Origin of the sequence: uncultured Methanobrevibacter sp., from assembly GCF_937881195.1 — an archaeon.
Classification (GTDB): domain Archaea; phylum Methanobacteriota; class Methanobacteria; order Methanobacteriales; family Methanobacteriaceae; genus Methanobinarius.
Window position 1 is genome coordinate 115,343 of sequence record NZ_CALGFC010000025.1, and the last position, 52,937, is coordinate 168,279.

At 23.7% G+C, this 52,937-nt stretch carries 44 protein-coding genes, 1 tRNA gene and 1 pseudogene (1 of these 46 cut by a window edge); 37 read left to right on the forward strand and 9 right to left on the reverse strand.

Annotation, left to right across the window (positions count from 1 at the left end; all coding sequences use genetic code 11):
* The 4 genes and pseudogenes from Q0087_RS04035 to Q0087_RS04050 form a co-directional block, all read left to right on the forward strand.
* Positions 1-628, forward strand: partial view of a right-handed parallel beta-helix repeat-containing protein gene (locus Q0087_RS04035; protein WP_297898394.1) — the end only. 1,274 nt of this gene lie to the left of the window's left edge; the window shows 628 of its 1,902 coding nt (coding positions 1,275-1,902); the start codon falls outside the window, past its left edge; the stop codon is at positions 626-628.
* Between the two features lie 208 nt (positions 629-836).
* A pseudogene (locus Q0087_RS04040) lies at positions 837-2,357 on the forward strand ((R)-citramalate synthase); the annotation flags it as partial.
* Between the two features lie 62 nt (positions 2,358-2,419).
* The gene (gene cgi121, locus Q0087_RS04045; protein ID WP_297898395.1) at positions 2,420-2,962 is read left to right on the forward strand and encodes a KEOPS complex subunit Cgi121; all 543 of its coding nucleotides are present in this window, start codon (positions 2,420-2,422) and stop codon (positions 2,960-2,962) included.
* Between the two features lie 286 nt (positions 2,963-3,248).
* Complete coding sequence (locus tag Q0087_RS04050) at positions 3,249-4,034, forward strand: 4Fe-4S binding protein (RefSeq protein WP_297898396.1); 786 nt, start codon at positions 3,249-3,251, stop codon at positions 4,032-4,034.
* 143 nt (positions 4,035-4,177) lie between these two features.
* Here Q0087_RS04050 and Q0087_RS04055 read toward each other — a convergent pair whose 3' ends face one another.
* Both Q0087_RS04055 and Q0087_RS04060 read right to left on the reverse strand, forming a co-directional pair.
* Positions 4,178-4,465, reverse strand: a complete 288-nt coding sequence (locus tag Q0087_RS04055; RefSeq protein WP_297898397.1) for a 2TM domain-containing protein — start codon at positions 4,463-4,465, stop codon at positions 4,178-4,180.
* Positions 4,466-4,835: 370 nt separating this feature from the next.
* A complete protein-coding gene (locus Q0087_RS04060; RefSeq protein ID WP_297898398.1) occupies positions 4,836-6,623 on the reverse strand; it encodes a hypothetical protein in 1,788 nt (595 codons plus the stop codon).
* 362 nt (positions 6,624-6,985) lie between these two features.
* Here Q0087_RS04060 and Q0087_RS04065 point away from each other — a divergent pair, with 362 nt between their 5' ends.
* The 26 genes from Q0087_RS04065 to Q0087_RS04190 all read left to right on the forward strand — a co-directional run bounded on the left by Q0087_RS04065 (position 6,986) and on the right by Q0087_RS04190 (position 38,914).
* Complete coding sequence (locus Q0087_RS04065; RefSeq protein ID WP_297898399.1) at positions 6,986-9,907, forward strand: chitobiase/beta-hexosaminidase C-terminal domain-containing protein; 2,922 nt, start codon at positions 6,986-6,988, stop codon at positions 9,905-9,907.
* A gap of 489 nt (positions 9,908-10,396) precedes the next feature.
* Entirely contained in the window at positions 10,397-12,355 is a 1,959-nt protein-coding gene (locus Q0087_RS04070; protein WP_297898400.1) for a right-handed parallel beta-helix repeat-containing protein, read from the forward strand.
* 281 nt (positions 12,356-12,636) lie between these two features.
* Positions 12,637-15,921: a PQQ-binding-like beta-propeller repeat protein gene (locus Q0087_RS04075; protein ID WP_297898401.1), complete on the forward strand. Its 3,285-nt coding sequence runs from the start codon at positions 12,637-12,639 to the stop codon at positions 15,919-15,921.
* An 873-nt stretch (positions 15,922-16,794) separates the two neighbouring features.
* Complete coding sequence (locus tag Q0087_RS04080) at positions 16,795-17,736, forward strand: right-handed parallel beta-helix repeat-containing protein (protein WP_297898402.1); 942 nt, start codon at positions 16,795-16,797, stop codon at positions 17,734-17,736.
* Between the two features lie 401 nt (positions 17,737-18,137).
* The gene (locus tag Q0087_RS04085; protein WP_297898403.1) at positions 18,138-20,387 is read left to right on the forward strand and encodes a chitobiase/beta-hexosaminidase C-terminal domain-containing protein; all 2,250 of its coding nucleotides are present in this window, start codon (positions 18,138-18,140) and stop codon (positions 20,385-20,387) included.
* Between the two features lie 1,302 nt (positions 20,388-21,689).
* Positions 21,690-22,619 carry a M48 family metalloprotease gene (locus Q0087_RS04090; protein WP_297898404.1) on the forward strand — a complete coding sequence of 310 codons (930 nt, stop codon included), beginning with the start codon at positions 21,690-21,692 and terminating at the stop codon, positions 22,617-22,619.
* A 19-nt stretch (positions 22,620-22,638) separates the two neighbouring features.
* Positions 22,639-23,064 carry a hypothetical protein gene (locus Q0087_RS04095; protein ID WP_297898405.1) on the forward strand — a complete coding sequence of 142 codons (426 nt, stop codon included), beginning with the start codon at positions 22,639-22,641 and terminating at the stop codon, positions 23,062-23,064.
* Positions 23,065-23,569: 505 nt separating this feature from the next.
* Positions 23,570-24,253, forward strand: a complete 684-nt coding sequence (locus Q0087_RS04100) for a hypothetical protein (protein WP_297898406.1) — start codon at positions 23,570-23,572, stop codon at positions 24,251-24,253.
* Positions 24,254-24,435: 182 nt separating this feature from the next.
* On the forward strand, positions 24,436-24,609 hold the full coding sequence (locus Q0087_RS04105; RefSeq protein WP_297898407.1) for a hypothetical protein: 174 nt from the start codon (positions 24,436-24,438) through the stop codon (positions 24,607-24,609).
* A 36-nt stretch (positions 24,610-24,645) separates the two neighbouring features.
* Complete coding sequence (locus Q0087_RS04110; protein ID WP_297898408.1) at positions 24,646-25,125, forward strand: hypothetical protein; 480 nt, start codon at positions 24,646-24,648, stop codon at positions 25,123-25,125.
* Entirely contained in the window at positions 25,125-25,370 is a 246-nt protein-coding gene (locus Q0087_RS04115; RefSeq protein ID WP_297898409.1) for a hypothetical protein, read from the forward strand. The genes Q0087_RS04110 and Q0087_RS04115 overlap by 1 nt, the downstream gene beginning before the upstream one ends.
* 740 nt (positions 25,371-26,110) lie before the next feature.
* Positions 26,111-26,410, forward strand: coding sequence for a hypothetical protein (locus Q0087_RS04120; RefSeq protein WP_297898410.1), 300 nt, complete (start codon positions 26,111-26,113; stop codon positions 26,408-26,410).
* 139 nt (positions 26,411-26,549) lie between these two features.
* Positions 26,550-26,957, forward strand: a complete 408-nt coding sequence (locus Q0087_RS04125) for a hypothetical protein (RefSeq protein WP_297898411.1) — start codon at positions 26,550-26,552, stop codon at positions 26,955-26,957.
* Positions 26,958-26,975: 18 nt separating this feature from the next.
* Positions 26,976-27,149 (forward strand): hypothetical protein, encoded by a 174-nt coding sequence (locus Q0087_RS04130; RefSeq protein ID WP_297898412.1) that lies wholly within the window; start codon positions 26,976-26,978, stop codon positions 27,147-27,149.
* 39 nt (positions 27,150-27,188) lie between these two features.
* On the forward strand, positions 27,189-27,662 hold the full coding sequence (locus Q0087_RS04135) for a hypothetical protein (protein WP_297898413.1): 474 nt from the start codon (positions 27,189-27,191) through the stop codon (positions 27,660-27,662).
* Between the two features lie 6 nt (positions 27,663-27,668).
* Positions 27,669-27,893, forward strand: coding sequence for a hypothetical protein (locus Q0087_RS04140; protein WP_297898414.1), 225 nt, complete (start codon positions 27,669-27,671; stop codon positions 27,891-27,893).
* Between the two features lie 188 nt (positions 27,894-28,081).
* Positions 28,082-28,429, forward strand: a complete 348-nt coding sequence (locus tag Q0087_RS04145; protein ID WP_297898415.1) for a hypothetical protein — start codon at positions 28,082-28,084, stop codon at positions 28,427-28,429.
* A gap of 112 nt (positions 28,430-28,541) precedes the next feature.
* Positions 28,542-28,715, forward strand: a complete 174-nt coding sequence (locus Q0087_RS04150) for a hypothetical protein (RefSeq protein WP_297898412.1) — start codon at positions 28,542-28,544, stop codon at positions 28,713-28,715.
* 39 nt (positions 28,716-28,754) lie between these two features.
* Entirely contained in the window at positions 28,755-29,255 is a 501-nt protein-coding gene (locus Q0087_RS04155; RefSeq protein WP_297898416.1) for a hypothetical protein, read from the forward strand.
* A gap of 44 nt (positions 29,256-29,299) precedes the next feature.
* The gene (locus Q0087_RS04160) at positions 29,300-29,770 is read left to right on the forward strand and encodes a hypothetical protein (RefSeq protein WP_297898417.1); all 471 of its coding nucleotides are present in this window, start codon (positions 29,300-29,302) and stop codon (positions 29,768-29,770) included.
* A 272-nt stretch (positions 29,771-30,042) separates the two neighbouring features.
* A complete protein-coding gene (locus Q0087_RS04165; RefSeq protein WP_297898418.1) occupies positions 30,043-31,125 on the forward strand; it encodes a type I restriction endonuclease in 1,083 nt (360 codons plus the stop codon).
* A 683-nt stretch (positions 31,126-31,808) separates the two neighbouring features.
* Positions 31,809-32,648 carry a hypothetical protein gene (locus tag Q0087_RS04170; RefSeq protein ID WP_297898419.1) on the forward strand — a complete coding sequence of 280 codons (840 nt, stop codon included), beginning with the start codon at positions 31,809-31,811 and terminating at the stop codon, positions 32,646-32,648.
* A 117-nt stretch (positions 32,649-32,765) separates the two neighbouring features.
* Positions 32,766-33,848: a hypothetical protein gene (locus tag Q0087_RS04175; RefSeq protein WP_297898420.1), complete on the forward strand. Its 1,083-nt coding sequence runs from the start codon at positions 32,766-32,768 to the stop codon at positions 33,846-33,848.
* Between the two features lie 489 nt (positions 33,849-34,337).
* Positions 34,338-35,495 (forward strand): tyrosine-type recombinase/integrase, encoded by a 1,158-nt coding sequence (locus Q0087_RS04180; protein ID WP_297898421.1) that lies wholly within the window; start codon positions 34,338-34,340, stop codon positions 35,493-35,495.
* Between the two features lie 573 nt (positions 35,496-36,068).
* Positions 36,069-36,701 (forward strand): hypothetical protein, encoded by a 633-nt coding sequence (locus Q0087_RS04185; protein WP_297898422.1) that lies wholly within the window; start codon positions 36,069-36,071, stop codon positions 36,699-36,701.
* Positions 36,702-36,757: 56 nt separating this feature from the next.
* Entirely contained in the window at positions 36,758-38,914 is a 2,157-nt protein-coding gene (locus Q0087_RS04190) for a hypothetical protein (protein ID WP_297898423.1), read from the forward strand.
* Between the two features lie 834 nt (positions 38,915-39,748).
* On the opposite strand, the gene Q0087_RS04195 is transcribed toward Q0087_RS04190, so the two are convergent.
* The 4 genes from Q0087_RS04195 to Q0087_RS04210 are packed head-to-tail and all read right to left on the reverse strand — an operon-like array spanning position 39,749 to position 41,494.
* The gene (locus tag Q0087_RS04195) at positions 39,749-40,306 is read right to left on the reverse strand and encodes a hypothetical protein (protein WP_297898424.1); all 558 of its coding nucleotides are present in this window, start codon (positions 40,304-40,306) and stop codon (positions 39,749-39,751) included.
* Positions 40,307-40,328: 22 nt separating this feature from the next.
* Positions 40,329-40,796: a hypothetical protein gene (locus Q0087_RS04200; protein ID WP_297898425.1), complete on the reverse strand. Its 468-nt coding sequence runs from the start codon at positions 40,794-40,796 to the stop codon at positions 40,329-40,331.
* A gap of 14 nt (positions 40,797-40,810) precedes the next feature.
* The gene (locus tag Q0087_RS04205) at positions 40,811-41,122 is read right to left on the reverse strand and encodes a hypothetical protein (protein ID WP_297898426.1); all 312 of its coding nucleotides are present in this window, start codon (positions 41,120-41,122) and stop codon (positions 40,811-40,813) included.
* A gap of 42 nt (positions 41,123-41,164) precedes the next feature.
* Complete coding sequence (locus Q0087_RS04210) at positions 41,165-41,494, reverse strand: hypothetical protein (protein WP_297898427.1); 330 nt, start codon at positions 41,492-41,494, stop codon at positions 41,165-41,167.
* A 143-nt stretch (positions 41,495-41,637) separates the two neighbouring features.
* Here Q0087_RS04210 and Q0087_RS04215 point away from each other — a divergent pair, with 143 nt between their 5' ends.
* From Q0087_RS04215 to Q0087_RS04230, 4 genes are all read left to right on the forward strand, one after another.
* Complete coding sequence (locus Q0087_RS04215) at positions 41,638-41,895, forward strand: winged helix-turn-helix domain-containing protein (protein ID WP_297898428.1); 258 nt, start codon at positions 41,638-41,640, stop codon at positions 41,893-41,895.
* A gap of 549 nt (positions 41,896-42,444) precedes the next feature.
* Positions 42,445-45,516 carry an Eco57I restriction-modification methylase domain-containing protein gene (locus Q0087_RS04220; RefSeq protein WP_297898429.1) on the forward strand — a complete coding sequence of 1,024 codons (3,072 nt, stop codon included), beginning with the start codon at positions 42,445-42,447 and terminating at the stop codon, positions 45,514-45,516.
* 48 nt (positions 45,517-45,564) lie between these two features.
* Positions 45,565-46,287 (forward strand): hypothetical protein, encoded by a 723-nt coding sequence (locus Q0087_RS04225; RefSeq protein WP_297898430.1) that lies wholly within the window; start codon positions 45,565-45,567, stop codon positions 46,285-46,287.
* Positions 46,288-46,526: 239 nt separating this feature from the next.
* Positions 46,527-47,558, forward strand: coding sequence for a homing endonuclease associated repeat-containing protein (locus Q0087_RS04230; RefSeq protein WP_297898431.1), 1,032 nt, complete (start codon positions 46,527-46,529; stop codon positions 47,556-47,558).
* 258 nt (positions 47,559-47,816) lie between these two features.
* Here Q0087_RS04230 and Q0087_RS04235 read toward each other — a convergent pair whose 3' ends face one another.
* On the reverse strand, positions 47,817-48,626 hold the full coding sequence (locus Q0087_RS04235) for a hypothetical protein (RefSeq protein WP_297898432.1): 810 nt from the start codon (positions 48,624-48,626) through the stop codon (positions 47,817-47,819).
* A gap of 181 nt (positions 48,627-48,807) precedes the next feature.
* On the opposite strand from Q0087_RS04235, the gene Q0087_RS04240 reads away from it, so the two are divergent.
* Both Q0087_RS04240 and Q0087_RS04245 read left to right on the forward strand, forming a co-directional pair.
* On the forward strand, positions 48,808-49,518 hold the full coding sequence (locus Q0087_RS04240; protein WP_297898433.1) for a hypothetical protein: 711 nt from the start codon (positions 48,808-48,810) through the stop codon (positions 49,516-49,518).
* 183 nt (positions 49,519-49,701) lie between these two features.
* Positions 49,702-50,766, forward strand: coding sequence for a hypothetical protein (locus Q0087_RS04245; RefSeq protein ID WP_297898434.1), 1,065 nt, complete (start codon positions 49,702-49,704; stop codon positions 50,764-50,766).
* A gap of 29 nt (positions 50,767-50,795) precedes the next feature.
* Here the strand turns inward: Q0087_RS04245 and Q0087_RS04250 are convergent.
* Positions 50,796-50,870, reverse strand: a tRNA-Lys gene (locus Q0087_RS04250).
* A gap of 153 nt (positions 50,871-51,023) precedes the next feature.
* Here Q0087_RS04250 and Q0087_RS04255 point away from each other — a divergent pair.
* Positions 51,024-51,713: a hypothetical protein gene (locus Q0087_RS04255; protein ID WP_297898435.1), complete on the forward strand. Its 690-nt coding sequence runs from the start codon at positions 51,024-51,026 to the stop codon at positions 51,711-51,713.
* A gap of 201 nt (positions 51,714-51,914) precedes the next feature.
* Here Q0087_RS04255 and Q0087_RS04260 read toward each other — a convergent pair whose 3' ends face one another.
* Positions 51,915-52,385 carry a hypothetical protein gene (locus Q0087_RS04260; protein ID WP_297898436.1) on the reverse strand — a complete coding sequence of 157 codons (471 nt, stop codon included), beginning with the start codon at positions 52,383-52,385 and terminating at the stop codon, positions 51,915-51,917.
* Positions 52,386-52,937: the final 552 nt, after the last annotated feature.

The following is a 52,937-nucleotide window of genomic DNA, read 5'->3' on the forward strand; positions in this document are numbered from 1 at the left end:
GGTAGGATATGAAAATGTTATTACAAATAACAATATTAATGACATAGGGAACTATGGAATTTTGATTTATTATGATTCTAACTCTGTAATTTCCAACACTTTAAAAAACAATAAAATGGGGATTTATATTGATGGAATCAAAAATATAATTAGTAAAAATAAAATTAACACTAATTCTAATGGTATTTATATTAAAAGAAACTATAATTCATTATCTTCCAATTCAATTAATTCAAAAGGTAAATATGGAATAAAAGCTGCTGGATCATATAACAATTTCTTGAAAAACAAAGTTATTTCTAAAAGCTATGGTATTTATCTAAGTGGAAGTAAAAACAATTTAAAGTCCAATGAGATTTATTCTAAGTTTACTGGGATTTATATAAATGGTAATTCAAATTTGATTTCAAAAAATATTGCAGATAATAATAAAAGATATGGAATTGAAGTAAAAGGAAATAAGAATACAATTATAAAAAACAAATTATTTAAGAATAAATCTTATGCAATTAAGATAGTTGGAAAAATCAATAAAATTACTTATAATACTATATCTAAAAAGAAAAAACATGAAATATTGATATCTGGGAAGAAAAATGTTATTAAGGCAACAAAACTAGTGAAATAAATAAATGATGGATTATTATTTCATCATTTATTATTAAATTCTAAGTTTTTCAGTTAAATATAATATTCTATTTTTATTTTTTATTTTTTATTTTTATTTTTTATTAATAAATAAATATATTAACTTTAAGTAACATATTTTGTTTATAATAAATAATGATATCTCTTTTTAAGGATATTATTATCAAAACACTCATGATTTAGGAGATAAGATGAAAATAAAAGTATTAGATACTACACTTCGGGATGGAGAACAAACTCCTGGAATATCGCTCACTGCCAGTGAAAAATTAAGAATAGCTACAAAACTTGATGAAATTGGGGTTAATATTATTGAAGCAGGTTCAGCTATTACTTCTCACGGTGAAAGGGAAGCTATTAGAAATATAACAAGTGAAGGTCTTAATGCTGAGATAGCAAGTTTTGCACGTGCTGTTAAAATAGATGTTGATGCTGCTTTAGAATGTGATGTGGATAGTGTACACCTTGTTGTTCCTACTTCTAATCTACATATACAACATAAACTTAAAAAATCTAAGGAAGAAGTTTTATCACAAGCGATTGAAGCTTCTGAATATGCTCTTGATCATGGTTTAATAGTCGAGTTATCTGCAGAAGATGCAACAAGAAGTGATATGAATTATTTAAAGGAAATTTTTAATAGTGGGGTTGATGTTGGAGTACAAAGAATTTGTGCTTGTGATACTGTTGGAATGCTTACTCCTGAAAAATCTTATGAATTCTATAGTGAATTAAGTACTATAAAAGCACCTTTAAGTGTACATTGTCATAATGATTTTGGTTTGGCTGTAGCTAACACTCTTGGAGCAATTCGTGCTGGAGCTAGTGAATTTCACTGTACTGTAAATGGAATAGGGGAAAGAGCAGGTAATGCTTCTCTTGAAGAGATTATTGTTTCATTAAAAACATTATATGGTAAAGGTCAGAATTACACTACTGAAGATAATGGTTCATCAATTTATCAAACAGATATAAATATTCAAGAGTTATATTCAACATCAAAACTTGTATCACGACTTACTGGTGTTTATCTACAACCTAATAAAGCTATTGTGGGTGAAAATGCATTTGCGCATGAATCAGGAATTCATGCTGATGGTGTAATTAAGAATGCTGCTACTTATGAGCCTATAGTTCCAGAACTTGTTGGTCATAAGCGAAAATTTATTATGGGTAAACATATTGGAACTAAAGGACTAAAAAATAATCTCGATGAACTTGGAATTAAAGCTACTGATGAACAATTTAAAGAAATATTTGAAAAGGTTAAATCATTAGGTGATATGGGTAAGTGTGTTACTGATGTTGATTTACAAGCTATAGCTTATAATGTTCTAGAATTAAAAAGAGAACAGAAAGTTAAACTTGAAGAAGTTACTATTGTTTCTGGAAATAAAGTCATTCCTACTGCATCTATAAAACTTAAAATAGATGATAAAGATATTTTAGAGGCAGGAGTTGGTATTGGTCCTGTTGATGCAGCTATCGTTGCTGTTAAAAAGGGAATATCTGACTTTGCAGATGTTGAACTTGAAGAATACCATGTAGATGCAATCACTGGCGGAACTGATGCTTTAATTGATGTTATTGTTAAATTAAGACTTGGAGATAAGATAATTTCTGCAAGAAGTACACAACCAGATATTATTAATGCTAGTGTTGAAGCATATTTAAGTGGTGTAAACCGACTTTTAGAAGATGTAAAATAATAAATATTAAAAATGAACAAAATTCATTTTTTAATCTAATCTTTTATAATAATGGTGTTATCTTGGAAAATATAGATGATTTAGACCTTTTTAAAAATCTAGGGATTGAAGAAAGTATTGAGATAGTTGGATTTAAAGGAAAAATAGATGATATTTCAACTATCTTAAAAAAGGTTGATTCAATTAAGGATAATTGTTGTAATAATTGTATAATCCAATTGATGGATGCAAATGCAATAGCTGGAAAGAAACATCTTTTACATGGAGTTATTCATGCTATTTTATCTTTTAAAAGGGGTACAAATTTAGCTAATGATTTAGGAATTGAAGTAGTCTTGAGAACATCTGCTCAAAGACAAATATCAAAAGCTTTGAATGTTTTAGGATTAAAAGAAAAAGAAATGGACATAGCTATTGTTTTAATTAATTGTCCTGATTATTTTATTGAAGGGCTATCTGAAATATTTATTAGGGATGATAATGTTTTAAAACCAAAAACACCAATACTTAAAGATATTTATAATATTTCTGATGAAGAATTAGCTATTATGAATATTGGAGATATTTTAATTGATAGAACTTCAGCTTTAATAGTTGAGTTATAAATTATTTAATTATTAATTATTTTTTAATTATTAATCATTTCTTAAATATTAATTAATATTATTTATAAATCATATTTAGTTAATATACTAATAAAATTTATAATATTATAATATTATCATATGGGAATGCTATTATAGTAATTTGTTGTTATTATTATAATAATAATAATCATTCTTTTTAACAATAATGAAATTTATCATAATACATTATAAGAAATTTTATTATATATAATAAGAAAGTTTATTAAATTGAATTATATGAAAGTTTATTAAATGGAATGATAATATGGAAGTAAAAGCTTTTTATTTTAGCCCAACAGGGACTACTGAAAAAATAACTACAAAAATAGCACAAAAAGTAGCTATGGAACTTAAAACATCTCTAAAAAATGTAAATTTTACTAAAATTAATGATATTGATGAAATCCCAGAATTTTCAAAAGAAGATATTTTTATTTTAGGATTGCCTGTTTATTCTGGAAGAATTCCTAAAATAGTGGAGGAATATGTTTATAATTTAAAAGGGAATGCTACAAAAGCTGTTGTTGTAGCTGTTTATGGAAATAGGGATTATGATGATGCATTACTTGAAATGAGAAATATATTGGATGAAAATAATTTTAATGTAATTGCAGCTGGTGCATTTATTGGAGAACATTCTTTTACAAGTAAAGTAGCTACAAATAGGCCTGATGAAGCTGATTTAGATGAAGCAATAGCTTTTGGAAAATTAATCGCTTCAAAAGTAGATTTAATTGATGAAGATTCATCTGAAAGTATTAAAGTCAAAGGAAATTATCCTTATAAAGAAAGAGGAGTGTTACCATTAGTTGCACCGTCTACTAATGATAATTGCACATCTTGTATGGATTGTGTAGAAAAATGTCCTACAAATGCAATAAATACTGATGATCCATTAGAAACAGATCCCAATAAATGTATTATTTGTTGTGAATGTATAAAGATATGTCCTGAAAATGCGAAATTTAATACAGATGAAACTATTTTAGGGCTTGCTAAATTTTTAGAAGAAAATTTCTCAGAAAGAAGAAATTCTGAAATATTTATTTAAATTCTGAATTTAAAACAAGAAATTTAAATATTCCATAATAAAATTTAATCTATTCCAATATAATATTTAATTTATTCCAAAATAATATTTAGTTTATTCTAGAATAAATTTTAATTTTTAAATTTTATAATTTATTTAGATAATTATTTTTTATTTTCTTCTTCAAGGTATTTTTTTATCTTTTTTTCTTCCCATTCTTTTCCAAGTACTTTATTTTCAAATACGAAAATCCCTAAGAAATGGAATACTAAACCTATTCCCCATAATATAAGTGGGAATAGAAACCACCATATTCCTGGGGTGAAAATTAAGTTTATCATAAATAAAAAGAAGTTTATTATAATATATGTAATTAAATGGATATAAAATCCTTTTAAATCTTCTACTCTTTTTTTAGCTTTTTTATAAACTTTTTCATCATAATTTTCCATTATATCACAACATTAAAATCTATTATTATTTTTATTTTTAATGTTAAATATACCTTGCTTTAGTATAATTGTTATAAATAAATTTTATTAATTTTTAAACTTCTAATATTCCTTTTTCACATATAGATAATATGGAAATAGTTAATATATAATAAATAATCTGAATTGAATAATTATAAAAATAATTATTAAAATAAAACTTTCAATTTGGTTTAATAAATATTATTAAACCTATTTAAAATATGATATTATTTAAAAAATAAATAAAAAATAGGTAAAAATAGGCAAAACTAAATTAAAACTAGCTAAAACTAGCTAAAAATAAATAAAAAAATAAAAATAAATATTTACATAATTATATTTTTCTTCTTTATCGGAATTTTGTTTTTTTGTTATATATTAATGAACCTATGAGTATTAAAAAAAATATTGCTACTATTGGTAAATAATATATATCGTTTGTTTTTGGAGTATCTTGAACTATTGAGATTTCGCTTGCTTTATTATCTGAGTCTCCTCCTGAAGATCCACCTCCACTTTTTGAATTTGCGGATTCTATGTTTTTAGAATTTTCTCCAGGAGTCATTCCAGCTTTTGCGGTAATTGGTTTGCTTGATTCTTTTGGAGTATTGCTATATTCTTTATTAGAATTTTCTTGATTTATTTTATTATCATTATTTTGAACATTTTCAGATTCAGAACCTGTATCTGTTCCATCACCTGATTCTGGCTGAACACCATCACCAGATCCGGTTCCATTTTCGGTCCCACCACCAGTACTGTTACCAGTTTCATTTCCTATTCCAGAACCTGTTCCATTACCATTTCCTGTCCCATTTCCAGTTCCATTACTCTGTCCAGACTCTTCGCCATTTCCTTGGCCGTTCCCCTCATTAATAAAATTTTCATATTCTTCTTTGAGATCTTTTGTTAAAATATTTATTGTATATGTATCTAGTGTTACTCTTGCTGTTATTGTGTTATCTTGTTCTAATAGATTAATTAGTTTTTCACTATAGTCAACATATGCTGTACCATTTATTAATTGGGTTGAAACTAAGTCGTTTCCATTAAGTCGAAATTTAACTTCTATAGGTGGTATATCAGTTATTTTTTTTCTTCCTAAGTATATAGAAACTGAAAATTTGCCAAAACTATCTTTTGTGAGTTTAGCTTGAAGTAAAGTTACTTCAGTTAAAGGACACAAAGCTGCCATTGATAAATCATTGCTGCCCATCCAATTTGCTCCTAAAAGTATATTTGGGCAATCACATGGGCCTGCATAAATATTTCTATCTCCACTACCAAATATTGCATTTAAAGAAATATTTACTTGATAAAAATTATCATTTGTTTTAAAATTTTCTTCAAATAGTATGCCATTTATAATACTATAAACTATAGTATTTTGATTAATGTTCAGATTATCATTATTCTCTGAATTTATGATTAGTCCATAAAGATTATTATTAAAAACATTCCAATTAATAGATACATTTTCAATATTATTGTTTAAATATATCCCTGAATTTTGATTATTTTGAAAAGTATTATTTTTTATAAGAATATTCTCACAATCTTTAAGATACACTCCATTAAATGAGTTTTTAAATTCATTTTCATAAATATTAATATTAATACTATTAATCAGATAAATAGATGATTCTTCACATGAATTAAATAAATTATTGAAGATTTTTACACTTTTTGTGGTAGTTTTGTAATTATTAATAGTAATAATATTCCCATAAATATTTTCAAAATTAAAACCTGTTATATTTGTCCCTATAGCTGATGAATTTATTAAAAAGATTGTATTTAATGAATTATTAGGATTAGAGTTTTCAATTTTAGTGTTAACAGTACTTATGATATTTAATTTCTTATTTATTATTAGGGTCAAATTATTATATTTATCTCCTTTAAAATTTATTGTATCTCCATCATTAGAATTATCAATTATTCTTTGAATGTTTTCATTAATAGCAGAGTTAGGGCTATTATTAGAAATATTTGTCGAATTATCATATGAATTGCTAATAGAACCATAATTGGAACTATCTTCAATATTGATTGTTTTTGCAGATATTAGATTTATTGAAAAGAGAATCAGAAAAATAATTATTATTGTAAATATTATATTATTTTTTTTATTCATTTTTTCACATGTTTCATTGTTTTGTAAATTAGTATATAGTATTCTGAGGATTGATATAATACTAAATTAATTTACATATACTATTTTAATGTTATGAATATATATTCTTATCGGTCGTTCTATTGCCATTAGTTATATATATAAGAATCAATAAAATTAAAATTATTAAAATATTATGTCTATTTATATTAAGATTCCTAATAGATATTTTTTAATATATTTAAATATTCATGGATATATTTTATTTAATATTATTTTTTTTATCATATTGTTTATTTGTATTTAAAAATATCACTATTAAGATATTATATATATTACGATATGTATTTTAATTCTTATCGATAAAATTAACAGGTGAACAAATGGCATATTTGGAAAACAATATTAACAATATTAATAATATAAATAATATTAGTAATATTAGTAATACTAATAATATTAGTAATTTTAAGAATAATTTTAAAAAAAATTTATCTTCATTATTTTTCTTAACAATTTTTTTTGTCCTGTTTTTAGCATTGATTAATTCTACATATGCTTATAATATAGGGGATAATGAAAGTTTAGATGATGGAATTAATAATGCTTTAAACAATACTGATACTGGTGTGTTAGAACTAAAAGAAAATGGAACATACGATGCTCAAAACATCCAGATACAAGCAAATAAAAATGTTACAATAAGGGGAAGTGGAAACGGTTCGGTTATAGATGGTTTAGATGCAAATAGGTTGTTTTATTTAAATAATAATTCAAGTTTATATCTATACAATCTTATTTTAACTGGTGGAAAACTAACTTCAGACAATGGTAATTTCATTTATAATAATGGGGGATATTTATATTTAGAAAATTGTACATTTTCTAATGGAGTTAGCCCGTATTCAACTTCATTACAAGGTGGCATTTATACAACAGATGTAAGTACAACTATCATTGAAAATTGTATATTTAAAAATTGTGATGGCTATATGGGAGTAGCAATAGCTAATTACGGAATTTTATCTATTAATAATTCTGTATTTAGAGATAATAAAGTTCGTTATGGCCTTATCCGTAATAGTGGGCAGATGAATTTAACTAATTCTATTTTTATTAACACTGATGGTAATACATATAGTGGAGGGTATGGTAGTGATGTTTGGTTAAGAGGAAATTCTACTTCTTACCTAACAAATATCACATTTTTAAACTCAAAACCTACTCATGGAGTTGTTAATGGATATACTGATTTTGTTGGAAATCTCATCATTGATAATTGTAGTTTCATTGGATCTTCTTCATGGGGTAGTTCAACTGGAGTTTATATTCAAGGAGGTAATGTTTCAATAAATAATACTCTATTTGATTCAAATTTGGGTAATGCTGCAGCTAGTGGTGGTGCAATATCAATAACTAAATCTCCAATAATAGTCAATATTAATAATTGTAATTTTACAAACAATACTTCAAAAGATGGTTCAGGAATTTATTCTTGGACTGATAATCAATGTATAATTTTCATAAATAACTGTATTTTTAATGGAAATATTGTTAATTCTGCATCATATGGTGGAGGAACAGTTTCTATTGGAGGTAAATCCAAATTTAATATTACAAATAGTACTTTTAAAAATAACAGAGGTATTTATGGAGGAGCTATCTTTATAGCTCAAAAAGACATAATTGCTACTTTAGTTAATTGTAATATAATAAACAATAGTGCAACACAAGGAAGTGGAATTTATCAAAAAGATGGTAATCTAACAGTATTATATTCTATTTTTTTAAATAATACTAACAATGAAACTACTAAAACTATCTATAAATATTATTCTAGTAATAGCTATATGAACCTTGATTATAATTATTGGGGTGAAAATAATTTATCAATTGATGATATTGATGGGATGATGTTAGGTCGTGAAGATTTTGTTATTGTTAATTATTATATAAACTCTATAAATTTAGAATTATTATCTAATCAGGGATTATATATTGATGATATTTTAAAAATTAAATATAATTTTACTATTTCAGATGAAAATGGTCCTGTTGATATTAATTCTTTAAATAATTTTATTGGAAATATTAAAGTAGGAAACCAAAATATAGAAATAAATAATCTCACTGGGGAAATAAATCTTCCAATAAGTGAAATAAATAATTTATATTCCTTGATATTTAGTGGATATGAAGTAGATAATTTAGAATATACTGCACTTCCAAAAGCTGGAAATATAACATTAGAAAACATTTCTGGAATTATTGGAGACACAATTATTATAAATGTGACTTTAAAAGATTATAATGGTAATTTATTAGCTAATAAAGAAATTGAATTTTACATTGATAATATTTTAATCGGAAAAATCAATACTACTCAAAATGGAATAGCCAGTATTAGCTACTTATTAACAAAATTAGGAAAACTAAATTTAACAGCTAAATATTCTGGAGATGATTATATTACCTCTGATGTGATAGTTGATTTAATAGTTTCTGAAATTCCTGATACTGAATCTCCTAAAGTTTCAATAAATAAACAAAATGGAACCTATTTTAATAATGTTCAACTATTACTAAATATAAGTGAAAATGGAACTATTTATTACACACTTGATGGTAGTAACCCTACTAATAATAGTAATATATATAATGGCCCAATTATTTTAAATTCTTCAGCTATTATTAAATATATTGGATATGATTTAGCTAAAAACCCTTCAAATATTTATACTAATAAGTATACTGTTCAAAAAAGTGCAATTTCTACTCAAGCTAGTGTTAAATCTGGAACATATAAATCTGACATTAAAGTAACTATTCCAAGTGTTTCTGGAACTACAATTTACTACAAAATTGGCAGTGGTGTATATAAGAAATACAATGGTCCAATTACTATAAAATCTAGTAGTACTTTAAGTTATTACTATAAAGATATTGTAGGTATTAAATCTAAAGTTAATTCAATGAAATATACTATTGATAAAACAAGTCCAAAAGTCTTAGATAAAAATACTAAGTCTTATAAAAAGGTTAAAGCTAAAAAACAAACATTAAAAATCAAATTTTCAGAAAATGTCAAAATAAGCTCTAAAAATCTTAAAAAGATCCTTGTTAAAACCAGTAAAGGCAAAAAAGTTTCAGTTAAATTCGCAGTTAAAAACAATTACTTATACATGAAAATACCAAAAGTAACTAAAAAGACCAAATACTACTTAATTATCCCTAAAAACATTGTAAGTGATAAATTAGGTAATTTATTAAAGTCAAAAACAACTTTAAGATATATTAGTCTATAAAACAAATCAAAAAAAAAACATTTTTAGTTAGAAGATAAAAAACATTTTTTATTAAAAAGGAAATTTACTATCTCCTTTTTTTATTTTTTAATGTATTAAATTATATTTTTTCATTTTTTTAATTTATAATCTATCTTTTGATTCTTTTTTATAAAATTTTTAAATAACTTTAAATAACTTTTATAAAACTTTTATAATTAATTTTATGAGTTATAACTACTTTTGACGGGTTTTTTTAATATGGGAGTTTAATGATTATTTTATATCTATTTAAGAAGTTATTAATTATATTTTTTGTATTAATACTGATTCTTAGAATTTTTTTTGTTTATTATTGATTTTTTTGCAATGTTTTTTGTTGGTGAAACATTTATATATTTCTTTTGTATATATTTATTGATATGAAAGGATATTATAGTCGTTATTATTTTTTTATTTTTTAATTTTTTATAATATCTATTCTTAATATTATATCATATGGAGGTAGATATGTTTTCATCATTTTGTAAAAAAGGCTCATTTAATAAAGGATTTAGGTTTTTATTATTATTTTCATTTTTATTTTGTGTTTTTTTATCTCTAAGTAGTGTTTGTGCTGTTTATATAGGTGATGAAACTCAATATAATAGTTCAAGCGATATTCAAAGTATCATTGATAATACAAATGATAATGATACCGTAGAGTTCGTTGGAACTGAATATAATAATTTGTCCTTAAAAGTCGATAAGAATCTTAATATCATTTCAAATGTTGGAACTAAATTTATTGGTTCTAATAATATAACTGCTTTTACGATTGGTTCTAATGTTTCTAGTATTAATATCACTGGTTTTACATTTATAAACTATAAATCTGCTGTTTACTTAAATTCTTGTTCTGATGTTAATTTAAATGGTCTTTTAATTGAAAATTGTGATAAGGGAATAGTTTTAGATAATTCAAATAATGTGTTTATTAGTGATACAATAATTAATGGTGGTAATCAGGGAATTTTGATTAATAGTTCTACTAATTCAGATTTAAAATATCTTAACATTATTAATTCTAGTGGTAATGGTATTTTAATCGTTGATTCGAATGGAACTAATATTGAAAGTTCTATTATTAAAGGATGCGGTCAAAACTCTTCAAATAGTGGTAATTATGGGATTTACATTAAGAATGTGATTTCTTTATTTATTGAAGGTTGTAATATTACTGAAAATCGGAACGGAATTGGTTTAGATTCTGTTAAAAATTTGTCAATATCTGAGTCCCATATTTTTCTAAATGGTGCTCCAACATATAGAAATTATGGTGGTGTAACCTATTTTGAATTTAGCGATGGTGTTGGTTTGAATTTCCTATCTGGTATTTGTGATAATATTTTAATATATAAAAATACCTTTGAAAATGTATCAGTTAGTATTAGCTTTAATACATGGATTTCAAATTTAACCATGGTTGAAAACCTAATTTTTAGTGTTATAGAATCAATTCCAGAAAAAGTAGTTTGGAATACAAGTACTAATCTTGTTTCTAATAATATAATTACTAGTGGACTTGGTGGTCCTCATAATGGGGGAGCAGTATTTCAAGCAAATTTAGTTCGAGGTTTTTGTTGTGGTATTGATTATATTGCAATGCATATCAAGCTTATTAGAACTGGTGTTTCTACTTATACTGCTTATGTTATTAGTGATGCTAATGGTGAAGTTTCAAATAATGTTCCTATTTATACAGATAATGGTACAATTGCAACCAATATTCCAGATGGAATCATGACTTTTACTATAGGTTCTAAAATTTTCCATGTTCCTCTTGTTAATGGTGTTGCTACTTTAACTGTTGATTTTTCAGATTTAACTGGTGATGTTTCTGTTGATTATTATGGTTTTGGTTCTGTTATAAATTGGGATAGGGAATTTGAATATATGGCTCCTATTTTTGATAAGGAATATGAAATTTCAGGATTTGGTGTAATACCTGTTTTTGAAGAATTTAATGGTTCTGATGATAATGGTACTGGAGATGGTTCAGGTAATAATGGAGGAGATGGAACTGGAGATGGATCTAATTCAGGGGATGGATCTAATTCTGGTAATGAAGGAGTAGATGGATTTGGCTTTACTCAATCTATGTTAAATCAAGCTCAATCAATTGCAAATTTCTTCTCTTCAAACTCTAATTCCCAAGATTCATCTAAAAGTTCTAATTCCCAAGATTCATCTAATTATCAATCTTCCTCTCAAAGTAACAATATATTTGGGGTTGGTGTAAGCCAAGAATCTTCATCAAGTTCTTCTTCTGGAGGTGCTGAAGGATCTGGAAAAGCTAGTGAAGTCATTGTTAAAGATTCTAGTGTAGATAAAATTATTCAAAATCCGATTAACTGGATAATTATAGCTATAATACTTTTTATGGCTATTTTGTTTGGATATATTAGACGAGGAAAAACTATTCAATAAAAAAATTTATATTTTTTATATATTTTATATTATTTTTTTTTAAAAAAAATCATGATATATTTTAGGAATAATCTTAAAATTACTTTTTTTAGCTTTAAAAGTATTTTTAAGATTATTTTTTATTATAATTTAATAAATTAAATATTTTAAAATCATATTTCTTAAAATTATATTTTTTAAAATTAAATATTTTAAAATTATATTTCTTAAAATTAAATATTTTAAAATTATAATTTGAATTTTAATTAATAATAGGCGAATAATTATGAAGGCGAATAATTATGAATATTAAGTCAATAAAATCAACAAATTTATCAAAAATATTGTTTTCAGTAGTTTTAATTTTATTTTTTGTTTCTGCATTAAATTTTGTTTCTGCAGATGAAAATTTAAATAATGAAACTGGTAATTCTTCAATAGCTACAGATAATTCTCTAGTTAATACAACAAACTATTCGGTTACCACAAAAAACTCTTCAGTTAGCTCCACAAATTCCTCGATTAGTACAGCTAGTTCTTCTGTAAATATTGGGGTTGATTCAAATATCACTCAATGGATTCTTAATTTAAATGTTTCAGGCTCACCAGTTATTAGTTCAGATGGTAATACAATTTATGTTTGTGAATATAATGGTAATGTATCTGCTTTTAACAAAGATGGTTCTCTTAAATGGAAATTTAATACTGGAAATAATATTCTAAACAGCCCTACTATTGGTGAAAGTGGAAATATTTATGTTATAAATAAAGTAAATATTTTATACTCAATTAATCCTAATGGGAGTTTAAACTGGAAATATTCTATTTTACCATTTGGAGATCAAAATTCTGGTTCTTCGCCTGTTCTAGATGAATATGAAAATATTTATTTCACTACAAAAAATGGTACTTTAGGCTCTGTTAATAAAGAAGGTGTTTTAAGATGGAGTATTCAAATTCATGGGTCTGTAAATCAGATGAGTGGATTTAATATAATATCACAACCATATACTCTTGGTACTCCTATTGTATCAAATGGCAGATTATATATAACAGATCTTCATGATTTAGATGCTGCTGACTTTTATCAAACTGGTATTGTGCTTATTTGTGTGAATACAAGTAATGGTAATATTTTATGGGAGAATAATTTTGATCAAAATGGTGCTTCAATTCAATACAATTCAATAGCAGTTGCTAGTGATGGTACTGTTTATATAACAACTTGTAGAAATTGGAATGAAGGTTTAGTTTATGGTAGAATGTTTAATGGGTATTTAAATGGATCTTATCCTTATAATATTTCCTGGGAATATTTTTATATAAATAACACTAGTTTATATGCATTTTCTCCTGAGGGGGATCTTCTATGGAAATGGGGAGATAATAGTACTGGTTTAAATGTTTTTGGTTCTCCAGCTATTAGCTCTAATGGAACTATTTATATAGTTTATCAGGATGCTTTATATGCAATTTATCAGGGTAATATTCTATGGAAATATAATCATAATGGTGTTTCTTCCTCATATGTTAGTCCAATTGTTGATGGAAATGGGGTGATTTATTTAAGTACTAATTCAGGACTTTTAGCTATTAATCCTAATGGTACTCTTAAATGGAAAAAAGTTACAAACACAGTTAAAAGCCCTATAATTATTGGTAATGATGGCACTATTTATTTTTCTGATGAAAGTCATTTATATGCTCTCAATAATGCAACTGCAAATTTTACTTATAATACTTCTAATTTAAATGTTAGTTTTACTGATAAAACTAATGGTAATAATTTTTATTATTATTGGGATTTTGGAGATGGAAATTTTTCATCTGAGAAAAATCCAACACATAAATACGGTATTGGTGGAAATTATACTGTTAGTTTAACTATTTCTACTGGTAGTCATATCAGTATTTTTACAACTATTATCCATGTTGAAGATAAGATAGCTCCTATTATTAGTCTTAATCATCAAAGTGGTAGCTATAATAATATTAGTATTAATGCAACATTAAATGAAGAAGGACTTATTTATTATACTATAGATGGTTTTAATCCTGTCATTGGAGTTAATTTGTGGAATAATTCTTTATTAATTAATAAAAACACTACTCTTCGTTTAATAGCTGTTGATTTATCTGGTAATCCTTCACCTATTTATACTTTTAAATATACTATAAAGAACAATACTAATAATTCTAATGGTACTAATAATAATTTAACAAATACAAGTAAAGCTGTTAAACCTAAAGCTATTATTCTTTCAGATTTAATAATTGTTTCTACTAAATTGAAAAATAGTATTGTTTATGTTAAAGTTAAAAATATAGGGACTGCTACTTCTTCTAATTGTAAATTATTAATTTATTATAATAAAAAATATTATAAAGTTGTTAATGTATCTAAAATAGCTAAAGGTCAAACTAAAATTGTTAAAGTTAAATTTTATAAGAGTTTAGCTAGTAAAACAAAGACTGCTCAGATTAATTATAAAAAATTGTCAAAAGAGTCTGATTATTATAATAATAAGGTTAAATTTAAAAGTTCTATAATTAAAAATTCGAATGTTGATCTTGTTATTACTTCTACTAAAACTAAAGGTTCTTATTGTTATATTAAAGTTAAAAATATTGGTAATTCTAGTTCTTCTAAAACTTCTTTAATTGTTTATTATGGTAAAAAATATAATTCTGTTAGTGTTTTTAAAATCGCTAAAGGCAAATCTAAATGGGTCAAAGTTAAATTTTTAAAGAGTTTAATATATAAAAAGAAATTTGCAAAGATTAATTATAATAAATTGTCAAAAGAGTCTAATTATAATAATAATATTGTTGAATTTAAAAATTCTATTACTCGTAATTCTTATAAGTCCGATTCATCAAATACAAATTCAATTACTGGTGCTGATCTTCTTGTTACTAGTATTATTAGGTTATATTTAGCTGATGAGCATCCAAATGACCCTAAATATTATAATAGTACTATTTATAATGTTACTGTTAAAAATATTGGAGGCAAAGCTGTTGGTGAATCTCAACTTAAAATGGCTCTTACTGATGAACATTATAAAATTATGGATATTCCTAGTCTGAAAGCTGGTGAAAGTGTATCTTTAATTCTCTTCTTCTTTAATGAGGATCATAGGGATGGGCATAATGATTGGGGTGTAGGTTTTACTAATACTACAACTGGTGAGCGTTTAACTAAATATGTTACATTGAATTATAATAAAAAAGCAAGTGAAGATAATTATAATAATAATTATTTCACTTTTAAAGATGACTATTATAAGTATCTACCAGATTTAAAGGTTACAGATATTAAAAGAAGCGATAATATTTATAGTGTAACGATTAAGAATATTGGTACTGCTGTTTCAAAAGCAAGTCAGCTTATAATATGGTATAATGATAATCATATTATGGAAGTTACAATTCCATCTATTGCTGTTGGTCAAAGTATTACAATTAAGATTAATTTCTTCACATACTCTACACACAGCTCACTTTACAAATATATATGGTTAAATTATAACAAAACAATAATTGAAAGTAATTACACAAACAATGCAGTTAAATTTAAAATATAAAAGTAATAATAGAAGAAACAGTAGAAAAAAGAATTTTTAGTTTTTTATTATCTTTTTTATTTTATTATTATTTCATATTTTATTTATTCTTTTTATTATTATTTCATATTTTATTTATTCTTTTTATTTTATTATTATTATTTTATATTTTATTTTTATTTATTTTATTAATATTTTATATTATTTTTTATTTTGTGACAATTAATTGCATATCAATAATCTTTTATAAATAAGTAAAATAATTTGTATTTTAGACTTATAAAATATATAAAATATTTTATAAATAATAAACTAGATTAGTTTATTAATTTTAATTTTTAATTTTCTAATATTTCCTATATTTCCTATATTTCTCCTATTTTTCATTTTTTTTCATTTTTACCCTGTTTAATGTTTCTTTATATTCTTATTATTCTTATTCTTATTCTTATTATATTGAATAGTATATATAATAAAATTAAATTTATAATGTATATATATTAATATGAATCATATAACCGTAACATTTATATCGTAGTGAAAACATATTCATATCATGGAATTATTAAAAAATATATTTTATCATTCTTCGGTTATGTTAAAAATCATATAATCGTATACTAATATTTTTAAGAATTTTATAATATTTTTTATTCGAATTATTTGTTTACTTAATTTATTTTTATTTTTTTATTAATAAAAAATTTTTTAAGGTTTATTTAATTGGAAGTGAATTAATATAAAAAATCTATAATTCATTTGTTAAGATTTATTTAGCTATTTATTTAGCTATTTATTTAGCTATTTTAAACCTTTAATGATTAGGTTTTTTGTATTTAGCTTTCATTTTTTAAATAAAAAATAAAAATTAAATATAAAGGAGAAAAATCAAATATGAAAACTAAAATTCTAATAGGATCAGCTTTGATGCTATTACTATTTGCATGTGCTTCTGGCTCTGTATTCGCATATGATGTTAATGACACAGCTACTGCACAAAGCACTATTTCAAATGCAACTAGTAATTCTGTAGTAAGTTTTGACCCTAATGGAAATTACAGTGGTTTCACTGTAAATGTACCTAGCACAGCTCAAAATCTTACTTTAAATGGTAATGGGGCTACAGTCTCTGGAGATGGAATTAATCACATATTTGTTATTAATAATGCAGTTGGATTTTCATTATACAACTTCAATATAATAGCTAATTCTCAAAATGGTATCAGGGGTAATAATACTGTTGGTTTCACTATGAGTAATTGTACTATTTCAGATGGTAGTGCTGGAGTAAATCTCTTTGGAGCATCTTCAGGTTTCACTATTGTTGGAAATACAATTACTAATATGACTGTTGGAAATGGTAATGGAATATCTTTAGTTCACCACTCTACATTAAGTAATTTAAGTTCTCTTTCACCATCTACTATAGCTAATAACACAATAAGTGATGTTAATTATGGTATGTTTATTGGAGGAAATTTCTTAGGAACTATTGATAATAATGATATTACAGATGCAAGTATTGCTGGAATTCAGTTTGCTGGTAAAATGGCTTCAACAAATGGTAAAGTAAATGTTACTATTAGTAATAACTTTATTAACTCAACAGGAATAGGTTTGGATCTTTTAACTCCTAATTTCCTTTACTTAAATTTAAATAGTAATGATGCAATTCAAGGAGATACTAGTTGTGTTGAGATAGGACCATTAGCTACCTTTAATCAATTATTAGTAAATAATAATGAATTTTTCGGTGACGAAGGTGATTTAGGAGATTTAGCTGATTCATCTGAAGAATGGGATAATAATTTTTTAAATGGAATAGAATATTCTTAATAAAGACATATTAAAAGTTTTTAAATAAATATGAATGGGTTTTAGTTTTAATACTATCTTCCATTCAATAATTTTTTTATTTTTTGCATTGATTTTTAATTTTTAATCTTTTTTTGTATAAAATTTTATTTGAAAATTTTGTTTTAGGTATGTGTTAATAGAAACATTTATATATAATTTTTTAAAAATATTGTTCTATGTGTATATAAGTACATATCGACTTTGAGTTTTTATACTCTTTTTATTTTTTCTTTTTTATTTCTTTTTTGAAAGGAGTTTTTTCCTTTTTATAAAATCTTTGGGGGCGATTTTTAGTGTATATACATGGAAAAATTAAAAAGGTTTATATATTACTTTTTTTATTTTTAATAAAGCATTTTTTTATGAAATGGAGGTAATGAATGAATAATATATTTAAAAAACTCATTTTTTTGAGTTTATTGATTACTGTAGTGCTGATTTCTTCTGGTTTTGTATCAGCAGAAGATACAAACACTACAGAATATAATTATACGGGTCCTGCTGATTCTCCAAGTCCAGGTTACAATGGTGTTAATGGAACTGGTCAATCTAATTATACTGGTCCTCAAACTAATAATACTAAATATAATGAAACTATTTCTTCTGATGTTCCTTCTGATTTATATATTGTCATTGGCTCTGATGGAACAATATATGGTGCAAAAGATAATAAAGTTTATGCTTTTTACGCAAATAACGGCTCTGTTAAATGGAATTACACATTAGATACTAATAATGCCTACTATCCGGCAATTGGAAATAATGAAACTATTTATGTATTTTCTAGCAATAAATTATATGCACTTCATTATAATGGAATAAATGTAACAGAAACATCATATTTAGTTGAAAATAATGCTAATGATATTGCGAAGGTTGTTCCAGTTATAGGTGCTGATGGAACTATATATCTTTATGAATATACTGAGTCAAGAGTAAACTATTTAATCGCTGTTCAACCTAATGGAACTCAATGGAGTATTCAACCGTCCATGGCTTATGCTCCACTTGCAATTGGCTCTAATGGTTATTTATATGTTGGAGGAATCTCTTCTTCTAAAAAAGGTTTATTTATTGTAGATCCTACTGATTATAATAATTATCGAAATATTTTAACTGATTATCGAATTTGGAGTATAACTGTTGCAAATGATGGAACTATATATGTTGTTGGTGATAATAGTAGCTCTTTTTATCTAATTGCTTTGTATCCAAATGAAACTGTAAAATGGATATCTGTTGAATTAAAGTCATTGGGTTATAGTCAGACTGCAACTGGTGGAGCTAATGGAGCTAATACTGGAAGAGTTATTAGTGTATCTAAAACTGGTTTGATTTATTTATCAAATTTCATCATTGATGCAACTAATGGTGATATTTTAAGTATTAATCCATATTCCACCACTCAAAATATTCCTATTGGTGCTGATGGTACTATTTATGTTGCTGGAGATAATAATGTTTCTGCTTTTACTAGTGCAGGGGTGCTTTTGTGGACTTATTTGGTTGATGGTGCTTATAATCCTGTGATTGGTGCTGATGGTACTTTGTATTTTACTGCTGGTAATCAACTGTATGCTATTGCTGATGATGTTGTTCCTCCGGTAGTTGATGTTGGTGGTGTTTCTGGTAGTTATTTTGATGATGTTGTTGTTAATGTAGGTATTGATGATGGTGTTGTTTATTATACTGTTGATGGTACTGATCCTAAAAATTCTACTACTCGTATTTTGCTTGTTGGTTCTAGTATAGTTGTTAATGAGTCTTGTGTTCTTAAGTTTATTGGTTATGATGCTGATGCTATTGGTGAAGGTCAATATTCTAATGTTACAACATTAAATTATGTGTTAAATAAGAATTTTGTAGCTGGTAATGCTTCTATTTCAACTGGTTCTTATTATAATGATTTAACTGTGACTTTACCTTCTGAAGATGGTCTTATCCTATATTATAAAGTTAATAATGGGGTTTATTCTGTTTACAGTGGTCCGATTAGTATTACTGGGTCTTCTACTTTAAGTTATTATTATGAAGATGCTAATGGTAATCATTCTAGTGTTAAATCTTATACTTATAATATTAATAAGAATTATGTTCCAGGAAACCCTTCTGTTACAGCGGGGTCTTACAATAAGAACTTAAAAATCTCTATTCCTAGCCAATCTGGTAAAACATTATACTATAAAATTGGTTCTGGTTCATACAAAGTTTATACTGGTTCAATAGCTATAACTTCAACTTCAACAATCAGTTATTACTTTAAAGATTCTCAAGGAAAAAATTCAAAAGTTAAAACAGTTAAATACACAATTGATAAAACAAGTCCAAAAGTCTTAGATAAAAATACTAAGTCTTATAAAAAGGTTAAAGCTAAAAAACAAACATTAAAAATCAAATTTTCAGAAAATGTCAAAATAAGCTCTAAAAATCTTAAAAAGATCCTTGTTAAAACCAGTAAAGGCAAAAAAGTTTCAGTTAAATTCGCAGTTAAAAACAATTACTTATACATGAAAATACCAAAAGTAACTAAAAAGACCAAATACTACTTAATTATCCCTAAAAACATTGTAAGTGATAAATTAGGTAATTTATTAAAGTCAAAAACAACTTTAAGATATATTAGTGTATAAAACAAATCAAAAAAAAATATTTTTCAGTCAAAAAGGAAATTTCACTTTTCCTTTTTTATTTTTTATTTTTTAATCTATTTTTTCTATTTTTTGTTTTTTAATCTATTTTTTATTTTCTTTTTAATTTATTAATTTATTAATCTATTTTTTCTATTTTTTGTTTTGAGATTAGTATATATGTTATTGTTGGGATTAAGATTATTATTAAAGTTAGAATAAAGTTTAATGTTTCATAATATAGGGGTATTATGAAAATTAATATAAAAAATAAAAATAATATGCTTCCAATTTTTTCTAATTTTTTAAATGAATTATTGAATGAAATACCTAATAATAGATAAACATTGATTAATCCTACATAGAGCAATATAGATAATTTTATATTGGATTCTAAATCAAAATAAGTATGAATGAAATAATAAAATATTAAAACTACTATAAATAATAATAGCAGATTTTTAATATGGATTTTAAATCGATGTTTCATGAATTAATCTTTTTTTTCCTTTTATTATACATATTTTTATTTAAAAAAATATTTGAAGAAAGAGTTTTAAAGTTTTTTTTCTCTTGGGGGAGAATATGACTTTTGGACCCTTCCTTCAATGTATTATAAACTACATTTTTTTATTAAAAATGTAGGATAATATGTTTATAATATTACTTTTTGTTTTTATTTATATTTTTGCATTGATTTTTAATTAGCATTCTAATTTTTATATTTTTAGATAATTATTGTTATAATATGGCAATTTTAACCTTTATCCTAGTTTTTATATTTATTTTCTTTTATTTCTTAAATTTGATTTTATCTTAATTTATGAAGTATTTTATCCTATTTTTTTTATTTTTTATCTTATAATATTATTTTTTATCTAATTTTCTTTTAATATGGATTATTTTTCTTAAATTCTAAGATTTCTCTTTTAAAATATTATATCATGTTTATTACAAACATTATTATTTAATTAAATTAATTTCGCCATGATTTTCATGTTTTTGTGTATTATTATATATTTTTTATTATACTAACATAGAAAAATATATAATAATAAACAATTAAATAATATTAATAATAATAATAATATTTTTAAAACGGTTTTTTAATTGAATTTTAAACATCAAAAGATAAATATTGTATAAACAACACTTAAAAAAATATTTGGGGGCTTTTTTATTAAAAAAAATGATAGAAGTAGCATCAATCCTTTTACAGGAAAAAAACATTTTGATATTTTAGATGATGATAAGTTTTTAAATAATTGTCATAATGAATATTATAAAATTATTAATCAACATGAATTGTTAGATGAAGATGAAGAGGGTAAACTAGTATCAAAAGTTTCTTTAAATTTGATTAATGCAGTTGAAAACCATTTATCAGAAATTAACCGATCGGATTATACAAATAATTATTATGATTGGGAATTTCATTTAGTTTCAGATAATACAGTAAATGCATTTGCTATTCCTGGAGGGAAAATTTTAATATATTCTGGAATTTTATCAATTGCTAATAATGAGGAATCATTAGCATTTATTTTAGGTCATGAAATTGCACATGCATTACTTGATCATTCTAGATCTCAAGTAAGTGCACAAACTGCTAAAAATACTGCAACTACTGCTGCAAGATTAGGTGGTATTGGGCTTGGTTTGTTAGGTTTTGGTGATGTTGGGTCTGTTGTAGTAAATGCTACAAATGTAGCTGATATTGGATCTGAATATTTTTTAATGAAACCATGGGGTAGAAGTCATGAAATGGAAGCAGATAAATTAGGAATGATGATAGTTAAATGGGCAGGATATGATATTAGTGAAATACCTAATTTTTGGCAGAGAATGAGTCAGAATAATTCAAATAAATATGATTTTTTTTCAACCCATCCTTCGGATAATAAAAGAATTGATCAAATGAATAAATTAGTTATAGAACTTTCTAATCAAGAGATTTCTAATGATTTTCCAGTTTTATCAGAAAATAATCCTCAAAAAGATCCAAGTTTTGCTTCTGATTTACCAAAAATCCCTAATCCAAAAATTTCTAATAAAATTCCAGGTTTTGCATCAATATCTAAAAATAATGTGCAAGATCTGAATTTGAAATCAAAAAATTTAATTCATGATGAGCCTGTTATTAATGATGGTCCTAATTTTTGTGTAAAATGTGGAAATTCTTTATCTCCTAATGATAATTTTTGCAGAAAATGTGGAATCAAAATTAAAAGATAATTTTTTAGAGGGATTGAAAATGGATAAAAAAAGAGTAATATTATTATTAGTATTATTTACAGCTATTGCAGGATTTACATTAGGTAATGTTTCAGCTGTAAATGCTAAGATAGTAAATAAAAAAGTAACTATTGATGATTATGAAATTGATTATTTTTATTCTAAATATATAGGAATAAATAAAGGAAAAACTTATAAAAATGGTGCGGTTTCTGGTAGAAATCCTATGAATAATAGGATTCAAAAAGCTCCTGTTTATGCTCATAAAACTAAAATAGCTGCTAAAAAAGGAGTTAGAATAAATAAAGTTATTGTAAGTTCAATTGGTTATCCTAGTGGGAAAACTTATAGAAGTACTTATTATTTCAGTAAGAGTAAAGTTTTAGCTCCTGGAAAATATAAAGGATTTTGGAAGTATACAATTTATTTCCAAGTTAAAAAATAATTATTATTTTTCATTCAAAATTCTTTTTTATCTTATTTTTAGTTTTTATTATTATTTTTATTTAATTTATTATCTTTATCATTTTTTGTATTTATACTTTTATTTTTGGCTTTGTTATAAAGTCTTATATATGTCTTTTAAGCATATTTATCCTTGTTTCATGAAAATAATCTTTATTGTATTACTATCATCTGTTTTTTAAGGTTTTAAGTAATACTTTTTAATATTAATGATTTTAAAGTATTACTATTTAATTTAAAAACACTTGTTTAGTATTATTAAAAATATATTTTTTATTGTAGGTTTTACAACATTAAAATTTGGTATGATTTTTCTTTATTTAATATGGGTATTAATAATTTTTATCTTAGCATTTTTTGATGTTATTTCATATTTTTAATAAGAAAGATAATTATGGATTAATCAGATAAGTTAATAAATTAATGTTTATATAATTTAGTTATTTAAGTCAGTGTTTTTTTTTATAAAATATTTGTGTGTTAGTATGAGTGGGTTTTTTTTTAAAATAATATTTAGTTGCATTATTTATTGTATTTTTGCTGTGCCTTATTTGGTTTGTTGGGAATCTTTTGGAAGGTTTATTGATAAAATTTTTAGTTTTCCTTATATGCGTGAGGGATGTGATTATAATATTAAAAATTATGAATGTTTGACTTATGAGGGATTTATTGTTAATTTGCTTTATGTAATGGTTGCATTGAGTTTATCTTTTTTAATAGGTTTTGAATTTAATTTAATTATTGTGGCAGTATGTTTTACTATGTTGTTTCCTGCAATTTTGCTTTTTTTAAGGATTCATACATTTAGTGATGATAATATTTTGCCTGAAACTGAAACTGGGTATGCTCCATTTGGGACTTGGTTTTTATCTATGTTTGCTTCTACTGGGCTTTATATGATTTTTCCAGCGTTTTTTGGCAGTTCTGAGCCTTTGTATTTTTTCGTGACTGTTTTGATTCTTGGTTTATCTGCTACATTGGTTCCTATATTTCCTGATTATATTAACAAATTGTTACCATTTGAGATTAGAACTGAAAAAGGAGTTAAACTTTTAATAGTAATTACTTTTATTCTTTGGCTTAGTTTGTGGATATTTGTAATTGGTTATTACATTAGTACTGGTGCTTCTCCTTCTGAGCTTATGCCGGCAAGATTTGGAGGTAGCTAATATTTTAATATTAATATTTATGGATGAAATTATAGTAAAATAAATTAAAATGTAGGTTAATATGAATCTAAAAAATAAAAGTTTAATGTATATTTTTATTCCATATTTATAAACAGAAGAAATTTTCATGATTATTTAAAAGAAAAAGTTTTATAAAATTAAGATTTATGGGAGGTTTGTTTATGGATAATAATTCTTTAAAAATTATAGTAATTGGTCTTATTGTATTGTTTTTAGCTATTATGGTTAAAAATTTGTTTTTACCTAGAGGAGCTATTTCAGCTCTTTTAAGTGTAATAATAGCTGTGATTGTTGGATTGTTTATTGTTAAAAAAATAAAAAAGACAAAAGGATAAAATAATGATAAAATGTTTTATTGTGATAGATTATAAATGATATATTCTGATGGTTATCTTATATTAAAATCTGAAAATAATGATAACAGAATTCTTTTAATTGATCTTGAAACAAGTATTGTAAGAGATATAATTACTTCTTCAAATATTACAGGAAAACCCTGCTACCACAACGATTCATCAGATGCCTTTATAAACAGTGGTAATGAATTAGTTAATAATGGAAATACTCAACAAAACCTCAATGATGTCTTTAATATGGATAGTAGTACTGTAAATGGATTTGATAAATGGTTTAATGGGTTTACTAAAAATTTAGGAACTGATGAAGGTTTCGCAAGATTTGCAGAAGATTTAATGAGATCTGGTTTAATAACTATAGCTATGATAGCATTAATAGTGGCAACTGGACCTGTAGGAATAATAGTTGCGGCTTCTGATATAGGAATAGGTGTTTTAATTGTATACATACTAATGGATGCTTTGATGAAGCTACAACATCTAAAAATTGGGTAATGGCTGGAAATTCTATTGGATTGAGCCTTATTCCTGGTTTTGGAGGTATTGGTAAATTAAGTTCAGTTGGTGTTAAATTTGGTATAAAAACTGCTTCTAAAGGAGTTATGTATGAATCTTCAGATTTAATACTCAAAAATGTAATTGGAGATAGTTTGACTTCAATATCATCAAAATTTGGAAATAATGTTTTAGAGAATATAGCTTCGGATGTATTTTGGAATGGAATAATTTTTAGGGGTTAACATGAGTATTAAAAAATTTAATATTTTATATCTTTTTGTTTCAATTTTAATAATAATTGCAATAAGATTTTTGTTTAAAATAAATAATTATATTTTATTTTTTAATTTGTGTTTATTTTTGATTTTTTTATTTTTATTTATTAAAATTTTTAGAAATAATTTCAAAAAAATAGAATTAATAAGTACAAAGTTATTTGGAGCGTGGATATTATTTTCTGCAGTTTCGGCTATTATTTATCCACAAATATTATTGTATTTTATAGGCTGTTTTATTATATTATATACTTATAAAATTATTTTTAATTCAGAATCTTATAAAAGTTTTGGCAGGAAGATTCAAAATATTCCTATGTATTTATCTTTGATAATGATTTTAATTACAGGTTTTTATGGTGATATTTCTAATATACTCTTTATTTTTATTGGAATATTGATTTTAATATATGTTTATAAAAAAGATAAAAAAAATAAAACTTTAATAAAATAATCTGCTGAAAATAAATTAAATTATAAATAAGATTTATAGAAATTAAAAGCTATTCATGAAATAAATAAAAAAGTAGGTCCCTAATGTGATTAAAGAAAATAAAAATTTAATGTATATTTTTGTTTGTATTTTAGTATTAGGTATTGTTTATTTCTTTTTAAGAATAAATGATATTTACTTCTATTTTAACCTAATATGTTATTTTATATTTTTATATTTTTATATTTCAATATTCAGGTCAAATTTTCTTAAATTGGATCTTTATGATCAACAATTTCATGCAGTATGGATTTTATTTTTAACAATAGGGCTTTTTATTAATCTTAAAAGTTTAGGGTTAATATTAGTGGGTTCTTTAATTGGATTGCTTACTAGTAAAATTATTTTCAACCCAGAAACATATGAAAGTTTTGGCAAAAAAATAAAAAATATTCCATTGTATATATCAGTACTAATGCTATTTATAGGTTATATTTCAGGAAATTTATTAAATTGGTTTTTATTAGTGATACAAATTTCATTCTTTATTATAATATATAATAAAAGTGAATAAGTAATTAAAATTTAAATAAATTGGTGGATTAATGAATTTAAAAAATAAAAAGATAATTTATATATTTATTCTAATATTAATCATTTTCACTCTTTATTTATTAAATATAAATAGTTTTTATATTTATTTTAATTTAGCGGTGTATTGGGTATTTTTATATTTTTTAGTTGTTATTTATAAGTCTAAATTTGGCACATTCCATTCATCAAGTGAAGACAGATTAGTAGGTATGTGGGGTTTATTTTTAGGACTATGTATGTTATTGCCTAATTCAGTGATTACATTGATTGGATCTTTTATAGTTTTATATATTATGAAAATAATATTCTGTTCTGATTTTTTTACAAAATTTGAACAAAAATTATGGGAAATACCTATTTGGATCTCATTTATAATGTTAATAGTGAGTATGTTTTCTATAGAAAATATTTTTGGATACTTTATTGAATTAGTTTTATTAGGCATCCAGATTTTGTTTTTAGTTCATGTTTATAAAAAAAGAAATGATTTATATGCTTCTTTAAATGAAGAAGTTTTAGAAAATTAAATTATGGGAGGTTTATTTATGGATAATAATTCTTTAAAAATTGTAGTAATTGGTCTTATTGTATTGTTTTTAGCTATTATGGTTAAAAATTTGTTCTTACCTAGAGGAGATATTTCAGCTCTTTTAAGTGTAATAATAGCTGTGATTGTTGGATTGTTTATTGTTAAAAAAATAAAAAAGACAAAAGGTTAAATAAATTTAGTATTGAATATATATTTTAAGGTTATAATTATGGATATTAAGAAAGATTTTAAATGGGTTTATTTAGCTATTTCTGTGATTTTTATAGTTTTAGCTTATTTTGTTTTTAGAATTGATAATTCTTATTATTATTTCAATTTAATTTGTTTTTTAATATTTTTATATTTATTTATAATTACATATAAACCAATTTTCTTCAATTTACCATATGAAACTAGTCAATTAGGAGGTATTTTATTAATAATGTCTGGGGCATGTGCTTTAGTTGGAGTTAAAAATTTTGAGGTTTTTTATATTGGTTTATTAATTGGTATGTTAAGTATTAATATAATTTTTGAAAAAAATGGTTATAGTGGTTTTGGTAGAAAAATAGAACTTTTACCCAATTTAATTTCAATATTCATGTTTATAATAGCATTTTTTTCTGGAAATATCCTTAATTTGGGTTTACTTTTAATACAAATTATCATTTTAATATATGTTTATAGAAAAAGAAAAATGTAGGTTAATATGAATCTAAAAAATAAAAAGGTAATTTATATATTTATTCCGATATTAATCATTTTTAATAGTTCTTTAAAAATTATAGTAATTGGTCTTATTGTATTGTTTTTAGCTATTATGGTTAAAAATTTGTTTTTACCTAGAGGAGGTATTTCAGCTCTTTTAAGTATAATAATAGCTGTGATTGTTGGATTGTTTATTGTTAAAAAAATAAAAAAGATAAAAGGATAAATAAATTTAATAAATTAATAATTAGGGTTATAATTATGGATATTAAGAAAGATTTTAAATTGTTATATATAATTATTTCTGTGTTTTTTTTGACTATTTCTTATTTTGTTTTTAGAATGAGTAATTTTTATTTTTATTTTAACTCAGTTTGTTTATTAATATTTATATATTATTATATATTGATTTATGTGCCAAATTTCACACTTTTAGGATATGATGCACGTTTTCATATATTTTTAGCATTGTTTTCTATAGGAGGTTTATTTGTTTTTCCAGGATATCTGTTTTTGTATTATATCAATTTAGTTGTTTTTTGTTTAATTAGTGAAATAATTTTTGATCCTAAATTTTATAAGGTGTTTGGAGAAAGAATAAAAAATGTTCCTGTCACAATTACATTAGTTATGTTTCCAATAAATTTGGTCTTAGGTGACTTATTTGCTTTAATTTTCCTTTTTGGTGAAATTGTATTTTTAATATATCTGTATAACAAGAGAAAAAATATGAAAGTATATAATCCATTTCTTGAAGAGTAATATTTTTTTTAATATAGAAAATAGTAATTTTATTTTACTTTTATTAAAAAGAAATCTTTATATTCTTTTAAATAATAAGTTTTATAAAATTAAGTTAATTGGAGGTTTATTTATGGATAATAATTCTTTAAAAATTGTAGTAATTGGTCTTATTGTATTGTTTTTAGCTATTATGGTTAAAAATTTGTTCTTACCTAGAGGAGATATTTCAGCTCTTTTAAGTGTAATAATAGCTGTGATTGTTGGATTGTTTATTGTTAAAAAAATAAAAAAGACAAAAGGTTAAATAAATTTAGTATTGAATATATATTTTAAGGTTATAATTATGGATATTAAGAAAGATTTTAAATGGGTTTATTTAGCTATTTCTGTGATTTTTATAGTTTTAGCTTATTTTGTTTTTAAAATTGATAATTCTTATTTTTATTTCAATTTAATTTGTTTTTTAATATTTTTATATTATTATATAACTTTTTATATGCCATTTTTTAAAAGATATGGTAATATGGAAAGAACAGATTTGGCTTTACTTTTATGTTCATCATCAGGTTTATTTATTTTTCCAGGTCATTTTGAAGTATTTTCTATTGGTTTAATTGTGACTGTATTAATTAGTAAAATAATCTTCGAACCTAAATTTTATGAATTTTTTGGAGAAAGAATAAGAGGATTACCTATTGCTATTTCATTATTAATGTTCTTTGTTGGATTTATTGTTGGAAATCTATATAATTTACCTGTTCTTTTAATATATGTTTTATTTTTAATTTATGTGTACAATAAAAAAAATAGTATGAAAAGTTATAGTCCTTTTCTTGAAGAGTAATATTTTTTTAAATATAATTACATTAACAAATTTTTGTGGTTGTTATGGATAATAAAAGTTTAATTTTAATAATTGTTGGTTTGGGAGCATGTTTATTAGCTACTGGTTTTATGTATGATTATTTTTTTGTTTCTAATACTGTGTTTATGAAAAATCAAACATTTGAAGATATTAATGTTAGTGTTCCTTCTGAATCTATATTTTTTAAAAATCCGAATTCTGATATGTATTCAAGTGGAGGAGCTTATGGTGTGTGGGTGATTCCATTTAATCTGAATAATTCTACTTATTCTAGTGTGGATGATTTTCAGAATGAATTCATTAAAGAAGACATGTCTCAGGTAAATATTTCTAATCTTAATGCTAATGCAAAAGCTTTTGTTTTAAATAATAGTAAAAATGATGTTGCAATTATTGTTGTTAATAATGAAAGTAATATGGCGGTTATTGTTAGAACAACTAATGGTCTAGATTTAGCTGTTAAAATGGCAAATAGTGTTATATTTCCTAATTAGTTAACTTTTTTTATATTTATTTTTTAATCTCTTTTTTTAATAGACTTATTGTTATATTATTAACCTTTTCAGTTGATTTATTTATATGATGAATTGTATTTCTTAATAGGTGCTATTTACTATTTATATTATTTTAGATATTTGTATCATTTTTATTATTTTATTTTTATTGTCTATGATTTTCATTAAGGATTCCCTTTATTTCAATAAAATTTATTAATAGTTATAAATATACTATTAATGGTTATCATTAAATTATTGAAGTGATTTATATGAGCTTTGAAGACGAAATAAAGGAATTTGTAAAGGATATATCTGGGAAATTAGAACATATAGATTCTGAAGAAACAACAAAGATTGCATTGATTCTTCCACTATTGAGGGAAATGGGTTATGATACAACAAACTCAATGGAAGTTAAAGCAGAATATACTGCAGATATTGGCTCTAAAAAAGGCGAGAAAATAGATATAGCTATTTTAGTTAACGGTTCTGAGGAGATATTAATTGAGTGTAAATCAGCAAATCAAAAGTTAGATTTAAGCCATATTTCTCAATTATATAGGTATTATAATATAACACATGCTCATCTAGGAATTTTAACCAATGGTTTAACCTATTACTTTTTCACAGACTCAAAAGATAAGGGAAAAATGGATGATAAACCATTTTTAGAAATCGATTTAACAGATTTGAGTGGAAAAGATATTCAAGAATTAGAAAAATTCACAAAAGAAAAATACAATATAGGTAATATACGAGCTAGAGTAGATACACTAAAATATAGTACTGAAATTAAAAAGTGTATTAATAATGAGATAGAAGCTCCTTCTGAAGATTTTATTAAGGTAATAGCTAAACAAGTTTTTGATGGTGTATTAACAAAAAAGAATAGGGATATGTTTAAAAAGATCATACAAAACACTTTTAAAGAGCTAATCAATGAAAAAGTTGAAAAAAGATTAGCTGATGCAATAAAAAATCCTGAAAATGAAGAACTTGAAGAACTTGAAACTCCTGAAATAGTAACAACCGATGAAGAACTAGAAGGATATCATATAATAAAAGCTATATTAAGTGAAATAATAGACACTGATAGGGTAGCTATAAGAGATCGTAAAAATTATTGTGGTGTACTTTTAGACAATAATCAATATTATCCAATTTGCAGACTTCACTTTAATAATAAGGATAATTTGCATGTCTCTCTTTTTGATAAGTTTGAAACCGCAGATAATGGGCGTAAAATAGCTGATAAAGTGAAATTAGCTAATGTATCTGATATTTATAAACATAGAAGCAATATAAGAAATACAGTTATAGAATATGATAGGTTGAAAAATAAAAAGTGTTAGAGTTATTTTTCTTGATTTAAATTATAAAGATATTTATAGATTAATAAAAAAAGAGTTTTTGAGTATATAAATTAACTGAAAAATTATTTAATCCTCATGCTAAAAAATCAAGAATTTATCAATTAACACTAAAAGGTAAAGAATTATTGAAAATATTAAATTTTAAATAAAATTATATCATTGATACTATTCCTATATGTATAATTACTAAATTAATTCTTATAATTCTCCTAAGTTATCTATATTTAAAGTAGTAAAACTATAAGAACTCTCTGTGCTATTAAGATTCTTAAAGTAAAGGCCTATTAAATAGATAGTAGTTCTTATTCTTTCTTTTATTTTCTCATATTAAATTGTTATTTATTTTCATTATTTTCATTGTTTAATTTTTGAAAGAAAACTTTTTATCTTCAATTTTATGAGTTATAGCTACTTTGGGTGGTTTTTGTTTTGACATTAAAGTTTCTTCCTTAATTATATTTATTTATTGGGAGGTTGTTAATAATGGTTTTTGAAATTTTAGTGGGTTTTTTCTGTATTTTTTCTGTATTATAAAAATTAATATAGAAAATTATAATAATAAAAAATACCTATAATTGTATAGAATAATTATTAATAATCTTATTTTAATATTATAATTCAAACTTGATATTTAATAAATTATTTTATGGATTTTGATAGATATGGATCTGGTTAATATTAGTTATAAAATGGATAATCAATTTGATGAAGGGGAATGCTTAAATTTTTTAAAAAATTCAGGTTTTGAAAGTATTGATTTGACAAATAAGTATCAAAAATTTAGATTTAAAAATATTGGTTTAACTGTAACTTTTTATGATTCTAGTATTCATGTTCAAGGAAAATTGAACTCTGAATCTGAAATTTTTCTAAAGAATCTTTATCAGTCTAAGGCTTTATATTTGGACAAAAAGAATCAATCACAATTTGAATCATTATTTGGCCATACACATAATTCTATTGTATGTACTGAATGTAATAAAGACTCTATTTTTGAAATCAATGGAAAAATTAAGGAAAATGAACTTTCTTTCATTTTAGATTGTGGTCATAATCTTAAAAGAAATTTTGCATTTTGCATGGTGAATTCAAGAATTTTACCTGACATTAGTGTTCTTTTTGGAGGAATTTTATCTAAGTGCATTGAATATGGTCATTTTAACAATTTTGAAATTGTTATACCTACTTTTATTTTAGATGTTGTTGATGCATTACATAAAGGTAAGAAAAAAAAGGGAGTTAGCAGTGAAATTGATAGATTAAGAGATTTAGAACGTCAAAACAAAATATCTATTTTTAATTGTCCATATGCTAATCCTATTAAAGATGAAGGAACTCTTGATGCTGAAGAAGATTTAATAATTATAAAAATCGCTAATCTCACAAATTCTGTGATTTTCACGGGAGATAGAATTATGAAAACTCGAGCTGTGCTTAAACATAGACCTACAATATTTTTAGATCCTAATTTATCAAGTGATCTGAAAAACATGATTAAATAATTTTTAATGTATTATTTTTTAAAATTTCACTGTTATACTTTTTTACAAAAAATATTTTATCAAATTAATCTATAAAAATGAAAAGAAGTTTTAGAGTTATAGTGGAGTTTATTTAATATGGAAAAAATTAGAGAACATTTGAAAAATATTCGAAGAATACATATTGCAATACTTTTAACTCTTTTTGGAATATTAATTGCTATTATAGTTTGTTATTTTTTAGCTACATTCCCTCCATATTCTAAAATCCCTAGTGATAATGATTTTATCATTATAAAACCTTATTTAGAACCAGGATCTGCAATTGCACTTTTTGTCGGCTTATTAGCATTCATAGGAGCTATTTTTATAAATTTTTATACTACCGAGAATAATAAAGAAAATATATTGATGCAATTGGAGCATGATAAAGATTTATTTCTTAGACCTAAAAATGAAGAAATTACACTTGATTTAATAGAAAAAATTAGTATTACTTATGAAAATTTTGAAAAAGAAAAATTTTTCAAGCCTCATTATGGAAATGATTTTGATAAAAATTATGAACCTAAAATAGATTATACACTTGAGGATTTGATTAAAAGATTTGTATTTTTTGAAAAAAATTATGATATCTATTCTGATTTTTATATGTGTTTTATTTGGGTATTTGGGCATTCAGTATCAGAAGAGTTTTTAAAACTTATCCGATATCCCAAAAAATTTGTTAATTTAAACCATATTTTAAAAATAATTATTAAGAGATGGCATGAAAATTTCAAAAAAACTAAACTATATGAAATACATAATTTCAAACTACTAAATACTAATATTCAAGAAAATGAGTTTAAAGTACCTTATTTTATCATATTTCATGATAAAATAGATAATGTAAATTTAAAAACTGCTTATAGATTATTATTTAGAGATTTAATGATTATTTTTATCATTCTTCAAAGTGAACAATTAAGAATTTTATTTGATGAATTTGATTCTATAGGTGAAAAAGATATATCTGATTTATTTATTAATGATAATGCAGGTTTCCTTGAAATTAATAAGTCTATTTTTCCTAAAGAGCTTGAAAAAAATACAGAATTTTTCAATTCAAAACAACATCAAGATATAGCTCTAAAAGAGTTAACAGACAAATTCATAGTTAAATCCATTAATACTATAAAAGAATATCTTGAAAAAACTACAAAAGAATTGAAAAAATAAACTCAAATTATCAATTATTGAAAACGGACTTGGGGGGATTTGAACCCTTGATCTTAAGATTAGCATTCTCAATGAGTTTTTATCATGATTTTAAGGTTTTTTATTTATTTTTGGATTATTTTAAGATGTTTTGATGATTTGTTTTGTAACTCTGTATACTCAGATTAGCTTTCTCAATTAGTTTTGAATATGATTTTAAGGTTTTTTATTTATTTTTGGATTATTTTAAGATGTTTTGTTGATTTGTTTTTTTTCTTTAAATATTAATTTTTATAATTATCTTATTTTATCGTTTTTTAAGTTTATATTTTATTTTTTTCAAATCATTATACTAAATATTATATTTTTTGTAAAAAGACAGTATATATCTAATTTAAAATAAATATTTCTTAAATATTCCTTGTTAATTATATAAAAGATTATTTTAGAATTTTTAAATAAATTAAGGGTTCCTGTAAGTTTTTATACGAGTAGAATGAATATATTATTATGATTTCGAATGATATTAAGATTAAGCAGATGTTTCTCAGAAAAGATCTGTCTAAAACAAGGAAACATCATTATATAAAAACATTAGATGAATTGTTTGAAGTTACTGGTAGAACACCAACTCAGCTTATTAATGAAGCTAAAGAAGATGAGCAACCATATTTAGTTAATGATATGCCAAGAATAAAAGATATTGATGATAGAAAAATAACCACCTATTTTTATAATTATTACCAATATTTACTTGATAGAAAGCTTTGTAATTCTACTATTGATGGAAAACTTAAAACTTTAAGGGCTTTTTACCGTGAGAATAATGTAGCTTTACCTAAGACTATTGAAGTTAATGTTCCGATTAATATTATTCGTGAAGGAGATATTCCCAACCTTGAAGATATTAAATTAGCTGTTGATAATTCTTCAATAAGAAATAAAGCTATTTTATTACTTATGGCTTCTACAGGAATAAGGAGTAGTGATATAAGGAATTTTAAAGTATCTGATTTTACAAGAGCTACAAGTGAGTATCATAATGGTAATTGTATTGAAGATTTATTAGATAGTAGCTATAAGGATGTTGTTCCTTGTTGGGATTTTATACCAAAGAAAACAAGAAAAACAAATAATATCTGCATAACATTCAATACACCAGAAGCAACAGAACATATAATAAATTACCTTAAAACAAGAGATAATCTAAGGGAAGATGATTATTTATTCTTATCTCAATATCATAGGCAAATTGGCTCTCATGGGATAATCTGGCTTTTTACTGAATTGAACGATAAATTTTTCCACCGAAATGAAGAAGGTAATAGGTTTTTCCATGCTCATGCATTAAGGAAGTTTTTTATTTCAACTGTTAAACATTATACTAGTGATTATAAGAAAAGTAAGATATTATCTGGTCATGCTGTTACAAGAATTGAGGTAGCTTATGAAGAGATTAAAAAAAGTGTGATGAAAGAGTTTTATATGCAATTAATACCTCATTTAAGTATCCGTGATACTAAAGTCCGTACAGTAAAATCAGAAGAATATATTAATTTAGAAAATGAGTTAGAATCTGAAAAATTAAAACAAAATAAATTGAAAGATTTGTTAAACCAACAGGGAATTAATGAAAATAAGATAGAAGATATATTAAATAAAGTTTAGCTAAGAAGATTTAATTTTTTAATATATAAAATTTTTTTAAACTTAATGTTTTACTTTATTGTTTTTAAAGATAGAGTATAACATTTTTGATAAACATTTTGTTATTTAATTCATTTTTTTAAAGTTTTTTATGCAATTGTTCATTTTTAGAATTTTCACTACTCGTCCACAATTGGCATATTTTTAACTAATAATGTAACATAACAGTGTTATGTGGCAATGTATTTGCAATATATCGCAATATATCACAATAGATTCAATTTATTCTATTTTATTAGATTGTTTAATTTTAATAAGAATGATATGACTTTTGTTTAGAAAATAAACTCTTAAAAACATGCAAAACATTTATATAAGGATAAAAATCAAGTATATATGTTGTTATAAATTTTTTATTTATAGTAGCTAAAGAATTTTTAAAAAGATAAACAAGTATTAAAAATATATAAAAAAAGTAATATTAATAGAAGTTATTGGCTAATAAAAAGTTTACTAGTCAATAATCTTCAATGTGCAATTAATATTTTATTTTTTTATTATATTTATAAATTGTTGTCTAAGGAGGACATAAGTATGAATGTTAATAAGAATAAAAATATTTTAAAAAATGATGTGTCTAGTATTGTTGAAAGTAATATCAGTCTTAATAGTGATTTAGAAATTGAAATTTCTAAAGAATTATCAGCGTATTTAAAACAAATTTTATCTCCTAATAATGACTTTCAGTTCAATAAACATTACAAATTTACATATATGGGGTTTTATTTAGATATTAATAAAATGGAAGAAATAATAAATGCTGGTAAAAATAAGAATTTTGAAGTAAAATTAGGTGGAGCATTATGTAAACTGATTTATGAACAACATAATCATATTGCTGATTATTTTTTGGATTATGGTGAAAAAAATAATTTAATAACAACAACAGAAGAAAATAAACAGGAAATGAAGGAGTCCATCGTAAACATGGCTATAATTTATTTAGTTATAGGTGAAGAATTTAAAAGATTATTAGAAATTATTAATCCAAATGGATATGACATGGATTGCTATTATGATAGTCGTCTTTTAGATGAAATTAAATATTATACTATTAAAAATAGTTTTGATGAATGTGTATCCCAAATTCTTAAAGATATGGGATTAATTATAGATCTTATGGAAAGTAGTGAATTGGATAATAGTCATGACCTTATGATAGAATAAGTAATAAAAATAAATTAAATCTCTTTTAAATTAATTTTTCTTTTTTTTATTTAGTAGTGTCTGAATGCATATTTGCTAATTTTTTTTATTGTTGTACTTTGGGTTGGTTTTGGAGGTTTGTTATTTTGGCTATGGATATTGAAGAAGATAATTGGAAAAAAATTAATTCCGAGTTAAATAAGCTTAATAAAAAATATCTACATAAACATTCAGTTATTTTAAATACTTCTCCTCCGCGTGTAGGTAAGACTATTAATACTATTTCACGACATATTGAGGATAATGTTCCAGTTATTGTTTTTGTAGATAATGAGAAACAATCCAAGGATCTTTATAATAAATTAATTGGTACAATTAGAGTTGATGAGGAAAGGCTATACTATTGGAGAAATAAGGCCATTTCTTGTTATATTATGCAACTTAGTGAAGAAGAAACAGAAAATAATGAATATATTATTAATGCTAAATCTGAAATTAATGAAGGAGTTAATCATTGCAAAAAATGTTTTTATCATAAAGATTGTTATTGGAAATGGCAAAGAAGAAATGTGAAAGATTATGATGTTATTTTAATGAATAAACATAATATTGGAACTGTCCTCATCGATGATGATGAATTATTCTATAAAAATGGTGAAAAAAGGTCTATTATTTATGATGAAGAAATTGATAAACCTCAGTTAACATATTATAAGCAACTAAATAATGTTGATATTGACTTATTCAATAAAATATATAGCTTAACACTAGGGATTTCTAATGATTTAATAAGTAATAATAATGATTTTATTGATAAAATTGACTTAATTAAAGAAATGCTTAAAGTTAGGGTTAATTATGTTGAAATAATAAATAGTGGCTTTGATTTTTCAAAATATAATAAAAAATACGGTAAGTTAGATGAAAAAGCTTATTTAGAACTATTTTTTAATAAGATAAAAAATAATATTGAAATATATGATTATCTTGATAAAAAACCAGCTCCTTTACCCGAAAAAGGAAAAAATGGAGATTATGATTTTGATTTATTCCAACTTGAAAAATTATTCATTGATATTTTAATTGAAAAAAGAAGTGAGCATAATATTATTTTACTTGATGCTACACCATTAAAGATTATAGTTGATAGGATTAAAGATAAAGTTGATGATTTTAAAGAAATTGGAGTAAGTGCCGGTTTCTTCAAAAAACAGTCTTTAATGTTTAGGATTGAAAGGAAAGGAGGTTATGTTAAAAATTCTAGAATGTCAGTGAAAACTAGGATAAAGAAAAATATAAATCTTAATAAAATTTCTAATAAGAATCTGGGTTTAGATAAAGATATTTCCTACATAACTGCTTTTAAAATTAATGAATTAATAAAAGAATATAATAGAATAAGTGGTAAAAATGCTAAATATGGTGTGGTTACCTATGGAAGTATTAGATTTAAAAATAATTTAGTTATAGATGTAGTTAGAATGCTTAAAGAGAATGGTATTGAAAATATATTATATTATGGTAATTATAGGGGTATGTCTATTTTAAATGAGTGTGAAATAATTCATGTTATTGGAACAGATCTTCATGATTCTTCAGCTTCATATAATTTATACAGGTATTTAGATGGTGAAAAATCACTACAAGAACTTAAAAAATCATATAATCTAGAAAAACAAGAGTTTAGGGATTTTTTATTTGATAAATTGGTTAAACATCAAAGAAACAGTGGTATGGAGCAAATTATTTTCCGTAATATGCCTCATATGAAAAAAAGAATAGTAATAATTGAAGGATACCTACCTCCTCATTTAGAAGAATATTTCAAATATACTTTTCCATTAAAAGTATATGAAGAATTTCCAAACTCTGGAACAATAGCTACTTCTTCAAAAAGAATCATAGAAGAAATAATAAATAAATTCCTTGATAGTATTTATTATAATAAGAAAATAGAAGAAGAGTTTTATAATTCATATTCTCAAATGTCCTGTGAAACAAAACAAAAATTAAGTAGTAAACTTGAGAAAATGGATAAAGAAGAAGCTAGAAAGGAAGTTATGAATTTGGCAAAAAAATATTTGTCTCCCAAATACAAAAGAAAATATAAATGCTTACCCAAAGGTGTTTTTGATTATTTAAATAAAAATTATATTATTTTAATGAAAAAAGCAAAAATTAATTCTTTAAAAAGATTTAGAGGATTATATAATGATTTTATTGAAAATAAATAGTTTTAAACCAAATTCGGTTTCATTTTTTACAACATCTTAATAATTATATATTTATATTATAATGATTAACTTTTTGAAACCGTTTTCCCATATTTTCAAGTAAAAACCAATTAAAATTCCCCTATAACTTTTAATTATTTTCAAACCGTTTATAATTTTTTTATTTAACTAAATTCACTATTTATAATAGCTAAATTACTATTATAAATGTTTTTAAATCATTGGTTATCTATACTGCCTAAATAACCTATTATTTACTTGATATTAAGTTGTTTTTTGAGATTAATGTATTTATATTAATTTTTATTTATCGTAGCTTTTTTTAATTGTAAATAGGATAAAATATTAGTATTATATTAATATTAAAATGATTTAAAAATATTTAAATATCTATTAAACTTTTTCAATCGATTATTTAACTATTTAAGAGGTATATACTTACAGTAAACCTTTATTAAATGAGTTTTATTCTAAATTAATATAAAGAATATTCTCTACTTTGTATATTATTATATGGTTGGTGCAATGGTTTATCTTTTATGTCCCTTTTTATCTATACCAAATGGGGAATATTCGGCAACTTCAAGGAGTTATAGCAGTACGTAGCATCTTTCATACCTCTTTTACTAGTTTTTAAGAGCTGTTATATTTGTAAAATAATAATATTGCTTATAAATGGTTGTTATTAGGTTATTTATGATGAAACGGTAAACTCTTTTTTTAAGAATTTAGAAATTATTATATTGAAAATTAGAATGTTTAAATTTATTTTTAATCTATAAAATATAATAATTGAAAGAATTTTTTTAATTAAGTTCCTTCAATTATTTTTGTTTAATTGGTAGTTTCGTTGTATAGTTTGTTGATTCTTTGTTTGAAGTCTGGGTTTTTTAATAATATTTCATGTCTTGAATTTTCGGAGTTTTCACATTCTTTTTTTAGTGTTAATAGTTTGTTACTATCGAATTGATAATTTAAATCGTTTTTAAGTTTTGTAAATTCATTTTTTATTTCTTTAAACCGTTTTAATTTGGTTTTGTATTCTTTTATTTGTGCTTGTGCGTATTCTTTTTCAACTTTTGATGTGGCGGTTTTGTTCATTTCTTCTGAGTAATTTATTGCTTTTTGTGTTGATTCAATAGCTAGGTCTAATGAGTAAAATATATTGTTAAAATAGTCTGTTGTGTTTTGATAGAGTAGGGCTGTGTTATTCATAGCAAGATTGCTTTCATTTAGATAGCTTAGAGAGTTTACTGCATAGTTACTTCTTAATTTATATGCTTCATCGTATTTTGAGTCCATGTATATTTCATAAGCAAAATAACTCCCAACACTAACAACAGCAATAATTGCTACTATAATAACAATTATGATTTTCTTTTTCTTTTCCATATGTTTCAATCTCCTTTTTTTTTTAATAGTATTCGTATACTTCTATATTCCACCATTCTAGTTCATAAGTTGAAATTTCAATTTCAAAGTTACCTGAATCTGAAACTTCTATAGTTTTTGTTTTTGTTGCTACTGCACTTTTACTATTCCATGATATTTGCGACATCTCAATGGTTCTACTTCCTTGATTGAGTATAGTTATTAGTGAATTATCAGCATAGTTTTTAATAGGCATAGCAGTTGAAACAATTTTTATTTTACTTCCTTTAGTGTTTACTTGTATGCTATCATCACTAATGCCGTTATATGTTCCTATTTTGTGCCATGTGGGATTGGAACTAATGTTATTAGTGTTTTGAATTTTATAATCTGTCCTATCAATATTATTATTAGTATTTTGTGGGTGGAAGAGTATATTTCCTATTATAATGCCTCCAATTAGTCCTAATGTTAGTAAAATAGCTATTAGTGGTATGTATATTTTTTTCATATGTTATCTTACCTTTAATAATTGTATAAATAGCTATCGGGGTATTTAACTAATTCTCCATTTCCTTTTTCTAAATCCCATTGTACCATGTATTCACCGTCTTTAGTTTCACTGTACATGGCTTTTTCATCAATTTGTGTTACATAGGTGTCTAAGGTTAGATTTGTATTATAAGCCTTAAAATTAATATAATCTCCAACGTGATATGTTTCTCCACCAATCTCAGCATTAGGACCAGCAGTCATAGCACTAATTAAAATTCCAACACCAACAACAGCAATAACCGCTATTATAACTCCTAAGATAATTTTTTTATTTTTCTCCATAAATTTGTACCTCTTTTTTCTTAATTTTTTAAAACCTTTTTTTTATGTAGTATTGGACATATAATTGAATAGTTCATTTTTATTTAATGCATCGTCATTGTTTGAATCGTATGATAAGAATCCATCTGCTATACTTTCAGGGTCACTACTAGAATTGAAATAAGTTATTAATTCGGAACGATCTATTAAATTATCATTATTAACATCGCTCTGTGCTAAAAATAATAGAGTTTTAGCTTCAGGATTATTATTCAATGCCTCCATTTCAGCCTCATTGTTTAATTCACTAACATAATTAATAATAACTATACTAATAACTACTACAGCAACTATTATTATAACTCCTAAGACAATTTTTTTATTTTTCTCCATAAAATTTAACCTCATATAAATTTTTTATAAACTTTTTTGTAAAATATAATTATAAATTATTTTAAGAATATATAAATATTGTGTACATACTGTGCAAGTTTAATGCACCTAAAAATATTATACTGTGCAACATCTAATATATTATGGAAAGAGAATTAATTGAAGGAATAGCTATAATACAGAGAAGTAAATGTAAAGAAATAGTATTGAAAGACTTAAAGGAGAATATAAAAACACCATCTAAAATTTCTAAATCTACAAACATAAGCATTCATCATGTAAGTAGATATTTGAAACAATTAATGGATAAAAAATTAGTTATTTGTTTAAATGAAGATTTTAAACAAGGAAGACTATATAAAATAACAGACTTAGGAAAAGAAGTATTAAAACATATTTAATTAAAAAAAATATTATTGAAAATATTAATATAAGTCACTAAATTCTATAATTCTCTTAAGTTATCTATATTTAAACTAGTAAAACTATAAGAACTTTATATGCTATTAAGATTTTTGAAGTAATGGTTTATTAAATAGATAGTATTATCTATTTTTTGTTTTATTTTATCATATTATATTGTTATTATAGTTTTTATGTCTCATTATTTTTTTAATTTTTTTTAAAGAAAACTTTTTATTTTCAATTGTACAAGTTATTAATACTTTGTTTGGTTTTTGTTTTGACATTAAGGTTTCTTAATTATTTTTATTTATTTTTTTGGGATTTTTATTTCAAAATAATATTTTTTTTCGTATGTCTAAAAGATAAAATATCCTAATATTCTATCTTTATATTATTAGAGAATATATTTTTTTTCTTAATTTTATAATTTTTTTTAAATTATTATTTAGTTTTTTATATTTTTTATTAATATAACTTAGAAAAATATTTAATAAAAAAGTATCAAAACATAAAATTAAGAAAATAATATTTTTAATGATTGGTGGGTGTTAGTTATTAGAGAAGCTCCAAGTAACATAAAAAAATTAGTTGAGAAATTTAATGAAAATATTGAATCTTACAAAAGTACATCTTATAATGAAACAACAGTAAGGCAAGAATTCATAGATCCATTATTTATAGCATTAGGATGGGATGTTAATAACGAACAAGACACTGCACCACAGTATAGAGATGTTATTCTTGAAGATAGTATAAAAGTGGGAGGTAAAACAAAAGCTCCTGATTATAGCTTCACTTTACATGGAAGGAGAATGTTCTTTGTAGAGGCAAAAAAACCATCAGTAAATATTGCTAAAGATAAAAATCCTGCTCATCAATTAAGAAGATATGCTTGGAGTGCAAAATTAGCATTATCTGTATTAACTGACTTTGAAGAATTAGCAATATATGAATCAAAAACAAGACCTTCAAACAAAGATAATGTTTCAACAGGAAGGGTAGCATTATACAAATACACAGATTATATAGAAAAATGGGATGAAATATACAACATACTATCAAAAGAAGCTGTTCTCAAAGGAAGTTTCGATAAATATGCTAAAGGCACAGGTAAAAAAGGAACAAGCGAAGTTGATGATGAATTCCTGAAAGAAATAGAAAATTGGAGACTAATATTAGCAAAAAACATAGCACTTAGAAATAAAGAATTATCAGTTGAAGATTTAAACTATGCAGTTCAACAAACAATAGACAGAATAATATTCCTCAGAATGGCTGAAGACAGAGGAGTAGAACCTTACCAAAAATTATTAAAAATACTTGAAAAACCAGATATTTACGCTGAATTTGGAAAATTATGCATAAAAGCAGATGCCAAATACAATTCAGGTTTATTTCATTTTAAAGAAGAGAAAAATATAAGTCAACCTGCTGATACTTTTACATTAAAATTAAAAATTGATGATGGTGTTTTTAAAGAAATAATAAAAAATTTATACTATCCATTATCACCATATGAATTCAGTGTTTTATCTCCAGAGATACTTGGAAATGTTTATGAACAATTTTTAGGGAAAATAATAAGATTAACTCCTTCACATCAAGCTAAAATTGAAGAAAAACCAGAAGTGAAAAAAGCAGGGGGAGTTTATTACACTCCACAGTACATAGTGGATTATATTGTAGAAAATACAGTTGGGGAATTATGTAAGGGTAAAACACCGAAACAAGTAGCTAAAATAAGGATTCTGGATCCTGCATGTGGAAGTGGATCATTTTTACTTGGAGCATATAATTATCTTTTAAAATGGCATATTGATTATTATTCAAAGCTAACTAAACATCCTAAAAATACGATATATCAAGGAAATGGAGGAGAATATTTTTTAACAATACAAAAGAAAAAAGAAATATTATTAAACAATATTTATGGTGTTGATATTGATACACAGGCAGTTGAAGTAACTAAACTCAGTTTACTGTTGAAAGTATTGGAGAATGAGAATAAAGATGCTCTTGAACAACAACAAAAATTAATACAAGAAAGAGTGTTGCCTTATCTTGGAGATAATATAAAATGTGGTAATAGTCTCATAGGAACAGATATACTAGAAAATCCTGATTTAACACAGGAAGAGATAAAAAAGATAAATCCTTTTGATTGGGAAGAAGAATATCCTACTATAATGGCTAATGGAGGTTTTGATGCAGTAATAGGAAACCCACCATATATTCGTATTCAGCTTCTAAAACAAGATAAAAATTCTGTTGATTATTTTAAAAATAATTATGATTCTTCTATTGGTAGTTATGATATTTATAATCTTTTTGTTGAAAAAGGACTAATTTTAATCAATGAAAATTCAAAACTAGGATATATTTTACCAAATAGGTTTATTCTAGCCAACTATGGAAAAGGACTTCGTGAAATTATTAGTAAAAATTCTTCATTAGATTGCATTATTAATTTTAAAGATAATCAAATTTTCAAAGGAGCTAGTACATATACTTGTTTATTATTTTTAGAAAAAAATTCTAAAAAGTTTAAATATGTAGAAATAAATGACTTAAACAACCCTTCTGAAATTTTTAATATAATCTCTAAAAATAATGAATATGATGATGGAAATTTAAGTATTGGTTTATTAAATAAAGATATTTACTCGAAACCAGAATGGAGATTTTATATTGGTAAGTCAGCAAAATTAGTTAATAATTTATTGGAAATGCCAATTAATTTAGGAGATATAACTGAAAAAATATTTCAGGGATTAGCAACTAGTGCAGATAAAATATATATCGTAGATTCTATAGAAAATAATGATGAATTAATAAAAATATATTCGAAACAGACAGAAGACTATCATTTAATTGAAAAAGATATTTTAAGATTATATATTAAAGGTAAAGAGATTAAAAGATATAATTTTAATTATAAAAATAAATATTTAATTTTCCCATATAAACTATCTAAAGATAGCTTTGATTTAATCAGTCCTGATGAAATGGAACAAAAATACCCAAATGCATGGAAATATTTTAGTATTAATGAAAAAACTTTAAAAAATCGCGAAAATGGAAAATTGGATATTAAAAATAAATGGTACGCTTTTACTTATCCTAAAAGTATGTTAGATTATCAAAAACCCAAAATCATGACTCCAAATAGTGCTTTCAAATCTTCATTTTCCCTAGATAAAGAAGGTAAATATTATATAACTGCCGGAATTGCGGGCGGTTATGCATTAAAACTAAAAAATAGGGCCACTTTTAATGAATATTATTTATTAGCAATTTTGAACTCTTCTCTGATGGATTTCATAAATAAAAAAATAGGAAAATCAATGAGGGGAGGATATTATTCTTTTGAAGGCAGAACAATCAAAGATTATCCTATTGTTGTTATTAGTAGGAATAAGCAAAAAGTATTTATTGATTTATCAGATAAGATGATTCAGTTGAATAAAGATTTAGCTAATTGTAAAACCCCTCATGATAAAAAATTATTAGAAAAACAAATAAAAACAACCGATGATAAAATAAACAAACTAGTTTATGAATTATATGATTTAAGTCCTGAAGATATTGAAATAATTGAAAATTCATTAAAAGAATAATAAACTCATAAAAAAAATTATTAAAATATAAAGTTTAAAGTGATTGAAATGGATAAAAAAAGAGTAATCATAATTGGTATAATAATTGCTATTATAGCTATTGTAGGTAGTATTGCTTATTTAACATATGTTGCGGATTATACTTATGAAGATGACAGGATAAGTATATCTGTTCCTGCTCAAACAAAATTTACTATTAATGCAACTCATGATGATTATTGGACTTTTGTTAATTATGAGTCTAATGATAAAAATAATATTAGTATAAAAATATGTAAATTGGACTCTAATCAAAATATTAGCTTTCTAGGAATTCCTTTAGATGTATTTGGAATGACTAAATCAGCAACTATTCTAGAATTAACTGAAAATCAAAGTTATAAAGCTGTTAATATCACTGAAAATTACACAGTTTATTATAATAGTGAAAAAAATAAATATATTGCATTAATATTTGATGCAAATAAGCAGACAATTGTCATAATTTCTTGTGATAATAGTTCTGAACTTATTAATAAGTTAGCTAGCTCTTTTATATTAAAAACATTCACTACAACTGGATTGAAAATAGTAACCATTGATAATAATTTTACTTCTGCGGACACAAACACCAGTACAAGTGATAATACTTATAAAAGTGAAAAAAGTGATAAAAGCAAGTACGATCGTTATGTTGAAGATGCTATGAATGATCCTAGGGGTGATGGTACTAAAGATACAGCTATGTCTGAAGAAGAATTTTATGAATCAGGCCAAGATAAATACTACTAAAATCTTTAACATTTTTAATATTTATCCTCTAACCTCTCTTTTTAAAAATAGTATTCATTCTTGCTATATTATTGTATGATTAATATAGAAAATTATAATAATAAAAAATGCATATTATTGTATGGATTAAATATTGAATGATGATTTATAAAAGTAATTTTATCTAATTAACAGATAAAAGGAAAAGAAGTTTTGGAATATATAAAACAGATAGTTTAAAATTTAATAGGAGATTTATCATGGGAATATATGATGATCCTTCCCGAAGAACTGAATCAGCATATAACTTTAAAGGTAATCCTGATTATCTTAAAAATAAATTCATTCTTAAATGGTGGAGTGAAAAACATAATAACCTAATAAAAAAAGAAATTCTTGAAAAACAATGGATGTTTCCATGGGATATTTCAGATAAAATTGTAAAATTAACTGGGGAAGAAATTATTAACAAATGGCGAGAAGAAGATCCTATTTGTAGACAATATGCATGGTATAATATTATAATGTATTTTGCTATTTCTAAAGCTGAAGATTTAAATTTAACAAAGTTAATAAGAACACCACAAATAAAAGAATGTCCTTTATGTAGTGAAAAATTTAGTGAAGACTCTTTACCATATCCTTTAGTTAAAATTCTGGGAATAGACAATTTAGATTTTTGTACAATATGTTTAAATAAAAGCATATTTTATGAAGGTCAAAATAATATTTCTAAAAAGAGAATATTAGAATATATCATTGAATTAAAGGATATTATAAATAAAATACCTTCACAAAGTGATGGTACAAGATATCCTCCATTATATAGCTTATCTGTTGAAGAAAAAATAATTATTTTGAAACTTTTAAAAGGAAAACCATCAATTAAAGTAATTAAAAAGAAATTTGGGTCTTGGTTCAATGCTCTTGTAGAATCTGGCATTTTAAATGATGATGCTCAAAAAATGAGTAGAGGTATAAAATGTTTAGCTGAAGATGGGGATGTTTGTTTATCTTTAGGGGAGAAAACAATTGACGATTTATTATATTCTTTAGGAATCGAACATGAAAAAGAGCCAAAATATCCAGAAAAAAATTATAGAGCCGACTTTTTAGTTAATAATATATTTATTGAATATTTTGGTTTACAAGGAAATCCAGCTTATGATGAAAAAACAAAATTAAAAAAGAAAATTTGTAAAAAACATGGCATTAAACTCCTAGAATTGTATTCAAAAGATTTAGAAAACTCTAAAAAACTTGAAAAAAAGATTTTAAAAGCAATAAATTAGCAATTAACCTATATGCGATCTTATTATAAATAAAAAAGAAATTTTAAAGTATATTGAATAATATATTACTTTTAATGAGATAGAATAAGTATAACATAAATAACACTTGCAATAATTAATTAACAGATAAAGGAAAAGGATTTTTAGAGTTATATGCAAACTAAATTATAATAATGTATAAAAAAATATTAATTATTTTAGCATTATAATATTATTAAAAGTTATTAGTTTTGTGTTTTTAAAGATAATTTTTAGTCTTTATTTATCTCTACCTAAATTATTTATTCTAGATTCTCCTAACTTTGGACTCATATTTTCGCTCCAAACCATTCTACTTAATTTTATTTTCAAGCTTTTATCTTCATTTTTATTTAAAATATCTTCATAAGACTTTAGTCCATTTACAGTAATTTTCAATGACCTAATAGTTCCTTCAAATGGATATAGGTCTATTGCATTTTTTCCAAATTTTTTTAAAAGCCAAATATGTTCTTGTAATTTTCCTTTTTGAATATTGAGTATACTATCTAATAAATCATCATCTAAGAATGTTGAATACATCTTTAATTTTTCGTTTAATTCTTCATCTAAATTTTTAAATTCAAAATTTAAATATTCTAACCATGTAATTTTTTTATCTCTACCATTTTTATCTCTACCAATAAATATGGGTGCTTCACTTTTTACATCCAAATATTTAACTTGTTCAAAAAAATCGGATGAAAAAAGGCTAGAAATTGTTGCAGTATCTTTAGGCAATTTTTTAGAAGATGCTTTATAAATTTTTGATAATATATTTATATATTCTAATATTATTTTATTAAATTGTTTAATAGCTAATTTTTTTTTATTTTTTTTATCTCTTTTTTCTTTTGATTTTAAAATATAGTCAAAAATAAGAAATATGAATATAGCACCAATAATTTCAGTTGATAAGTTCATCAAAAAATTTTTAATTTCAGTATTATTTGTAAGAAAATATACAATACCTAAAATAGATAATGTAATGATAACAATAATTATTATAAATAAATTGGTATTTTTCTTTAAATTCAATTTTTTAAACATAATTCACTTTTTGTATATTATCATTTAATAATATTTTTTAATAATCATTACCTCTATATTATATATGGTTGTATGATTAATATAGAAAATTATAATAATAAAAAATACTGATAATTGTATATAAATATTATTAAGTTAAACAAGGAATTTTATCAAATTAAAATTTAAAAAGGGTTTTCTAATGGTTGATGTGCATATAACAGATAATGATAAATATTTTATCAAAAATTATATGAAAAATGAGTATGTGAATGATCTTATTTATGAGAAAGATAATAAACATTATTTAAAAAAATTTAAAGATTGTTCAAATGAATTGACGGATGAAGAAATACTTGAAGAAATTTCAATTCTTAGAGCATTATTTTACTTAGATGAAAATAACAGAATCCCTTTTAAAAAAAAGCCAAACATAAGAATTGATGGAAAAACAAAAGAATCAAGATCTGCAATATATGTTGAAGGTTTGAGCATTGAAGGTGGATGTAGTGCACTAGATGAAAAATTAAGGATTATTATTACTCCTAAACCTAAGTTTAAAGTTAAAAATTTAGAAGATAGAAATATTAGATATATAATGATTCTTTTCAGCGAAATTAATAGCACAAACTTATTAATAATGCTTCGAAAGATTAAAGAAGCTTTGGATGATTATGATGGAAATAAATATTATAAGTATGTTAATATCACTAAAAATGAATGGATCGACATTAAAACAACATTAAATCAGAGTAAATCAAAATCATCTGCTCACAATACTAAAAAAGAAAAATATGGGAAAATTGAAAAAAAAATATTGTCTGACAATGCAATTTTAAATTATTTTAGAAGAATTATTAAATATTATATTATTGAAGATAGAGGTTTTAGTGAAATAGAATTTTTAGATTAATTAGGATTATTAATGCCTACAAAACAATTTATAAAAAATTAAACAAGGTATTTATCAAATTAGCAGATAAAAAGGAAAAAAAGTTTTAATATATTGAATAAATATTTTATATAATTATTACTTTTCATTATCTAGGATTACTTATAATAATATATTAGAGATATATTTTATTTGGTGATTTCTATGAAAAAAGATATTAGGGAATTTATTTATTTAGATATTGAAAGATTAAAATCTATATTTTCGCAAGTTGAAGAAGGATTACTTGAAAGAGAAACAAAAACAAAGGGAAATGACACACAACTGAGTGGGGAAGTTGGTACTGGAAAAGTTTTAGAATTTTTAGGATTGGATGCAAAGGGAGCAGTTGATTTATTAATGAAAAATCAGGAAACCGAAACAAGAACTCTTCATGATCATATGTACAATTATATTGAAAAAAAGTTAATTGAGGAAGAATTAATTATTAAAATCCATGAATCAGAAGATATAGAAAAATATTGGAAAAAAGGTAAGCTCAATGAGAAATTAGATGATAAATCATTCATATTAGTAAAAGGTAAAGTAAAAATTGAAGATTACAATAATTTTATTAAAATGACAAAAAATATCAATGAACTTCAAACTGCTTTAGGCGTGATAACTTCACCCAATATGCCTCCTTTAGATTATAAAATTAAACAATGGGATGTAATAGAGCAACAAATGGAAATTAATGGAAAATTATTAAATAAAAGTTATCTTAAGGGGCTACTTTTTGTTTTAGAAAATTTTTATAGGAATAGGATAACTATTAAATCCATGCCTTTTTCAAAAAATGTCGATTTAAATTTCATAGGGAACATTAATATAAATTTTTTAAGAGAAAGTATCGAAAGCATAATATTTAAGTATGGTTTGTCTCCTGTTTCTGAATGGTACGTTTTTGGGCAAATATCTACAATTTTTCCTGAAAACTATGATCCTGATAATGAGATAAAAGATACAAAATACAAAAGAATTACTAATAATTATGATAAAATCACTTCGATTACAAATTTATACGAAAATTTTGAAGATATTGAAACTGAAAATATGAAAATTTGGAATAGTTTAGGTTTAACCAAGGATGATTTTTATCAAATAAAGTCAAAATCTTTAGAAGTGGCATTTGAAAATGTTTTTAAATCATTTGATGGAGTTTATCGTGAAAATGGAGTAAAATTCCCATCAGTTACTTTTTCGCCAATTGCAATTTATAGAAATTAAAACAACCTTAAATCATCAATATTGAAAAACGGACTTGGCGAGATTTGAACTCGCGCTCTAACGATTAAGAGTCGTTTGCCTTATCCAAATTAGGCTAAAAGCTCTTATATTGTATATTATGTAAAATTAGTATTTTTTAAAATAAAATGTGTTTAACGGGCTTGGTGGGATTTGAACCCTCGATCTTTAGATTTTTTGAAAAATTTTATATATTCTAAAATGAATATTTAGTGTTTGAATAATTGGAGGTTGTAATTATGGATTCGGGGACTGCTCTTTTAAAAGTTATGTTTTATTTGCTTTTATTTTTTATTTTTTATTTAATTATGTGGTTTGGTAGGGGTTTTATTGGGAAATTTTTGGATAAAATATCTCCTTTGCCATATTTACGAGAAAGAGGTAATTACAAATTTAGAAATGCTCAAGAAGAGGTAACTTCTCAAGGCAGGATATTGTTTCTTTTTTTAAATTTTAGTGTTTATTATCTTCTATTTCTTCTAGTATTTGGATTTGATTATTTTATGATAATATTTCCAGTATTTTTCCCATCATTGATGCTTGCACTTAGAACTCGCACTTTCAGTGATGATAATATTTTACCTGAAACAGGAATAGGTTATAATTTTATTCAAAGTTATGTATTATCTTTTTTAGGTTCTTTAGGTTTTTTGATGTTAGTTCCTGCATTTTTTTCTAGTGAAGTTCATTTAGACTTGGGGGTTATTGTTTTGATTTTAAGTTTGATTTCTTCTTTGGTTCCTTTATTTCCAGATTATTTTAATAGATTTATACCTTATGATGTTAGAACTAAAAAGGGGCAGAATGTTTTTCGAATAATTAGCATTTCATTGATTATTCTATTGTTTGTATTTATGTATAGCTACTTAGTATTAATATTACAGATACCAATATCTGAATTATTACCTCCTAGACTTGGAGGAACATAATCATATAAAATTTTTCAAAATAAAAAATCTAATAAACGGACTTGGAGGGATTTGTACCCTTGATCTTAAGATTTTTTTTATAATATTTTGTGTCCTGGCAAAAGTCCAAATCATTAAGCCAAAAATTTCTTAAAATCATTTGTTTAGGAAATGAAGAAAATTTTTTTCTTCTAAAATAACTTTATACCCCACGGGGTAAACTTAAATTGTTTTATATTTTTCATGCAATTTTGAAACAGCTTTCATTAAAAGTGTAGCTTTATAGGATAACTCGCACAATAATATTTTTCTATCACAATCAGTTATTTTATTTAAATCAATTAAATAGTCGAAATAAATGCGTTTATGAGTGTTGTTTCCTTCAGAATATTTTAATATTTCTTTAATTTCTTCTTCTAGAAAAGTAATATTGTTTTTATCTTTTAAGTATTCAAAAAAATCATAGTCAGAATCTATTGTTATACCTATTGATAATCCAAGATCATTTTGCTGTTTTAATCTTATAGCATAATTATTAAAAACATCTTCAATTCCAAAACGGAACCCAAAATTATATTTACTTGGATAAGGCCCCCATTTTATTAATTTTTTGTATTTTTTTTCTATTTCTTTTTGTAAATCGATACTTAACTCTTCAACAATATCTTTTTCTTTTTTAGTTAATTTAGGCATAATCTAACTCCTTTTTTATTAAATTTATATACTATATTTTATCTGAATAATCATTTTTTTATTTTTATAATATAATTTACTGAGCTTTATCTAATATTTTATATTAGTATATTTATATAATTATTTAACTAATTTAATAATTACTTAAATAATATTTATTAATTGAAATAGGAAAATAAGTTTTAAAATAAATTGTTATGAAATAATTTATATTATTGAGACAATTATTATTATTGGAGCTTATCTATTTATATAGTTATTATATAAAATCATCTAAATATTATAAAAAAACTATTAAATTAGATTTTGATAATATTGATGATTTAGAAGGCCATAAAAGAGTTTTAAAAAAGATTAAAAATAATTATTAATTTTATTTATTTAATATATGGGATTATTTTTTTATAACTTTTGGTTTTAATCTTGAAAATTCTCCATCCCTCAATCTTTAGATTAGGAATATTTAGTGTTTTTATTTTATTTTTAAATTTCATTTCTTTAATCTTTTTATTTTACTTATTTTTTAAATTTTAGCTATTATAACTTTTATAT

Coding starts and splice junctions, on each gene's coding strand:
- Q0087_RS04235 (WP_297898432.1), bottom strand. CDS start 48,626: ATGTTTAAAAAATTGAATTTAAAGAAAAATACCAATTTATTTATAATA.
- Q0087_RS04215 (WP_297898428.1), top strand. CDS start 41,638: ATGGAAAGAGAATTAATTGAAGGAATAGCTATAATACAGAGAAGTAAA.
- Q0087_RS04160 (WP_297898417.1), top strand. CDS start 29,300: ATGGATAATAAAAGTTTAATTTTAATAATTGTTGGTTTGGGAGCATGT.
- Q0087_RS04140 (WP_297898414.1), top strand. CDS start 27,669: ATGAATCTAAAAAATAAAAAGGTAATTTATATATTTATTCCGATATTA.
- Q0087_RS04110 (WP_297898408.1), top strand. CDS start 24,646: ATGATATATTCTGATGGTTATCTTATATTAAAATCTGAAAATAATGAT.
- Q0087_RS04060 (WP_297898398.1), bottom strand. CDS start 6,623: ATGAATAAAAAAAATAATATAATATTTACAATAATAATTATTTTTCTG.
- Q0087_RS04050 (WP_297898396.1), top strand. CDS start 3,249: ATGGAAGTAAAAGCTTTTTATTTTAGCCCAACAGGGACTACTGAAAAA.
- Q0087_RS04055 (WP_297898397.1), bottom strand. CDS start 4,465: ATGGAAAATTATGATGAAAAAGTTTATAAAAAAGCTAAAAAAAGAGTA.
- Q0087_RS04105 (WP_297898407.1), top strand. CDS start 24,436: ATGGATAATAATTCTTTAAAAATTATAGTAATTGGTCTTATTGTATTG.
- Q0087_RS04080 (WP_297898402.1), top strand. CDS start 16,795: ATGAAAACTAAAATTCTAATAGGATCAGCTTTGATGCTATTACTATTT.
- Q0087_RS04155 (WP_297898416.1), top strand. CDS start 28,755: ATGGATATTAAGAAAGATTTTAAATGGGTTTATTTAGCTATTTCTGTG.
- Q0087_RS04210 (WP_297898427.1), bottom strand. CDS start 41,494: ATGGAGAAAAATAAAAAAATTGTCTTAGGAGTTATAATAATAGTTGCT.
- Q0087_RS04255 (WP_297898435.1), top strand. CDS start 51,024: ATGGATTCGGGGACTGCTCTTTTAAAAGTTATGTTTTATTTGCTTTTA.
- Q0087_RS04225 (WP_297898430.1), top strand. CDS start 45,565: ATGGATAAAAAAAGAGTAATCATAATTGGTATAATAATTGCTATTATA.
- Q0087_RS04065 (WP_297898399.1), top strand. CDS start 6,986: ATGGCATATTTGGAAAACAATATTAACAATATTAATAATATAAATAAT.
- Q0087_RS04165 (WP_297898418.1), top strand. CDS start 30,043: ATGAGCTTTGAAGACGAAATAAAGGAATTTGTAAAGGATATATCTGGG.
- Q0087_RS04070 (WP_297898400.1), top strand. CDS start 10,397: ATGTTTTCATCATTTTGTAAAAAAGGCTCATTTAATAAAGGATTTAGG.
- Q0087_RS04230 (WP_297898431.1), top strand. CDS start 46,527: ATGGGAATATATGATGATCCTTCCCGAAGAACTGAATCAGCATATAAC.
- Q0087_RS04180 (WP_297898421.1), top strand. CDS start 34,338: ATGATTTCGAATGATATTAAGATTAAGCAGATGTTTCTCAGAAAAGAT.
- Q0087_RS04100 (WP_297898406.1), top strand. CDS start 23,570: ATGAGTGGGTTTTTTTTTAAAATAATATTTAGTTGCATTATTTATTGT.
- Q0087_RS04175 (WP_297898420.1), top strand. CDS start 32,766: ATGGAAAAAATTAGAGAACATTTGAAAAATATTCGAAGAATACATATT.
- Q0087_RS04075 (WP_297898401.1), top strand. CDS start 12,637: ATGAATATTAAGTCAATAAAATCAACAAATTTATCAAAAATATTGTTT.
- Q0087_RS04115 (WP_297898409.1), top strand. CDS start 25,125: ATGGCTGGAAATTCTATTGGATTGAGCCTTATTCCTGGTTTTGGAGGT.
- Q0087_RS04085 (WP_297898403.1), top strand. CDS start 18,138: ATGAATAATATATTTAAAAAACTCATTTTTTTGAGTTTATTGATTACT.
- Q0087_RS04170 (WP_297898419.1), top strand. CDS start 31,809: ATGGATCTGGTTAATATTAGTTATAAAATGGATAATCAATTTGATGAA.
- Q0087_RS04130 (WP_297898412.1), top strand. CDS start 26,976: ATGGATAATAATTCTTTAAAAATTGTAGTAATTGGTCTTATTGTATTG.
- Q0087_RS04195 (WP_297898424.1), bottom strand. CDS start 40,306: ATGGAAAAGAAAAAGAAAATCATAATTGTTATTATAGTAGCAATTATT.
- Q0087_RS04135 (WP_297898413.1), top strand. CDS start 27,189: ATGGATATTAAGAAAGATTTTAAATGGGTTTATTTAGCTATTTCTGTG.
- Q0087_RS04240 (WP_297898433.1), top strand. CDS start 48,808: ATGGTTGATGTGCATATAACAGATAATGATAAATATTTTATCAAAAAT.
- Q0087_RS04205 (WP_297898426.1), bottom strand. CDS start 41,122: ATGGAGAAAAATAAAAAAATTATCTTAGGAGTTATAATAGCGGTTATT.
- Q0087_RS04245 (WP_297898434.1), top strand. CDS start 49,702: ATGAAAAAAGATATTAGGGAATTTATTTATTTAGATATTGAAAGATTA.
- Q0087_RS04150 (WP_297898412.1), top strand. CDS start 28,542: ATGGATAATAATTCTTTAAAAATTGTAGTAATTGGTCTTATTGTATTG.
- Q0087_RS04200 (WP_297898425.1), bottom strand. CDS start 40,796: ATGAAAAAAATATACATACCACTAATAGCTATTTTACTAACATTAGGA.
- Q0087_RS04185 (WP_297898422.1), top strand. CDS start 36,069: ATGAATGTTAATAAGAATAAAAATATTTTAAAAAATGATGTGTCTAGT.
- Q0087_RS04095 (WP_297898405.1), top strand. CDS start 22,639: ATGGATAAAAAAAGAGTAATATTATTATTAGTATTATTTACAGCTATT.
- Q0087_RS04260 (WP_297898436.1), bottom strand. CDS start 52,385: ATGCCTAAATTAACTAAAAAAGAAAAAGATATTGTTGAAGAGTTAAGT.